Here is a 56,328-nt window from a genome sequence, read left to right as displayed (position 1 = left end):
TGTTCGGGCTGGTCACGAAGACCACATCGGGACGGCGCTCGGCGATCGTCAGCACCGCGTAATCGATGTCGAGGGAGAAGTCAGCGTTGCGCTTGGCCTCCACCCACTCGGTATCGATGCCCTCGGAGATGATCGGATGCATCGAGTACGACGGCACGAACCCCAGCGCGGTGCGCCCGGGCCCGCCGAACGCCTGCAGCAGCTGCTGCAGAATCTCGTTGGAGCCGTTGGCCGCCCACACGTTCGCCACGTCCAGCGCCACCCCGGTCTGCCGGGTCAGGTACGCGGCCAGCTCGGTGCGCAGGGCGGTCGCGTCGCGGTCCGGGTAGCGGTGCAGGTCGGCGGCCGCGGCGCGGATCGACTCCGCGACATCGTCGACCAGGGCACGGGTCGGCGGGTGCGGGTTCTCGTTGGTGTTCAGCTGTACCGGCACCGTCAGTTGCGGTGCGCCGTAAGGCTTCTTGCCGCGCAGGTTGTCCCGCAGCGGCAGGTCCTCGAGCGTGAGCGCGGAGCCCGGGACCCGCTGCCCGGTCACGACAGCGCCTCGAACCGCGCCCGCACGGCCTGACCGTGCGCGGGAAGATCCTCGGCGTTCGCGAGCGAGACCACGTGTCCGGCAACGTCTTTCAGCGCGGTCTCGCTGTACTCCACGACGTGGATGCCGCGCAGGAAGGTCTGCACGCTCAAACCCGAGGAGTGCCGGGCACATCCGGCGGTGGGTAGCACGTGGTTGGAACCGGCGCAGTAGTCGCCGAGGCTCACCGGGGACCAGGCGCCCACGAAAATCGCTCCGGCACTGCGGACCCGGGCCGCGACGGCGGGCGCGTCGGCGGTCTGGATCTCCAGGTGTTCGGCGGCGTAGGCGTTCACCACCCGCAGGCCCTGATCGATGTCGTCGACGAGGACGGTGCCGGACTGCTTGCCGGACAACGCCTCCGCGACCCGGTCGTGGTGCTTGACGACCGCCAGCTGAGTGGTGATCGCGGCGTCGACGGCGTCGGCCAGCTCGGGGCTGTCGGTGACCAGCACGCTGGCCGCCAGCACGTCGTGCTCGGCCTGGCTGATCAGATCGGCGGCCACGTGCACCGGATCGGCGGTGGCGTCGGCGAGGATCGCGATCTCGGTCGGCCCGGCCTCGGCGTCGATACCGACCAAGCCGCGGCACAGGCGCTTGGCGGCGGTGACGTAGATGTTGCCCGGGCCGGTGATCATGTCGACCGGCGCCAGCGGGGTGCCGTCGGTATCGGTGCCGCCGTAGGACAGCAGCGCGACCGCCTGCGCGCCGCCGACCGCCCAGACCTCGTCGACGCCGAGCAGCTCGGCGGCGGCGAGGATCGTCGGGTGCGGCAGCCCGCCGAACTGCTGCTGCGGCGGCGAGGCCACCACCAGCGAGTCGACACCGGCGGTCTGGGCGGGCACCACGTTCATCACGACGCTGGACGGGTAGACCGCGTTACCGCCGGGCACGTACAGGCCGACGCGCTCGACCGGCACCCAGCGTTCGGTCACGGTGCCGCCGGGGACGACCTCGGTGGTGGTGTCGGTGCGCCGCTGGTCGGCGTGCACCGCGCGGGTGCGTTCGATCGCGACCTCCAGCGCCGCGCGTACCGGCGGATCCAGCTCCTGCAGCGCCCGGTCCAGTTCGGCGGCCGGGACGCGGACCGCCGCGGGGGTCACGCCGTCGAACCTCTCGCTGAATTCCAGTGCCGCCTCGACACCCCGGTCGCGAATCGCCTCCACGACCGGCCGCACGTGATGCAGCACCGAGTCGACGTCGACTCCCCCGCGCGGCAGCGCGGTGCGCAGCTCGGCGGCGGTGGGAGTACGACCGCGCAGATCGACGCGGGCGAGCTCGATGCGGGATGTCATAGCGGTGCGGAATCCTTGTCTGTGCTGGTCTTCGCCCGGAGCCGAGGGGCTCCGGACCCGGTTACCAGCCTAATAGGTCGATCCGGCCATCCCTCCCGCGCCTCCGGCGGCGGTAGTATTCGCGGCGGGACGAGCTAAAACACGGCCCGGTCGGTAGTCCGGGCGGCCGCATGCGGCTCAGTAACCTCCCTCCCAGGGTGTCCGGCGCGTCCTCATCATCACCACAACCATGGGAGGAAACGATGCCGAGCACGTTCAGCGTGTATTTCGACGGCCAGTTCTGGGTCGGTGTCCTGGAGATCACCGACGATTGCGGCGTGCGCGCGGCACGCCATGTCTTCGGCTCCGAGCCCTCGGGCGCCGAGTTGGAGGAGTTCGCGGTCCGGCATTACGGCGGACTGCTCGACCGGGCCCTCGCCGCACCCCCGGTTCCGGCCGGTGCCCGCCCGAAGACGACGGTGAACCCGAAACGCCTTGCCCGCCAGGCCGCGCGGGAACAGGCGTCCCGCCCCCTCACCTCCGCCGCCCAGGACGCCCTGCGCGCGGCCCACGAACAGGCGGGCCACCTCAACCGCGCCGCCGCCAAACGCCGCCGCGCCCAGGCCGCCGAACACCGCCGACACCTCACCGCCCGCAAACGCAAGGCCAAGCACCGCGGCCGCTGACAACGAGAACGGTCGGTGGTCAGGCGAGGCGTTCGCGGAGGAGGGGGACGCCGTCGCCGTCGAGGTCGGCGAGGGCGGCGGGGCGGCCGACCATGGCGAGGGCCAGGGCCTCGGCGGGGCCGCGGACCTCGGGGCCCGCGCCCTGGGTCCAGTCGAGGTCGGTGGCGGTGAAGTGCAGGCCGCGGGTGTAGCGCCGCGGGAACGCGAACGGGTCGGGGTGTGACAGCACCGCGCGCAGGCGCTCGGCGGGGACCTTGCGCTCGCGGCCGAGCGGGCGGCGGATGTCCTGCTGGTGCACGAAGGTGTCGGCGAGGGCGAGACCCGGAAACATGCGCGAGAACCAGCCTTCGGGGCCCGCGAGCCGATCGGTCAGCGTCGCGGGCGGCAGCGGCGCCATCTTGCGGACCAGCAGGTCATTGACCCGGTCGACCGAGAACCGGCCCCGGACCAGGAGACCGGTGTAGGACGAGAGCGAGACGGTATCGGTCTGCAGGTGCGCGACCACATCGCGCACCCGCCAGCCCGTGCACAGCGACGGCGCCTCCCACTCCGCGTCGGACAAGGTGCGCAACAGCGAGACCAGCTCGGCGCGCTCCTCCCTGAGCATCTGCCGTGTATCCATCGCGAAAGGCTAACCGGGGCACCGCCTGCCGCGATACCCCGAGATAGGACGCGATTGCGCCACCGCGGCATGCCGCTACTCGGCGACGAGGCGGCGGATGACCATCGGCTCGGCCAGGATCTCGTCGAATACCTGCGCGACGTGCCGGAAATGCGGCGTGGTGAAGTGGGCTTCCAGGGCGCGGGCGTCGCTCCACTCCTCGACCACGACCAGGTGCGCGGGATCGTACGAAAACCTGCGCCTGCCCGACGACCCCGACCATGCCTACATCGCCCACACCGTCGACCCGGGCACCCCGTCGGAAACCGCCCTCCGCCTACTGGCGAACTGGGCCGCGGGGATCCCGGCCAAAAGCGTGCCGGGACAATGAAAGTAGCCGCATGCCGGGACAATGAAATAGCGGCGTGCCGGGACAATGAAGTAGCGGCGTGCCGGGACAATGAAATAGACGCATGCCGGGAGGTGGTCCCGCGGACGCAAGCGCCAAGGCGTGCCGAGCGGTGGCCTGCGTCGCGGCGAACAATCCAGGAGCGTGAACTAACACGATCAGAACGGTGGTGCGTGCCCACGGGCGCGCACCACCTTTTTGTTTCGAGCCGGGCGGTCAGGCTCGCGTATCGCTGTCGATGAGCAGGTTCCCATTGCTCGCCTTGACGAATCGCAGCACCACCGACTTGTTCCGGCCATCGGCATAGGTCACGCTGGCGACGCCGATGTCTACCGAACCGTCAGAATTCGCGCTGCCATTGCCGTCCACCCGAATGGTGCTGAAGTTCGTTACCTGGTGCTGACTCCAGTACGTCTGAAACGCCTGCTGGCTGCCGTACACCTGCTGCGCGGCCGGAGTCAGTTGGCTCCATGCGCTACTCGGATCGGATTCGGTCAGAGTATCGAAGAACTCTTTCGTCTCATTGATGGCCTGCTGCGGGTCTGCCTGGCCGACGCTCTTGGTCTGGCCGAGGGCGCCGGAGCTGGGGGTGCTGCTGCGGGCCGGGGCGCTGGTGGCCGCCGAACCGCCTTGCGACGGAGGGGGATTCGTGTTCGGCGGGGCGAACAGGAAGTACAGTGCGGCGGCGACGATTCCGAGGCCCACCACGAATCCGCCGACCAGCGCCCACCGGCGGGTGGGGGGCGCGGCGGGGGGTTCGGGCGCCGACGGTACCGGATTGGAGCGGGTGGCCGGGTGGGCACCGGAGCGGACGGGCCGCACCGGCGGCAGGTCCGGCTCGGAAACCGGTGCGGCCGTGGCCATCATCTCCGCGGTGGAGATATCGGCCTGTGCCGCACGGCGATCCAGGGTCGGGGTGGCGTGGCGGCGCGCGGCGGGCCGGTGGGTGGCCAGCATCCGCGTGGTCTCCTCGCCGGAACCGAATTCGGCGAAATCGGCCAGTTCGTCGCGCACCTCGGTCATGCTGGGCCGGTCCTCGGGCTCGAAGCTCAGCAGCGACAGCAGCAGATCGGTGAGCGGACCGGCATTGCGCGGCTCGCTGAGCTGCCCGTTGGCCGCGGCGTACAGCAGCGCCAGGGGATTCGGGTTGGTGCCGTAGGGCGGCTCGCCCTCCAGCGCATGGAAAAGCGTTGCGCCCAGGGCGAATACGTCGGCCGCCGGAGTCGGCTCGGCCCCGCGCGCCACCTCGGGCGCCAGGTACGCGGCGGTGCCGGAGATCAGGCCCGTGGCCGTGAGGGTGACATCGCCCTTCGCCTTGGAGATGCCGAAATCGGTGATCTTCACCGTGCCGTTCTCGCCGAGCAGCACGTTGCCGGGCTTGACATCGCGATGCACGATGCCCGCCCGATGCGCGGCCACCAGCGCCGACGCCACCTGCTCGCCGATCCGGGCGACCTGCGGCAGCGGCAGCGTGCCCTGCGAGGACAGCACCACGGCCAGGCTCTGCGACGGCAGATACTCCATGATCAGGCAGGGGTCGCCGCCGTGATCGGTGATGTCGAAGACGACGATGGCGTTCGGGTGCTGGAAGCGGGCGGCGTTGCGGGCCTCGCGAGAGGCGCGCTGCCGCACGATTTCCTTCTCCCCCGCCGGCAGGCTGGGCTGGGTGAGGATCTGCTTGATGGCGACGGACCGTTCCAGCCGTTCGTCGACGGCACGCCAGACGACGCCTGTGCCGCCGCTGCCAATCCGCTCGACCAGGCGGTAATGCCCTGCGATCACTTGGCCGGTTTCGATGGCACTACTCCGAGTTCTCCGCGATCCGTGACTTACCGCGCGCGGGTTGCCCGCGCGTTCCTCGGACGAGTGTAGCGGGCCGGACGGGCGGGTCTGCCGCCGGAGCGACATCCGTGTGAAATATGTACGAATGCCCTGAGATGCGGGTGAGATCACGGCGCGATCCGGCCGAGATCTCCTGTGTCCTACATCACTTTCCGGTCACTGTTGCTCTGGTGTCACACGATCAGCGCTGCGCCCGCAGGAACCGGCCCGCGGCCTCCACCGCGGGGCCCGAACTGCCCGCGTCGCTGACGAACACGGCCACCGCCAGATCGCCGTCGATGCCGACGAACCAGCCGTGCGCGTGCTTGTCGTCGATGTACTCCGCGGTACCGGTCTTGCCGAGCATGCCCGGGATATCGCGCAGCTGCGTGGCGGTGCCGTCGGTGATCGTCTCGCGCATCATCGCCTTCACCTGATCGGCGACGGTCTGCGGGAGCGGCTCCGGCCTCCGGTCCGGCACGCCTGGCCTGCCCGCGACAATGGCGGGATCGGGCACCGCACCGTGCGCCAGCGCCGCGGCCACCAGCGCCATCCCGAACGGTGAGGCGGTCACCTTGCCCTGACCGATTCCCTCCTCGACGCGCAGGGCGGGCGTGTCGGCGACCGGCACCTTGCCCGTGACGGTGGTCATGCCGGGCGCGGTGTAGTCGATGCCGAGCCCGAGCTGGGCGGCGGCGCGGGTGAGGCCGTCCGGCGGCAGGTTCACCGCCAGCCGTCCCATCGTGGTGTTGCAGGACCTGGCGAACGCCGTGTGCAGCGGCACGGTGCCGAGGTCGAAGTTGTTGTCGTTGGGGATCTGCCTGCCCTCGATGTTCTCGGTGCCGGGGCACGCCACCATGGTGTCGGGGGTGACGCGGCCCGTCTGCAGCGCCGCCGAGACGGTCACGGTCTTGAAGGTAGATCCCGGCGGGTACAGGCCGGTCAGCGCGATCGGGCCCTGCGCGTCGGCGGGCGGATTCTGGCCGAGCGCGAGCAGATTTCCGGTCGAGGGCTGGATGACCACCATGGCCGCCGGGGTCGCGATCGACGCCAGCGCGGCGTCGGCGGCGCGCAGCATGCCGGTGTCGAGGGTGCTGGGAATGTCGGCGACCGGCTTCGGGTCCTGCCCGCCGACGCGCTGCGTGCCCGCGGGGGTCGTGGCGCGCACCGCCCATCCCGAGGCCGCGTCGGTCTGCTGCTGCCACAGCTCCGAAAGTCCGGACAGCGTCGGCGAATTCAGCTCCCTGTCGGTGGCCAGCAGCCGGGTCTGCGGGGCCAGGGTGACGTTCGGCAGCGCGGCCAGCCGGTCCTGGATCGGATCCAGGTCCGTCTGGCGCAGCGCGACCGCGGTCACCGGTTTACCTTGCGCCCCGGCCAGTTCCGATTGCAGCGAGGCGGCGGTGATGCTGGGCTCGAGCGGATTCAACAGTGCCGCAACGGCATTCACGTCCGCGCCGGGGGCGAGGTTGACCAGCGTGACGACCTGCTCGGTCAGCAGGTCCGCGCCGGCGCGATCGAGCACGCGCGCGGCCGGATTCGGGGCGACGGTCCCGTAGCTCAGCGGCCCGGCGTCCAGGCCCGGCGCGACGGTCGCCGGATTCCAGCGGATCTTCCAGCTGTCCCCGGACTCCTCGGCCGCGCCGGTGGTCTGGTAGGTCCACTGGTTCTTGCCGCCCGGGCCCAGCTTCCAGGTGGCGGCGAGGGTGAAGGTGGCGCCGTTGTCGGTCTTGTCGATCTTGTCGACCTGGAACTGCGCCTCCTTGCCGAGGCTGTCGTACAGCTTGGTGAGGGTGTCCGACGCCTGCGCCGGATCGGTGGTGACGGCGGCCGCGGCGGCGGCATCGTCGCGGTTGAGCGCGTCCGCGAAGTCGTTGACGGTGCTGTCGAGACGGTCGGCCGACGTGTCCGAGCAGGCGGCCAGGGCCAGGACCGGGGTGGCGAACAGGGCGAACAGTTTCATACCGGTGCGCACCCGCCCGACCCTACCGGCCGACAGCGCCCCCACGCGGGAGCGCTCGCCCGCGATCCGGGATCAGTGGTACAGCCCCGGCGACGCGGCCAGCGTGGCGATGTCGGCCTCGTCGAGTTCGATGTCGAACACGTCGGCGAGCGTCTTCGGCAGTTCGGACGGCTCCAGTTCACGGGACTGCGAGCTGCCGTCCGGGTACTCCGATATCCAGGTGGTGCCGTCGATGACGTGATGCACCTCGGGCAGGAAGCGCTGCACGTACGGGCGGGTCACGAACGGCGAACGCGGGGAGGTGGAGACGAAGTGGTTGCCGACCGCGTAGTCGATGCGGTACTGCGGGGTCGTGGCGAAGGTGTAGCGCGCCAGCCAGCCCTCGCGGGCGAAGTGGTGCACCACCCACAGCTCGCTGTCGAGCTCACCGCGGGTGCGCTCCACGCGGAACCGCCACTCACCGGCCTTCACCTCGCCGCGGTCGGGGTGCATTTCCAGGGGCGCGAGCGGACCGGCGCCGAATCCCACGTCGCACAGCCACACTCGGTCGTCGTCGGCCGTGGTGACCCGCGCGATCGCGTGGGTCGCGGGCCGCAGCCCGCTGGGCGCGCCCATCTCGACGCGCGCGCTCAGGCCGGTGACACCGAAGCCGAGACGTTCCAGGGCGGCGGCGAACAGACCGACGTTCTCGTAACAGTATCCGCCGCGCCGGCGCCGGATCATCTTGTCCTGCAACGATTCCAGATCCAGGGGGATCGAGCGGCCGAGGATGATCTCCAGGTTCTCGAACGGCAGGGACGTGGTGTGGGCGTACTGCAGCTGCCGCAGCGTCTCGAGCGTCGGCGTGCGCTCGCCGGTGAACCCGATGCGGGCGAGGTACGCGTCGAGGTCGAGCTTGTCACCTTCCCAGTGATATGCCGGGTCCGCGGGCTTGTTCATCGCGCCTCCACTTCGAGTTCGTCCGATTCCGTTCCGGAACAACCGCGCTCCGCCCGAACCTGTTCCGCGTCGCGGGCGACATATGTCACCGCGAGCGCGCCAGCGTGGCGAGGCCGTCACGGAGGCTCGGCAGGGCGGGATGCCACCCCAGTTCCACCGCGGCCTCGGCGTTCGACACCCGGATCGACATGTCGAGCATCTGGCGGGCCACCAGCGGCGCGCCGAGCCGCACGAGCCGGTCCGGGAGCCGCGGTGGGGTGGGCGCGCCGATGGTCCGGGCCAGCTCGGTGAACATCGCGCCCCAGCTCGCGGGCTCGTCGTCGACGATGTTGTAGGCCGTGTCCGCGCGGCCTCGCTCCAGCGCCGCCACGGTCGCCGCCGCGGCGTCGTCGACGTGTATCCAGCCGGTCGTTCCGGTTGCCCGCCGCGGCAGCGGCAGCAACATCAGGCGCAGCATCCGCGCGAACAGGTCGGAGGCGCCCGGGCCGTAGAAGAATCCGTACCGGAGCGCGACGGACTCGATGCCGGGCGCCCGGGCGGGCAGGTCCTCGGCGGCGCGCAGGGCCGTCAGGGAGGCGTCGGCGCGGGTGCCGTCGGGCCTGCCGAATTCGGCGGCCTCGGTGACGGCCGCGGTGCCGTGGTCGCGCAGGCCGTAGCCGAGGATCAGCGACTGGGTCACAAACCGTTGCGCCCCTACGACTTTCGCGAGTTCGAGCAGATTGCGGGTGCCGGTCGTGCGCAGCTCGTTCGTCTGCCGCAGGCCCGGGCTGCGGTAGTGCGTGGGCGGGGAACGCCGGTAGGCGGTCAGCTCGTGAATCACCGCCTCGGCCCGCACGCCCTCGACCGCGCGCAGCAGCCCGGCCCGGTCCAGGACGTTCGCGACGATCGGCCGCAGCCCGAGTTCCGTGAGCCGCCGCGCGCCGCCGGGGCTGCGGGTCAGCGCGACCACCTCGTGCCCGGCCTCCCCCAGCCTCCGCACCAGCGGCCTGCCGATCGCCCCGCTCGCACCGGCCACCACCACCCGCATGATGTACCTCCCTCGCGTCGTGGGTGTACTCCCCCGACGATAGCCATCAGACGGTGTGCACGGGAGGCTGTGCGGCGGTCACCCCGGTGTCCTTCCGCCGGATGCCGCTGACGATAGCGCCCGGTCAGGCCGCGCATTTGGCGCCGGGTGGCGCCGCCGGTGCCGTGGCGATGCCGCGGGCGACGTCGACGTGGTAGTCGCGGTCTCCCCCGTCGACCGGTTCCGTGCCGCCGACCAGGCGCTCGACGACGCAGCCGCTCTCGAAGAACGCCGGGCCGATGCCGTGCTCGCCGGGTACCACCGCGCCGTTCAGGTCGCGTCCGGAGGCGATCGTGTAGAGGGAGGTGGGCTTGCCCGCGGCGGTCAGTGCCGCGCGCATCTCCAGGCTGTTGGCGTAGGGCACCAGGCTGTCGGCGGTGCCGTGCACCAGGACGGTGCGGTGCACGCCGATGCGGTCGGCCAGCAGGGCGGGCGAGCGCTCGGCGTATGCCTGCGGGCACGCCACGGGCGGGCAGCCTCCGGCGTCGCGCTCGATCTGCCCGCGGAGGTCGGGGGCCATGCGGTCGGCACCGGCCCAGGCCGTGAAAGCGTCTGCGGGACCGAAGGTGTCGACCCAATAGTCGAAAAGTCCCGGCGGCGCGTACGCCGCCGCCAGGCCGCTGGTGATGCCGCCCTGGCTCCAGCCCCACAGCACGGTGCGCGCGATCGAGGGGTGCTCGTCGCGGTACCGGCGGGTGGCGGCCAGCACGTCGTCGCGGCCCGCCCGCAGGTTCCAGTCGCCGGTGCGCCAGACGCTGTCCGCGCTGCGCATGTCCATCGTCAGCAGCGGGACCTCGGTGCGGCGCACCAGCGCGCCGAGGTAGTCCGCGAAGTCGGCGGAGGTGTTGTCGTGCCCGTGCACCGCGACCACGAGACTCCGGGCCTCCGAATCCCCCTCGGCGCAACGATAGGGCTCGTACACGCGCCCGGTGGCCGCCTCACCGTCCACGGTGAGACCCACCGGCCGCACCGCGACCCGCACCGCACACCCCGACTCGGCCGAAACACCCGGCGCCACAAGGGTTGTCGCCCCCAGCACGACGAACAACACCACCGGCACCACCCACCCACACCGCCGCCTCATCCATGCATCATCGCATCCGGGCCCGGGCGTGCCCGCCACCACGGGGATCCCGGCCGAAAGCACGCCGGGAAAGCGGCTCACGGTGAGCGGGTGGTGGGTCGGTAGTGTGAGTTCGTATGGGCGATGGGGAGATCGAGGTTGGGGTGGGGCTGGTGCGGGAATTGTTGCGGGAGCAGCATCCGGATCTGGCGGGGCTGGACCTGCGGGAGGTGGCGGGTGGGTGGGGTAATCAGACGTGGCGGCTCGGGGAGGAGTTGGCCGTGCGCGTGCAGCGCATGGATCCCGGGCCGGAGCCGCAGCTGAAGGAGCGGCGGTGGCTGCCCGTGCTGGCGCCGCGCCTGCCGCTGCCGGTGCCGATCCCGGTGCGGTTCGGGGAACCGTCCGAGCGCTTCCCCAAGCATTGGACCGTGATGACGTGGGTTCCCGGCGAACCCCTGGACCACGGCTCGATCAGCCGCGGCACCCACGCGGCCGACACACTGGCGGATTTCCTCCGGGCGCTGCACGTGGCGGCACCCGCCGAGGCGCCGACCGCGACGGATCGCGGTGGCCATCCCCGGAACCACACGGACGGCTTCGAGAACTTCCTCCGGGCCGTCGCCCCCGGCGATCTCGCCGCCGACGTCCGGGCCGTCTGGGCCGACGCCGTGGCGGCCCCGGCGTGGGACGGCCCGCCGGTGTGGGTGCACGGCGACCTGCATCCCGCGAACGTCGTCGTCGCGGACGGAACGCTCGCGAGAGTGATCGACTTCGGTGACATGTTCGCCGGCGATCCGGCGTGGGATCTCGCCGCCGCGTGGGTGCTGCTGCCCGCGGGCACCGCCGCACGGTTCTTCGACACCTACGCGCGGGCGGACGCGGCGGCGATCCGGCGCGCCCGCGGGCTGGCCGCCCTGAAAAGCCTGTTCCTGATGCTCATGGGGCACAACGGAGATCGCGGACTGCCCGGCGGCAAACCACACTGGGGACCCGCGGGCCGGGCGGCACTCGATCGTGTCCTGCAGGGCGTTTGACGCCTGCGAGACACGAGCCGCACCGCATGCGCCTAGGATTCGTTCATGCGTTCGATCGATATTGCGCAGCGGCGGGCACGGCTTGGCGTGCGGCACCTGCTGGCGCCCGCGGCCCGGTCCGGCGACGTCACCGCCGTGGCGGAGGCGATGGTGGCCCTGCACGCGACCGATCCGGCGACGGTGTTCCTGTCCGTGGCCGCGCGCGGCCGGGGGCTCGAGCCCGCGCAGGTGGAGAAGGCGCTCTACGAGGATCGGACGCTGCTGCGCATGCTGGCCATGCGCCGCACCATGTTCGTGGTGCCGGTAGATCTGCTGCCCGCGCTGCAGACCGCGGTCGCCGATGGACTGGCCATCAAGCAGCGCCGCACCTACGGCCGCTATCTGGAGCAGGCCGTCGACGGGGATGTGGCGAGCTGGCTGGCGGAGGTCGAACAGGAGACCCATCGCGAGCTGCTGGCCCGCGGCAGCGCGACCGGAGCGCAGCTGTCGGCCGCGGTGCCGCGGCTGCGCACGCAGATCGACACCGCGCCCGGCAAGTCGTACTCCAAGCCCACCAACATCACCACCTGGGTGCTGGTGATGCTCGGCTGCGCGGGACATATCGTGCGGGGCCGCCCCAACGGCAGCTGGGCCAGCAGCCAGTACACCTGGGCACCGATCGAATCCTGGCTGCCCGCAGGGATTCCCGAGATCCCGGTCGATCGGGCGCGCACCGAACTCGTGCGCCGCTGGCTGTCCACCTTCGGCCCGGCGCCCGTCACCGACCTGAAGTGGTGGACCGGATGGTCGCTCGGCGAGGTGCGAAAGTCCCTGGCGCACCTCGACATCGCCGAGGTGGATCTCGGCGGCAGCACCGGCATCACACTGGCCGATGACCTCGAACCCGTGCCCGCGCCCGAGCCGTGGGCGGCACTGCTGCCCGCGCTGGACCCCACGCCGATGGGCTGGCAGTCCCGCGACTGGTTCCTCGGCCCGCACGCCCCGGCCCTGTTCGACCGCAACGGCAATATCGGCCCGACCGTGTGGTGGGACGGCCGCATCGTCGGCGGGTGGGCGCAGCGCAAGGACGGCGAGATCGTGTGGCGGCTGCTGGAGGACGTCGGCGGCGACGCCCGGGCGCTGATCGAGGCGGAGGCCGAGCGCATGGGCGCCTGGTTCGGCGAGGTGCGCGCGATACCCCGATTCCGCACGCCGCTGGAGCGGGAGCTGACCGCCTGAACCGGATCGGTCCGCCGCCGAAAGTGGCTGTGGCCGAGATCACTCCGCGAATTCACCCGTCCGCCGCACACCGGCCGCAATCGATACCCGCCGGATGCTCGGTCGCCCGGGTCGCCCGCACCCGCGGCACGCGCACCCGGCTGTCCGGATCCCGACCCTCGCCCGCCTGGCCGTTGTGTCTCCGAAAACCTCGGTGGCACTGGACATTTCACGGGGAAAGCGATTGCCTCGACATTGCCGCCCCCGGCATCCACCGCCGCACCCGGCAACCCGCAACCGCCGCCGAACCGAGATCTCCGCGCCCCCACAACTTCCGGGGCTTTTCCTGTCGGTGATCTCTGTTAGCGTCTGCCTGTCGTTGTTCAGACCCGGTAGCGGAGACATGCGAATCACCCGGGACGACTCAGGGGGTTGGCACCATGCAGCTTGCCGGTGATGCGCACATCACACCGGATACGTTACGCCACAGTGTATTTCGCGACGCCGCCGTCGGAGTCTGCACGCTGGTGAGCGCGACCGGCGCCGCCGACCCGGCCGAGCGCAGCCGCGTGGCCGACCGGATCGGCAGCACACCCGCGCTGAACCACTTCCCGTCGCAGGAATTGCGCACCCTGTTCGAGGACAACTGGCGTCGAGTCACCCTCGATCCGGCCTTCGGCCGCGCGTACGTGCTGCAACAGGTCGCCCGTGCCACCGGTCGTCCCGCTCAGGCCCGCGCGGCGGTCCGGGTCGGGCTCGAAATCGCCGAATCGGCGGGCGAATTCGACACTCGCGAGGCGGCCGCGCTGCGCGAATGCTGCCGCGTGCTGCGGCTCGCTCCCGCCGAATTCGGGCTCTGACCGGCTACATGTCCAGTCCGAGGTCGAGCACGCGCACCGAGTGGGTGAGCGCGCCGACGGCGAGGTAGTCCACGCCGGTGCGGGCATAGTCGGCGGCGGCATCGAGCGACAACCCGCCCGAGGACTCGAGTTTCGTCCGCGGCGAGCGGGCGTCGCGGCGCTGCACCGCCGCCTGCGTGGCCCACAGCGGGAAGTTGTCCAGCAGCACCAGTTCCACGTCCTCGGCCAGCACCGCGTCGAGCTGGTCGAGGGTGTCCACCTCGACCTCGCAGGCGATCTCGGGGGCCAGCTCCCGCACCGCCCGCAGCGCCGCGACCACCGAACCGGCGGCGATCACGTGGTTGTCCTTGATGAGCGCCGCATCGCCGAGGCCCATGCGGTGATTGACCCCGCCTCCGGCCCGCACCGCGTACTTCTGCAGGGCGCGCAGGCCCGGCAGCGTCTTGCGGCTGTCGCGGATCCGGCAGTGCGTCCCGGCCACCGCCTCGACCCACGCGGCGGTGGCGGTGGCGATGCCCGAGAGATGACACACCAGGTTCAACATGGTGCGCTCGGCGGTCAGCAGGCCGCGGGTCGGCGCGACCAGGTCCAGCACCGAATCCCCGGGCGACACCCGGGTGCCGTCGGCGACCCGCTCGGTGACCTCGTAGGCGCCCGCGCCGATCACCTCGTCCAGCACGAGCAGCCCCACGTCCAGGCCCGCCACGGTCCCCTGCTGCCGCGACACCATCGATGCCTTCACCACGGCATCCGCGGGAACCGTTGCCGCCGTGGTGATATCGGGTCCGTACCGCAGATCCTCGTCCAGCGCGGTGCGGATCAGCCGCAGCACCTCGTCGCGGTCGATTTCGGCGTCCAGGGCCATTACTGCACTCCTTCGTTCCACTGCGGGGACATCAGACTCGCGACACCGCAAGGTGATCGGGCTCCCCGGCCAGCTGCGGACGGCCGTCCGGTCCGACGCGGACGGGGAGGCTGCGGCGCAACTCGTCGCGGGGCTCGGGATGATCCGAGCGGGTGTGACAGCCCCGGCTTTCGGTGCGGGCGGTCGCGGCGACCAGGAACGCACGGGCGGTCAGGGTGAGGGCCGCATCCTCGAGCGCGGTAACCACCCGCGCCGTCGCCGCGGCCTGACCCGCCTCGACCGGGTGCCGCGAATCTCCGTCCGCCCCTGTGTGTTCCGCTTCTCCCATCGCTGGACCACGGCCTTCCGACCCGTCCGGAGCACCGGCCCTCCGGCCCGGGTCACCGGTACCCACCACCGGGGACCCACCGACCGGCTCCGACAGCAACTGCAGCAGCCGCAGTACCGCCGAACGCATGCCGTCACCGTCACGGACCACCGACGCGTGCTCGGTCATCAACTCCTGCAGGGACTTCCGATCCGCGCGGGGGAAGGTGACCGCGCCCAGCTCGGTGATGCGCCCCGCGTCGCCGAGGCGCTCCGCGGCCGCGGCACCGGCCCGCTCGCCGACCACCAGACCCTCGAGCAGACTGTTGGACGCGAGGCGGTTGCCGCCGTGCAGGCCGGTCCGGGCCACCTCCCCGGCGGCGTACAGCCCGGGAACCGCGGTGCGGCCGTGCGTATCGGTGACCACGCCGCCGCACTGGAAGTGCGCGGCCGGTGCCACGGGGATGAGGTCGGCGCGCGGGTCGAGCCCGGCGTCCGCACACGACGCCGTGATCGTCGGAAACCGTTGCGCGAACCCGTCGATCATCCGCGCATCGAGATACACGTGATCGGTGCCGAGGGCGCGCATGCGCGCGGCGACCGCCCGCGACACCACATCCCGCGGCGCCAGATCGCCGAGCGGGTGCACCCCGGCGGTCACCGATTCGCCCTCCGCGTCGACGAGGACGGCGCCCTCGCCCCGCACCGCCTCGCTGATCAGCGGCCGCCGGCCGAGCCCGCCGGAGGCGAACAGCACCGTCGGATGGAACTGCACGAACTCGAGGTCGGCGACCGTCGCACCGGCCCGCAAGGCCAGCGCGATCCCGTCCGCGGTCGCGCCGGGCGGGTTGGTGCTGCACGCGTACAGCTGCCCGAGCCCGCCGGTCGCCAGCAGCACCGCCGGGGCGTGCACGACACCGAATCCCTTGTCCGACACCGCGATCACGCCGCGCACACCCTCCGGTCCGGTGACGACCTCGACCGCGGCCGCGCCGAACAGCACCGGCAGCCCGGCCGCGTTGAGCGCCCGCTGCACCTCCGCACCGGTGGCATCGCCGCCCGCGTGGATGATGCGGCGGGTGCTGTGCCCGCCCTCGCGGGTGCGCGAGATCTCGCCGTCGCGGCCCAGGTCGAACACCGCGCCGAGATCGGTGAGCGCCGCCACCGCGTCCCGGCCGCCCGCGACGATGGAACGCACCGCCTCCGGGTCGCACAGGCCCGCACCCGCCGACAGTGTGTCCTGCAGGTGCGCGTCCACCGAATCACCGTGCGGCGCAACGACGGCGATGCCGCCCTGGGCGTACTGCGTGGAGGTGTCGGCCGGGCCGCCCTTGCTCAGGGTCAGCACCCGCAGCCCCCGCAGCGAGGCGGTGCGGGCGGCGGTGAGACCGGCGACGCCGCCGCCGATCACCACCAGGTCCGCGTCCGCCTCCCAGCCGATCGACGGGATACTCATCGCGCGGACGCCCTGTTCACTCGCCGCCGCCGGAATTGCCGATGGCGATCATCCGCCGCACCGAAGTGCGGCCCAGCGCGGCGGTTTCCGGATCCACGTGCACCTCGTCGCGGTTCTCCACCAGGCAGCGCAGCAGCGCCGCGGGGGTGATCATCTTCATGTACTTGCAGGAGGCGCGGTCGTTGACGGCCTGGAAGTCGATTCCCGGTGCGGCCCTGCGTAATTGGTGCAGCATACCGACCTCGGTGGCGACCAGCACCTGGTTCGACCTCGCCGCCCGGGCGGCGTCGATCATGCCGCCGGTGGACAGGATGTGCACCCGGTCGGCCGGGAAGGCACCCTCACCGGCCAGGTACAGCGCCGAGGTGGCGCAACCGCATTCGGGGTGCACGAACAGCTCCGCGTCCGGGTGGCTGCGCGCCTGCTCGGTCAGCTCGTCGCCGTTGATGCCCGCGTGCACGTGGCATTCACCGGCCCAGATGTGCATGTTCTCCCGTCCGGTCACGCGCTTGACGTGCGCGCCCAGGAACTGGTCGGGCAGGAACAGCACCTCGCGATCGGGGTCGATGGAGGCGACCACATCGACGGCGTTCGACGAGGTGCAGCAGATGTCGGTCAGCGCCTTCACCGCGGCGGTGGTGTTCACGTACGAGACCACCACGGCCCCGGGATGTTCGGCCTTCCACGCGCGCAGGTCGTCGGCGGTGATGGAGTCGGCCAGCGAGCAGCCCGCCCGCTGGTCCGGGATCAGCACGGTCTTCTCGGGGCTGAGGATCTTGGCCGTCTCCGCCATGAAGTGCACGCCGCAGAACACGATGGTGTCCTCGGGCGCCTCGGCCGCGATGCGCGACAGCGCCAGCGAGTCACCGACGTGGTCGGCGACGTCCTGGATCTCGGGCAGCTGGTAGTTGTGCGCCAGGATGGTCGCGTTGCGCTCGCGCGCGAGGCGCTTGATCTCCTGCACCCACTCCGGGGTGGCCTCCACTCCCGAAAACCCCGACGGCCCGTCCGTAACGCGCCCGGCAAACGTCATAGGCCCGCCCGTCGCCCGGCCACCACCCCTCAACGTATCGCTCCGCGATGCTGCGTACATGGGCATGGCTCCTTCCTCATGCGCTCGGCAGCCTCGCCGATTCGCATCCACCAGGTTTTCGACTTACAATCGAAAACGTGGCCCATAGTAGCACCATTCACGAATCGCTCACCGCGGTGTTCCAGGTTCGTCGCTTCTCCGACACCATCTCCGCAGGTCAGGCGGCCAGCGCACCGGTGGACCCGGAGTCGCCGCGGTGCGCACCGGGCTGGCACACCGAATTGGCGGTGCTGCTGTGGGAGCGGGCCATGGAGCCCCAGACCGGCACCTGGTCGCTACCCGGGGGCCGCCTGCGCGACGACGAGGATCTCGACGTCTCCGCCCGCCGCCAGCTCGCCGAGAAGGTCGACGTGCGCGAGCTGTGGCATATCGAGCAGCTGTCGGTCTTCAGCGATCCGGACCGCGTGCCCGGCCCGCGCCGCATCGCCTCGGCCTATCTCGGCCTGATACCCCTGTCGGCCGATCCACATCTGCCGCCGGACACCCGATGGCATCCGGTCGCGTCGCTGCCGAACATGTCCTTCGACCACGGCACGGTCGTCCATCACGCCCGCACCAGGCTGGCGGCCAAGCTGTCCTACACCAATATCGCCTTCGCCCTGGCACCTTCGCGCTTCACCATGTCGACGCTGCGGGAAATCTATTGCGCCGCTTTGGGATACGAGGTGGACACCACCAACCTGCAGCGAGTCCTCAGCCGCCGCAAGGTGATCACGCCGACCGGCGAAACCAGCTCCCCCGGGAAATCGGGCGGGCGGCCCGCGGCGGTCTATCGCTTCAGCGACGACGAGATCCGCGTGACCGACGAATTCGCCGCCCTGCGGCCGCGCGGTTGAATCTTCTATCTAACCTCCGTTTGATGTACCGTTACTTAACGGCACGTTACATTCAGGAGGTGCAATGCTCGGTCTGGAACGCCGGCTCGGCCGGCGCCATCGGTCAGGTCTGGAACACCGGCTCACCCAGCTCATCGAGGAGGCCAGAAGCTCGGGCGACTCCGCGACCGTCGAACGGGTCAGCGGACTGCGGCGTGCCCTCGGGGCCCTGGACCAGGAACTCGCGACCGCGACCGGCCCCGCCGAGCGGCGCCACGAACTCGGCAGACTGCGCCGCGAGGTCGGGCTACTGCTCGCCGATGCGCACGCCCGCGCCGTACTGGCCCGCGATTTCGGCTGAGCCGGTGCGGCGGGCTCAGGCTGTCATCCGCACCCGCGGCTTGGGCGGGGGCGCCGCGGTGCGGCCCGCCACGCGTCCGACCACCCAGAACACCGCCTCCACCACCCAGAACAGCAGCAGCCACAGTTGGACCACGAGCACCGGGATCGCCAGGAACACCGCGGACGGGATCGCGATGAGCAGGAACAGGGCGATATCGCCGGGGCTCGCGCCGCGCAGCCCGGACCCCAAACGCACTGCGGCCCACATCATCCAGCGCTGCGGGACCGAGACTCCGGTCTCGCGCAGGGCGCGCCGGAACAACCCGTCGGCATCCGCCTGGCTCACCTCGTCACCGCGGGACAGATAATCGTGCAGGATGGCGGCGCGGGTGAAGGCGCCGTAGCGCGGCACCAGCCACACCAGGGCGCGCGGCACCGACGCGAAGTCGGTGCGGAATCCGGCGGGAACCACGAAAGTCTGGTGCTCGCCCCGATATTCGATGGGCTGGCAGATGCGCCAGGACTCGGCGTCGACCGCCTCGACGACCGGTCCGGCCCCTATGAACCCCACGGCCCGCCGCCTTTCCGAAGGTGCTGTGCCCTCAGATTACGGCGCGGCGGGAAACCTTCGGCAACGGTTCGGCCGCGGGCGGGCGTCAACGCGGCGAACCGGTGTCGACGCCCTGCAGCGGGCCGAGCTGCACGCCCTGTGAGACCGGCGTGCCGTACGGCCCGTAGGTGACGTCGGAGGCGTAGGGCCGCGTGCCGTCGGGCGCCGCGTCGGCGCTCCCACCGCCCGAGCCCAGGTCCTCGGAGGTGCTCAGCGCGGCCAGCACCAGCACGACCAGCGAGGCCACCGCCGGCTGCACGAGCAGCTGGGTCCACCCCGTGGCCTCCGACGGCAGGATCGCCGGGGCCAGTTCGACGATGGCCCGGACCGGCGGATTCGACGCGCGCGGATGCAGCAGTCCCGCCACCTGATCGCCGACCCAGGACATCACCCAGGCACCGGCCAGCGACCCGAACAGCAGACCCGTCTGCAGCAGCGGGCCACGCAGCCGGCGCACCCGCCACACGGCCGCGGCGCTCAGCAGCCCGGCGATCGCCCCGGCACAGACGAAGATCGCGACGGCATCGAACCGGTGCGCGCTCTCCCCCGGCAGCGCCGTGCCCCGGCCCGGCTCCACCACGAGCACCTTCTCGACGGGCGCCAGCGCACCCCACACCGCGCCGCCGATCGCGCTCACCAGCAACACCGCCGCCATCACCCACAGCACGGCGCGCAGCTCGCGGCGCCGGGCATCCGTCGGCACGGCGGTGCTCTGATGCGCCATCAACGACGTTCCAGGCTCGTGGAATCCACGACCCCGTGCCGGGAGCACTTCGCCCACCAGCCGTCGGGGCTCACCTGCACCACCATGCGACGCCCGCAATGCTCACAGAACCGCGGCGGCTCCAGACCCAGCAGTGCGGCCGCGGGGACCGCATCGTCCAGATTCGGCACCACCCGCTTACCCGTGAACGGGTTGTAGCGCTCTTCCATGATGTCCACGACCACCTCGAAAAGTGCAGCTCCTGGGCTGCCGACAATACCTGAACGGCACCGGGACGCGGTGCAGGCGGGGCGATTACAGCGTCTCGTTGAGCGCCTTGATCGGCATCTTCAACTCGCCGAGCAGATCCAGATCCTGCTCGGCGGGGCGGCCCAGGGTGGTCAGGTAGTTGCCGACGATGACGGCGTTGATGCCGCCGAGGATGCCCTTCTTGGCGCCGAGATCGCCGAGGGTGATCTCGCGGCCGCCCGCGAAGCGCAACATGGTGCGCGGCAGCGCCAGCCGGAACGCGGCCACGGCGCGCAGCGCGTCGGCGGCGGGCAGCACCTCGAGGTCGCCGAACGGCGTGCCCGGGCGCGGGTTGAGGAAGTTCAGCGGCACCTCGTCGGGCTCCAGCTCGGCCAGGTTGGCCGCGAATTCCGCACGCTGCTCCAGGGTTTCGCCCATGCCGAGGATGCCGCCGCAGCACACCTCCATGCCCGCCTCGCGGACCATGCGCAGGGTGTCCCAGCGCTCCTCCCAGGTGTGCGTGGTGACCACGTTCGGGAAGTGCGAACGCGAGGTCTCGAGGTTGTGGTTGTAGCGGTGCACGCCCATCGCGGCCAGCTGATCGACCTGCTCCTGGGTGAGCATGCCCAGCGAGCAGGCCACCTGGATGTCGACCTCGTTGCGGATCGCCTCCACGCCCGCGGCGACCTGCGCCATCAGCCGCTCGTCCGGACCGCGCACGGCGGCGACGATGCAGAATTCGGTGGCGCCGGTCTTGGCGGTCTGCTTCGCCGCCTCCACCAGGCTCGGAATATCGAGCCACGCGGCGCGCACCGGGGACTGAAAGAGCCCGGACTGCGAACAGAAGTGGCAGTCCTCCGGGCAGCCGCCGGTCTTGAGCGAGATGATGCCCTCGACCTCGACCTCCGGTCCGCACCACCGCATGCGCACCTCGTGCGCCAGCTCGAGCAGCTCCTCGAGCCGTTCGTCGCCGAGGCGCAGCACCTCGAGGGTCTGCTGCTGGTCGAGGCCGACGCCGCGGTCGAGCACCTGCTCGCGGGCGATCGCCAGAATGTCGGTGGCTGTCCTGACGGGTGCCTGGGTCATGCGCACGAATCCCTTCGTCCGGCCGGGTCGGCCGTGCAACTTGAACGGTGTTCAGGCTAGGGTAGCGTGGGACGCGAGTCAAAGCACGAAAGGGTTGTCGCCAAGTGCAACTGCATCGCACGGACGTCGTCGACGGCGCCATCGCCATCCTCGACCAGTACGGCCTGGCCGATCTCACGATGCGGCGGCTGGCGACCGCACTGCACGTGCAGCCCGGCGCGCTGTACTGGCACTTCCCCAACAAGCAGGCCCTGCTGGGCGCGGTCGCCGACCGCATCCTGGCGCCACTGGACGAGGCGGTCGCCGCCGAGGAATGGTCCGCGCAGGTCGGCGAGCTGGCGCACCGGATGCGCTCGTGCCTGCTCGCCTACCGCGACGGCGCCGAACTGGTGTCGGCCACCTACGCCTCCCGCCTCACCACGAGCAAGGGCCGCGAGCGCGTGGCCGGGGCCCTGATCCGCGGCGGCATGACCCGCGAGGAGGCCGACCTGGCCGCCTACACGCTGCTGTACTACGTGCTCGGCGAGACCGTGGACGAGCAGTCGCGGATGCAGATGGATTCGGCGGGCGCGCTGGCGGAGGAGTCGTCGCCGCTGTACGAGAACACCAGCGCCACCGACCGTTTCGACTTCGGCCTGCAGCTGTTCCTCGGCGGCGTGCGCCATCTGCTCGGCAGCCGGGTGCGCTGACCCGATGCCGACGGCATAGAACCGGACTGTAGAGTTCGTTTCCGTCCCTGCCGGCGAGTGCGGGAATCCGGTGCAAATCCGGAACGGTCGCGCCACTGTGACTGCGGGCGGCACCCGGGGGGTGCGCCGCGGAAGTCAGACCTCCCTCGCCCGGCACAGCTCTGTAGAGGTCGCGAGGTGCCCATGGAGTATCGGCGATGATCCGCGCGCGGGTCTCGGTGGTAATCCCCGTCGTCACGGCGGCGTTGGCGGTCGCCATGGTCGCGGCGACCGGGTTCGGCGCCGAAAACCTGCCCATCGCAACGGTATTCGAGGTGTTGCGGGGTCATGTCACGGGTGCCTCCGGAGCCGATCCGGGCGTCGACACCATCGTGTGGGAGCTGCGGGTGCCGCGGACGGTGCTGGCCGCCGTCGTCGGAGCGGGCCTGGCGCTGGCGGGCGCGGCGATGCAGACGCTGGTGCGCAATCCGCTCGCCGATCCGTATCTACTCGGGGTGTCCTCCGGGGCCGGGGTCGGCGCGGCCGCGGTGATCACCTCCGGACTGTTCGCCGGGGCGGGCGTGTGGGCGCTGTCGGGCGGCGCGCTGGCCGGGGCCTTCGTCGCCGCGGCGCTGGTCTTCGCGGTCTCGGTGGCGCAGGGCGGGCTCACCCCGCTGCGGCTGGTGCTGACCGGTACCGTTCTCGGCTCGGCGTTCGCGGCCCTGAGCAGCTATCTCATCTTCCGCAGCGCGGATCCGGCGGCCGCGCAGTCGGTGCTGTTCTGGCTGCTGGGCAGCCTGGCGGGCGCGGACTGGACGCGAATCGCGCTGCCCGCGTGCGTGGTCGGCGCGGCGGCGGTCGCGCTGCTGGCGGCCAGCGGGTGGCTCGATGCCCTGAACCTCGGCGCCGATACCGCGGCGTCGGTGGGAGTTCCGGTGCGCGCCTTGCGGATCGCGCTGTTCGCGGGGCTGGCGATCCTGGTCGGGGTGCTGGTGGCGGTCTCGGGCGGCATCGGATTCGTCGGGCTGGTGGTGCCGCATGCGGCCCGGCTGCTGGTCGGGTCGCCGCATCGGGCGTTGCTGCCGGTCTGCGCGCTGTGCGGGGCGCTGTTCCTGGTGGTGGCCGACGCGGCGACCCGGGTTCTGGTGCGGCCCACCGAGATTCCGGTGGGCGTGCTGACCGGGCTGATCGGTGCGCCGGTATTCCTGCTGCTCATGGGGCGGCGGCGGTACAGGTTCGGTGCGGCATGAGTGCGGGCACACGCCCCGGGGCCGACCGGTCCTGCCCGGTGAACACCTCTGCCGCCGTCCTCGAGACGCGCGGCCTCGGTTGTGGCCCCGGACGACGGGCGGTACTCGACGAGGTGTCCTTCACGGTCCGGGCCGGTGAGACCATCGGCATCGTCGGGCCGAACGGCAGTGGAAAGACCACACTGCTGCGCACGCTGGCCGGGCTGCTGCGACCTCATCACGGCAGCGTGCTCGCCGATGGGCAGAACCTGCACCGGCTTTCGCCGCGGCGGCGGGCCCATACCGTCGCGCTGGTCGCTCAGGACGAGCAGCCGCCCGACGATCTGCGCGCCGGTGAGGTGGTGGCGCTGGGCCGCACGCCGTATCTGCCGCCGTGGGGTCCGGGCGGGCCCCGGGAGCGACGGGCCGTCGAAAGTGCCCTGCACGCAGTGGATCTCGACGGTTTCGCCGACCGCCCGGTGCACCGGATGTCCGGCGGGGAGCGGCAGCGGGTGCTGCTGGCCCGGGCGCTGATCCAGTCCACTCCGCTGCTGCTGCTCGACGAGCCGACCAACCACCTCGACATCACCCACCGGCTGGCGCTGCTCGAGCTGGTGCGCACCCTGGACCGGACCGTCGTGCTGGCGCTGCACGATCTGACCCTGGCCGACCGCTACTGCGATCGTGTGCTGGTGCTGCACGAAGGCCGGGCGAGCGCGCTGGCACCGCCGGAAACCGCCCTGGCCCCCGACACGCTCAGCGCCGTATTCGGGGTACGGGCCGCTCGCGTGCGCCATCCCGGAACCGGTGCGGTTCATCTGCTCCTCGACGCGGAGGCCGGATCCTCATGACGTTCCGGCGCCCCTGGGCCGTGTCACGCGAACATACTGTGCCGCAACCGAATCCCGCCCGGTGCGGCAGAAAGGCAACAATGAGACGCGCAACCCTGGTACCCGCCCTGCTGGCAGCCGTCCTGCTCGCGACCGCCTGCGGATCATCGCCCGCGGCGCAGGGCAACCTGACCGTCCGCAACTGCGGCGAGGAGGTGCGGTTCCCCGCGCCCGCGCAACGTCTTTTCGTCAACGACAGCAATATGATCTCGATGGCGCTGGCCCTGGGCGCCCAGGATGCGATCGTCGCGGTCTCGAGCATGAACCGCGACGCCGAGACCCTGCGGCGGCACTACGGCGAGGCCGTCGATCGCCTGAAAGAGGTTGCGCCCCAGAAACCCTCGCGGGAGACCATCGTGGCCCAGCACCCCGACGTCATGGTCGCGGGCTGGAACTACGGCTACTCCGAAACCACCGACGTCAACCCGGAGTCGTTGCGCAAGAACGGCATCGCCGCCTATGTCCTGACCGAGAGCTGTCGCCGGGGCGGCGGCGACGGAGCCCGCGGGGTCGTCGAACCGTGGACGGCGTTGCGGACCGACCTGGACAATCTCGGCGCGATCACCGGCCGCACCGAGCAGGCCGCGGGCCTCATCGCGGATCTGGATCGGCGGCTGGAGGCGCTGCGCCGGGCGCCGCAGCCACCGCGCCGCCCGAACATCTTCGTCTTCGACAGCGCCAGCGACACCCTGTTCTCCAGCGGCAAATTCGGTGGGCCGCAGGCGATCCTGGACGCGGCGGGCGCGCGCAATGTGCTCGACGACGTGAACGACACCTGGACCAAGGTCTCGTGGGAGCGACTGGCCACCTCCGATCCGGACGCCATCGTCTTCGTCGACTATCCGCCGCAATCGTTCCAGGAGAAGGTCGACCTGCTGCGCGCCAAGCCGGGCATCAACCAGCTCCGCGCTGTTACCGAACAGCGTTTCCTCAACCTGCCCTACGCGCTGTGGACCAGCGGCCCGCTCAATATCGACGCCGCCGAGCAGATCCGCGCGCAGCTGGAGCGCTGGAATCTGCTGCCGCCCTCGGATATTCGGCCCCGGGCCGACGACACGGTGCGCTGAGACCGGACCGGCCTCACCGGGCCGAGACCTGCTCCTGGCTGCGCACCAGCCGCACGAACGGCACGACCTGTTGCTCGATCACCTTGTTGTACTCCCCCGGCTGCTGCCTCGGGTTGGCGTGCCCGGTGCCGCGCGTGAGCACGACCAGCAATGTCCCGTCCACCCCGCCCGCCCGCTCGATCAGCACGCGATGGGTGGCCTCGACATCGACGACCGGGTCGCGCTCCGGATTGTGCGGGCGGACGAAGGCGATCGCGGGGCGCGGCTTACCGCGTGCGGGTTTGGCCAGCACGCGCAGGTCGTCGGCCGCGCCGCCCGCCACGATCGCCCGGAACTGCGACTCGATCAGGCCGTTGCTGGCCGCGTCCCGGTTGGCGATCTTCTGGCGCAGCACATCCTCGACCGCGTCGCGCAGCTTGTCGATGCGGATACCGGGCGGGAAGGTGGACCGGTCGACGAAACGCTCACGGCGGGCGTAGGTTTCGGCGATGAACCGCAGGCCGCGGCTCTCCCGCGTCCCGGGCAGCCAGCCGGTCCAGCGCAGCAGATCCTCGCCCTGATCGCGGCTCTCCGGGCGGACCGCGTTCAGGTCCACCGGCGTGCAGTCCAGCAGGATTCCGGCCAGGGTCTTGGTGCTGTCGGCGTGGATGTGCTTGCCGATCTCGAGGGCGATGACCCCACCCATGCTGTGCCCGACCAGCACCACGTTATCGATCCGCGCGGCATCGGTGACCTTGATGATGAGATCGCCGATCACCTTCGTATCGATACCGGAGTTGTCGTAGCGCACCGCCCACACCGAACCCAGCCGGGTCAGCGACGGCAGGGCGCGCGCGGTCTCGGTGGCATCCAGCGTGCCCAGGCCGGTCAGGTCGAAGACCGCGGTATTGCGGGCCTCGGGCGCGGGGGCGGCGATCGGCAGCACCGCGGGCTCGGTTCTGGCCAGCCGCGCCCGCTCGGGCCCGACATCGACGGCCATGTACTGGGCGAACGCCACGAGCAGCACCAGCGGAACCAGCGCGAACCCCAGCAGCACCTTCCGCGTGCGCCGCAGCCGCACCCAGCCGTGCCCCGGCCGCGTCTCGGCCAGCCGCGCCCTCCGCCGCGCATCATCGAAGTCCGCGACGGTCGACGGGTGCCGATCCTCCAAACGCATCCTCACCCACTGTAGGACCGATCGCCGCCCCACCCATTTCACGCACCCCCTCCCCATTCCCGCACCCCCTGCAAGGCCCTGCAGGGGGTGCGGGATCAGACAAGGCGTGCGTGAATCGGTGGGGTCAGGCGAGGTGGTGGGTGCGCCAGTGGGGGAGGAACCAGTCGGGGGCGGTGGTGGCGAAGCGGTGGGGCTGCCAGTGGGCTACGCCCTGGGGGACGATGCCGACGATCTCTTCGCCGGTGATCTCGGGGAGGTCGATGCGGTTGCATTCCTCGGCGAGGCCCGGGGCGATGGGCCACGATCCGATCACCAGGCCCGCGCAGGGCACGCCCGCCGCCGACAGCGTGCGGGTGGTGAGTTCGGTGTGGTTGAGGGTGCCCAGCCCGGCGGCCGTGACCACCAGCACGGGGGCGCCCAGCTTCTGCGCGAGCTCGAGCACCGTGAATTCGCCCAGCCGGACCAGCAATCCGCCCGCGCCCTCCACCAGGGTCAGATCCGCGTCGGCCAGCGAGTCGATCGCGGCGACCGTCTCCCCGAGCGTCAGCAGCGGCTGCCCGGCCCGGCGCGCCGCGGTATCCGGCGCCAACGGGTCGGGGTACCGGGCCAATTCGAGCGTGCGCGTGACACCGGCGAGCCGCTCGACCTCGGCGAGATCACCCGGTTCCCCCGGACCCATACCGGTCTGTGCCGGTTTGCAGACCGCCACGGACCGGCCCGCCGCCGACGCCGCGGCCGCCAACGCCGCCGTCACCACCGTCTTCCCAACCTCCGTCGAGGTCCCCGTCACAATCAGCACACTCACACTCGTACCACCTTTCCCGCACCCCTTGCGCGTTCTCGCACCGGTTACCAGGCCCTGCAGGGGGTGCGGGAACATGCAGGGGGTGCGGGATCGGGGTGGCCTGTCGGGCGGGCCTCGGCCAGGACGGTGCCGAGAACCTGTGCGACGGTGTTCATTTCGGCATCGTCGAGGTTGGCGCGGGCGGTGAGGCGGAGCCGTGAGGTGCCCTCCGGAACCGATGGCGGGCGGAAGCAGCCCACGCTCAGCCCGCGGGCGCGGCATGCCTGGGCGGCGTCGTGGGCGACCTGCGCCTCGCCGAGCACCACCGAGACCACGGCCGAATCCGGTTGTGGCACACCGGCGATCCGCGCGATCGCGGCGGCCCGCTCCAGGACGCGACCCGCCATCGCGGGCTCGCGGCGCAGCAGCCGCAGGGCGGCCCGCGCCGCGCCGACGGCGGCCGGGGCCAGGCCGGTGTCGAAGATGAAGGTGCGCGCCGCGTCGACCAGGTGGGCCCGCACGCGATCGTCGGCGAGCACCACACCACCTTGCGCGGCAAGGGCTTTCGACAGCGTCGCGGTGATGACCAGGTCCGGCGCACCGGCCAGGCCGAGTTCGTGCACCAGCCCGCGCCCGCCGTCGCCGCGCACCCCGATGCCGTGCGCCTCGTCGACGATCAGCACCGCGCCGTGCGCCCGCACCACCCGATGCAGGTCCGCCAGCGGCGCGAGATCCCCGTCGGCGCTGAACACCGAGTCGGTGAGTACCACCGCCCGCTCCTCGGTGCGCGCGGCCAGCAGCCGGTCCACGGCGGCGACGTCGCGATGCGGCGCGATCTCCACCCGCGCGCGCGAGAGGCGGCAGGCATCGACGAGCGAGGCGTGGCTGCCCGCATCCGACACCACCAGCGCGCCGCGGCCCGCCAGCGCCGTCACCACCCCGAGATTGGCGGCGTACCCCGAGGCGAACACGAGCCCCGACTCGGCGCCGACGAACTCCGCGAGCTCGCCCTCGAGCTGCTCGTGCTCGACGGTCGTCCCGGTCACCAGCCGCGATCCGGTGGAGCCCGCGCCCCATTTCCGCACCGCCTCGATCGCGCCCTCGATCACCTCGGGATGCCGCGACAGCCCCAGGTAGTCATTGGAGGCCAGGTCGATCAGCCCGGTCTCCGGCGCCCGCGGCCGCAATTCGCGCCGCAGCCCGGCCCGCACCCGCTCCCCGGCCCGCACATCCAGCCAACCCAACGGATCACTCACAGCACAGCAGCATACTTGAACGCCGTTCAGGACGGGGCGCCGGGGAGGCGCCAGTCGAGGATCGGGGCCAGCGCACCCAATCCGGCTCGTCCCGGAGTCAGGCGAACGACGGTGTCGCGCAGCATCGTTGCGGGTGGCCAGGACCATTGAGCCACCGCGCCGACGCGGCGGGAGCGCCGGACGATGGCCTGTGTGTGCGGGCGGCGCAGGCGGTCATAGGTCGTCAGGGCCGTTTCGATCGGGTGACGGTCGAGCAGCGCGACGAGCGCGGCGGCGTCCTCGAGCGCCTGGTTCGCTCCCTGGCCGACGTTCGGCGTCATGGCGTGGGCGGCGTCGCCGAGCAGCGCGATGCGATGCCGGACGAAGGTCCGCAACGGGGGCAGGTCGTAGATGTCGTGGCGCAGCACGGCCTCCGGGTCGACCGCGTCGAGCAGCGCGGGGATCGGATCGTGCCAGGCGCCGAATCGCCGTCGCACCTCCGCCCATTCGCCGTCCGGGCTCCACTCGCCTTCCGGGGCGTTGACGGCGCCGTAGATGTAGACGCGACCATCCGTCAGCGGGACAACACCGAAACGCTCACCGCGGCCCCAGGTTTCACCACCGCTGTGCAGTTTCGGCACGGGCCGGGTGACCATCCGCCAGACCGTGTACCCCGCGTACTCCGGCCCGCGCGCCCGCGGGCACACCGCGTCGCGCACCCGGCTGCGCAGCCCGTCCGCGCCGACCACCAGGTCGGCCTCCGACACGCCCTCGCTGTGTGCGACCCGCACCCGGCCGCCGTGGTCCTCGACTCCGGTGACCGTGACACCGAGGCGTAGCGCGTCGGCGGGCAACGCATCCCGCAGAATGCGGAACAGGTCGGCCCGGTGGATGACCACCATCGGGCCGTACCGCCGGGCCAGCTCGGCGGTGTCGGTCTTCGACATCCACCGCCCCGCCCGATCGCGGACCCCGCCCTCGGTCTCGACCATGGCCCGGGCCCGCACCCGCTCCCCCACCCCCAGCGCATCGAGCGCCCGAACCCCGTTGGGCCACAACCCCAGACCCGACCCCGCATCCCCCGCCACCGCGGCGCGCTCGAGCACCTCGACCCGCCAGCCCCGCCGCGCAAGTCCGATGGCGGCGGCCAGCCCGCCGATGCCGCCGCCGACCACGATCGCCCGCCCGGTAGCTCCCATGACACCCTCCACTACAGCTGTAGTCATCGTCCAACTACAGTTGTAGTTCAGGCGCCGACGAAAGGGAACCGATCGTGACCGAGACCGCAGACCGACGTGCCCTGCTCGCCGATGCGGCGATCCGGACGCTGGCCCGGACGGGCATGCGGGGACTCACGCACCGCGCGGTCGACCAGGCGGCCGGGCTGCCGGAGGGCTCGTGCTCCAACCATTTCCGCACCCGTCAGGCACTGCTCGCCGCGGCGGTCGACCGGCTCGCCGCCCACGACCTCGACGAGACGATCGGCCCGCTGCCGACCGACCCCGACGAGATCGCCGGTGTCATCGCCGATCTCGCCGTGCGGTGGATCACCACCGAGCGGGTGCGCATGCTGGCCCGCTACGAGCTCGCCCTCGAGTCGACCAGGCGGCCGGAACTGCGAAACACGCTGGCCGACGCGGGATCCCGGATCCGCCGACCGGCCGAGCAGCTGCTGGCGGCGCTCGGCAGCCCCGACCCGGTACCCCAGGCACACGCCTTCGTCGCCTGCCTGGACGGTCTGGTATTCGACCACCTGGCCGGGGCGGGGACCCTCGAGCTGACCCGAGATCGATTGCACGACATCGTGCGAACCCTGTTGCGCGCCTTCACCACTCGCGCCTGACCGCTGGCGTCCCCAGCCCGTGTCGCGCGCCCCCTTACCACCCCACCGAGCCGTGTTCGCCGCGATCTGGCAGCATCGCGCGCATGAGTGTCACCCATGCCGTGCTCGCCCAATCCGCCGAAGCCGCCCAGTATTACGAGGCGGCGAGCCTGCTGAAGAAGGTCCGCGACGCGGTACTGGTCTTCCTGCTCGTCATCTTCGTGATCGGAGTGCTGGTCGGCGGATTCGTCGGGTACGCGATCGGCAAGGCGGTGGAACGCGCCCGGCACTGACCACCGGAACGTGCTGCCGCCCTGCCGGACTCACGCGGCAGCGGCGGCGACCACGGCGGCGGCGATTCTCGCGACATCCTCGCCACTGCTGATGAACGGCGGCATCGTGTAGATCAGGTTGCGGAACGGCCGCAACCACACGCCCGCCTCGACGGCCGCATGCGACGCCTTGCGCATATCCACCGGGCGATCGAGTTCCACGACACCGATCGCGCCACGCACCCGGACCTCCACCACGCCCGGAACCTCGTGTGCGGCAGCGAGTCCCGCGGTCAGCCCCGCCTCGATCCCGGTCACCTCCGCCGCCCAGTCGCGCGAGAGCAGCAGCTCGATCGAGGCGACCGCGACCGCGCAGGCGAGCGGATTGCCCATGAACGTCGGCCCGTGCATCAGCCCACCGTGCCCGGCGCTGATGGTTTCGGCGATCTCCGCGGTGCACAGCGCGGCCGCGAGCGTCAGGTACCCGCCGGTGAGCGCCTTGCCCAGGCACAGCACATCCGGCCGCACGCCCACCCGATCGGCCGCGAAAAGCGTTCCCGTGCGGCCGAATCCGGTGGCGATCTCGTCGAAGACCAGCAGCACCCCGTGCTCGTCGCACAGCCGACGCAGCTCGTTCAGATAGCGCGGATGGTGGAACCGCATACCGCCCGCGCCCTGCACGATCGGTTCCACGATCACCGCCGCCATCTCCTCGGCGTGCGCCGCGAACAGGCGCTCGAGTTCCCGGACATACTCGGGCTCATAGTCTTTCGGCGGCATCGGCGCGAAGATCTGCTCGGTCAGCACGTCGGTCCACAGCGCGTGCATGCCGCCCTCGGGGTCGCACACGCTCATCGGCGTGAACGTGTCGCCGTGATACCCGCCGCGCCAGGTGAACAGCCGCCGCTTGCCCGGCCGACCCCGCGCCCGCCAGTACTGCAGGCACATCTTCGCCGCGACCTCCACCGATACCGATCCGGAGTCGCACAGGAACACCTTGTCGAGGCCGTCCGGGGTGATCTCGACGAGGAGCCGGGCCAGCCGCGCCGCCGGTTCGTGGGTCAGCCCGCCGAACATGACGTGGCTCATCCGCTGCGCCTGCGCCGCCAGCGCCGCGTCCAGCACCGGGTGCCGGTAGCCGTGCACCGCGGCCCACCACGAGCTCATCCCGTCGATCAACTCCCGGCCGTCGGCCAGGGTCAGCCGGGTTCCGGAGGCGGACGCGACGACCAGCGGTTCGGTGCTGGCCGGAAAGCCCCCGTAGGGGTGCCAGACGTGGGCGGCGTCGAGGGCGGTGATCTCGTCGGGAGTGAGGTCCACGGGAATCCTTCGCGCAGGCGTCTTGAACGCCGTTCAAGTTACCACGAGGCGGCGCGGCGGCGGCGAAACCCGTGCGCCGGGCCCGGCGGTGGGCTAACCTTTGACTCAGTCAAACGACTGTCGGCCGCCCGGCCGATACTGGCGAAACGACACGAAAACGAGCGAGGCACAGGTATATGAGCACCGCCACCGCCGCGTCCGTCGGCTCCGACCACATCGCCGCGGTCCGCGAATTCAACCGCCGCTACACCCGCCTGATCGGCGTGCTGCACGAACACGTGGTGGACAGTCAGTTCTCCCTGACCGAGGGCCGAATCCTGTTCGAGCTCAATCATTTCGGCCCGCTCGAGGTGGTCGCGCTGCGCCAGGGACTGGGCCTGGACCCGGGCTATCTCAGCCGCATCCTGTCCCGGTTCGAAGGCGCCGGGCTGGTACAGCGGCAGCGCTCGGAAACCGACGGGCGCCGCCAGCTGGTCCGGCTCACCGACCGGGGCGCGGCCGCCTTCGCCGAGCTGAACGAACGCTCCAGCCGCGACGTCGCCACGCTGCTCGAGAACCATCCCCCCACCGATCGCGACCGCCTCGTCAACGCCATGCGCACCATCGAACACATCCTCGACGGCCGCGCCGGAGCGCCGTTCACGCTGCGCGACCCGCGCCCCGGCGACTACGGCTGGGTCATCGGCCGCAACGCCGCCCTCTACGCCGCCGAATACGGCTGGGACGGCGACTACGAGACGCTCGTCGCCCGGATCGTCGCCGACTATCTGGAAACCCGTGAGCCGCAGTCGGAGCGGGCCTGGATCGCCGAGCAGGACGGCGAGCCGATCGGCTGCGTGTTCTGCGTCCGCGAGGACGACACCACCGCGCGGCTGCGCCTGCTGCTGGTGGAGCCCTCCGCGCGCGGCCTCGGCGTCGGCAGCGCCCTGGTCGAGGAATGCCTGCGCTTCGCCACCCACGCCGGCTACCGCACCATGGTGCTCTGGACCAACGACGTCCTCACCTCCGCCCGCCGCATCTACGAACGCGCCGGATTCGAACTCACCGAATCCGAGCCCCACCACAGCTTCGGCAAGGACCTCACCGGCCAAACCTGGCGCCGCAAGCTCTGACCCCTCGCACCCCTTGCATGTTCCCGCACGGTCTACATGGGCTTGTAGGTGGTGCGGGAACGTACAGGGGGTGCGGGAAGGTGAGCCCTACTCGGGTGGGAAGGCTGTGGCTGCCTGCGCTAGGAGGTGGCGTAGGGCGGACAGGTGGTCCCGGCCCAGGTGATCGGCCAATCGGTGTTCGATGGCGGTGATGTGGTCGCGGGCGGTTTTCAGGGCGTCGCGGCCCGATTCGGTGACCGCCACCAAGCGTGCTCGGCGGTCGGCCGGGTCCACGCGGCGCTCGACGAGTCCGCGGCGTTCGAGATGTGTGACGAGTTCGCCCATGGACTGCTGGGTCATGCCCGCGGCGTCGGCGAGGTCGCCGATGCGGGAGCCGTCGGGGGCCAGGTAGCGGAAGACGGCGTAGTGCGCCGGGCGCAGGCCGTCGTCCAGCGTCGCGCGCAGCTCGCGGTTCAGGTCGCGCTCGACGGATCGAGTGAGCACCGTGAGCAGTTTCAGCAGGCTGTCGTCCGAATGGGCCATTGACATATTATGAAGGTTACCTTTATATCTTGAGCATGGGAACCACGCTCACCTTCCGCAACGGCCATCGCGTCACGCTGGTCGAGGAGGGCGCCGACGAGCACGGCGAATACCTGCGCCTCGAGCACCACCTGCCCACCCCGGGCCGCGAGGCCGGGCCGCACTGGCACCCGGTGCTGGCCGAATCCTGGACGGTGCGCGAGGGCCGCCTCCGTTTCCGCATCGACGGCACGGAAGTGACTGCCGCTCAAGGCGATTCGGTGTCGGCACCGGCGGGCACGGTGCACGAGTTCTGGACCGAGGCCCCCGGCACCGTGGTCGACCACGAGATCCGCCCGCCGCTGCGGCACTGGCAGATGTTCCGCCTGTGGCAAGCCCTCGACGCCGCGGGCAAGACCACCCGCGCCGGGGTACCGCGCAACCCCCTCGCCCTCGCCCTGCTGTGGGAGTACCAGGACGGCTACCTCGCAGGCATCCCAGCCTGGCTGCAGCGCCTCACCCTCGGCGGCCTCGCCAGGCTCGCCCGCCGCACCGGCTACCAACGGCGCTGGCTGCCGGACTGACTCGCCGCAGCGCTGACCGCGGCCCTGATCCCGACCGCCCCCGCCCAGCTCACCACCTGCACGAACGCCCCGCGGGCCGGGGCTCGAATACCGCACGCACCGCTCGGTCCGGGTGGCGATTAGTGTCGGTGGCATGGTTTCGCCCAATTCGCTCGGTGATGTGGCACCGCTGGGCGTGTGGCCGGGCAGCGCGTACCCGCTGGGCGCCACCTATGACGGGGCGGGCACCAACTTCTCGGTGTTCTCGGAGGTCGCCGAGCGGGTCGAGCTGTGCCTGATCGATCGCTCCGGCGGCGAGACCCGCATCCCGCTCGAGGAGGTCGACGGCTACGTCTGGCACGCCTACGTGCCCACCGTGGCCCCGGGCCGCCGCTACGGATTCCGCGTGCACGGCCCGTACGACCCGGGCCTCGGGCTGCGCTGCGATCCGAGCAAGCTGCTGCTGGACCCGTACGGCAAGGCCTTCGCCGGTGAGTTCGGAAACGATCCGTCGCTGTACACCCACGGCCGGGATTCCCTGGGGCACACCATGACCGGCGTCGTGATCAACCCGTTCTTCGACTGGGCCGACGACCGCGCGCCACGGCGGCCGTACCACGAGACCGTCCTCTACGAGGCCCACGTCAAGGGCATGACGATGACGCACCCGCAGGTCCCGCCGGAGCTGCGCGGCACCTACGCCGGGCTCGCGCATCCGGCGATCGTCGAACACCTGAAATCACTGGGCGTCACCGCGATCGAGCTGATGCCGGTGCACCAGTTCCTGCACGACCGCCTGCTGCTGGACCGCGGACTGCGAAACTACTGGGGCTACAACAGCTTCGGCTACCTCGCCCCGCACCACGAATACGCGGCCGACCCGCGCGCCGGGGCCGCGGTCACCGAATTCAAGGCGATGGTGCGGGCGCTGCACGCGGAGGGCATCGAGGTGATCCTCGACGTGGTCTACAACCACACCGGGGAAGGCAACCACCTGGGGCCTACGATCTCGCTGCGCGGCATCGACAATGCGGCGTACTACCGCCTGCTCGAGGACGACCCCGCGCACTACATGGACTACACCGGCACCGGCAACAGCCTCAATGTGCGGCATCCGCACACCCTGCAGCTGATCATGGATTCGCTGCGCTACTGGGTCCTCGAGATGCACGTCGACGGCTTCCGCTTCGACCTGGCCGCCACGCTGGCCCGGGAACTGCACGACGTGGACCGGCTGTCCACCTTCTTCGACCTGGTGCAGCAGGATCCGGTGGTGAGCCAGGTGAAGCTGATCGCCGAACCGTGGGACGTCGGCGAGGGCGGCTACCAGGTCGGCAACTTCCCGAGCCTGTGGACGGAGTGGAACGGCAAGTACCGTGACACCGTGCGCGACTACTGGCGCGGCGAACCGGCCACCCTGGGCGAATTCGCCTCCCGGCTCACCGGCTCCTCGGACCTGTACGAGGCGACCGGCCGCCGCCCCGGCGCCAGCATCAACTTCGTCACCGCGCACGACGGGTTCACGCTGCGGGATCTGGTGTCCTACAACGACAAACACAACGAGGCCAACGGCGAGGACAACCGCGACGGCGAGAGCTACAACCGGTCCTGGAACTGCGGCGTGGAGGGACCCACCGACGATCCCGAGGTCCTCGCGTTACGAGAACGCCAGAGCCGCAACATGATCGCCACCCTGGCCCTGTCGCAGGGCACCCCCATGCTGCTGCACGGCGACGAACTGGGCCGCACCCAGCGGGGCAACAACAACGCCTACTGCCAGGACTCCGAACTATCCTGGATGGATTGGTCACTGGCGCACAAGAATTCGGACCTGCTGAAGTTCACCCGCAATGCGATCGGGCTCCGCACCGCGCATCCGGTGTTCCGGCGCCGCCGCTTCCTCGACGGGCGCCCGGCCCCCGGCCACGACCGCCCGGGCGATATCGCCTGGCTCACCCCCGGCGGCGAGGAGATGACCGCCGCCGACTGGGAGTCCGGCTTCGCCCGCTCGCTGGCGGTCTACCTCGACGGCGACGGCATCGCCGAACCCGGACCGCGCGGCGAACGCATCCGCGACGACTCGTTCCTGCTGTGCTTCAATGCCCACGACGCCCCCATCGACTTCACCGTTCCCGGCCCGGACCACGGCACCGCATGGTCGATCGCACTCGATTGTTCGACGCCCACCGGGCTGACCCGAGCCGAATACCCCGCCGCAGGCACGATCGAAGTTCCGGCTCGCTGCCTGCTCGTGCTCCGCCGTCCCGCATGATCGACATGGAAATGAACGACACCTCCCCCGTACACCGCACCGGCCCGATCACCCGCAAGACCTCCGTGCGCAGCACCTACCGGCTGCAGCTGCGCCCGGACACACTCACCTTCGCCGACGCCCGCACCATCGCCGAGTACCTCCAGCAGCTGGGCATCTCGCACCTGTATCTGTCGCCGATCATGACCGCGATGCCCGGGTCCATGCACGGCTACGACGTCACCGACCCGACCACGGTCTCCGCCGCGCTGGGCGGGCCGGGCGGGCTCAAGGCGCTGTCGGACGAGGTGCGCAGCCGGGGCATGGGCCTGATCGTCGATCTGGTGCCCAACCACGTGGGCGTGGGCGACGCCCAGCACAACCCGTGGTGGTGGGATGTGTTGCGGCACGGCAAGAAATCGCAGTTCGCCCACTGCTTCGACATCGACTGGAGCCCGGGCAACGGCGCCGGGGGCCGGTTGGCGCTGCCGGTGCTGCAGAGCGAGAACGATCCGGCCGCGCTGACCGTCGACCGCAGCAGCGCCGAACCCATGCTGGCCCTGCACGATCTGCGATTCCCGATCGCCCCGGGCACCGACGGCGAGAACGCGCTGCGCATCCACGACAAGCAGCACTACCGCCTGGTCAGCTGGAAGGCCGGAATCTGCACCTACCGGCGGTTCTTCGCGGAGTCGGGCCTGGCGGCGCTGCGGCAGGAGGATCCGGCGGTCTTCGAACTCACCCACCGGGAACTGGCGGCCTGGTGCGAGCACGACCTCATCGACGGCGTCCGCATCGACCACCCCGACGGATTGGCCCAGCCCGCAGCGTATCTCGCGAAGGTGCGGCGACTGATCGGCCCGAACCGGCTGCTGCTGGTGGAGAAGGTGCTCTCCAGCCGGGAGCCCCTCGACGCCACCCTGCCCATCGACGGCACCACCGGCTACGACGCGCTCGCCGAATTGGGCGGGGTGCTGGTCGACCCCTCCGGTGAGCCGACGCTGACCGGGCTGTCGCGGCAGTTCTGCGGGCACGGCAGCAACGGCGCCTGGATCGGCAACAACGAACATCGCATCAAACGTGCTGTGGCGGAGCGACTTCTGGTGCCGGAGGTGCGCCGACTCGTCGCCGCGATCAAGCGCGACGCCGTGCTCGGCGGCTTCGACGCGGCGGCCATCAGCGATGTCGCCCTGACCAACGCCACGGTCGAGGTGCTGGCGTTCATGCCGGTGTACCGCACCGACTACGCCCCGCTCGCGGGGATGATGGGCAATGTCGTGGCGAAGGTGGGCAAGCGCCATCGCGAACTCACCGTACCGCTGTCGGTGCTGGTGACGGCGCTGTCGGCGGGCGGCGAAGCGGCGGTGCGGTTCCACCAGGTGTGTGGTGCGGTGACGGCGAAGGCCGTCGAGGACACCATGTTCTATCAGGCGGCCCGGCTGGTGTCGCTGCAGGAGGTGGGCGGCAATCCCGCCCGGTTCGGCCATTCGCTGCTGGAGTTCCACCTCGCCAACACCGAACGCGCCACCCGCTGGCCCGCGACGATGACCACGCTGTCCACCCACGACACCAAGCGCGGCGAGGACGTGCGGGCGCGCATCGGGGTGCTGTCGCAGGCCGCCGAGGCCTGGGCCAAGACGGTGAAGGCCGCCCACGAGATCACTCCCCCGCCCGACGGTGCGACGGCATTGTTCCTGTTGCAGAACATGTTCGGGGTGTGGCCGGTCGACGGGCGCACCGCCGCCGCGGTTCCGGGACTACGCGAGCGGCTACATCTGTTCGCGGAGAAGGCCGTTCGCGAGGCGGGCACCAAATCCTCCTGGGAGGAGCCGGATCTGGAGTTCGAGACCGAACTGCACCGGTGGCTGGACGCGGTGATCGACGGGCCGGTCGGCGCGGAGCTGACCGAGCTGGCGACCCGACTGGCGCCGCACGCCTGGTCGGATGCGCTGGCGCAGAAGGTGCTGCAGCTGTGCGGTCCCGGCATCCCGGACCTGTACCAGGGCTGCGAGCTGTGGGAGGACTCGCTCGTCGATCCGGACAATCGCCGCCCGGTCGATTTCGGCCACCGCCTGGCGATGCTGCAATCACTCACCGGCACACCGGAATTGGATTCCACGGGCGCGGCGAAGATGTGGGTGGTCGCCTATGCGCTGTGGCTGCGCCGCGAACGCCCCGACTGCTTCGTCGGCGGCACCTACACCCCGCTGTTCGCCGCCGGTGAGCGCGCCGATCACCTCGTCTCCTACGCTCGCGGGCGTACCGGCGACGCCCCGCAGGTGCTCGTGGCCGCTACCCGGCACAGCGCCGCGCTGGCCGAAACCGGTTGGGGCGATACCACTTTGGACCTCCCCGAGGGCTCCTGGACCGATCGGCTGACCGGCAACACCTTCTCCGGACGCGTCCGCCTCGAGAAGCTGTTCACCCGCCTGCCGGTGGCGCTGCTGGTGCGCTGAGACCTGCGGCAGGTCGGCGACACACCGCGCGGGCTCGGCCGCGAGCACCGCACGGCCACCTAGAGTGCAACAGGTCACGAACCAGTCGGTCTCGTCAGCGTGGTGTCGCAAATCGATGCCGAGGTGCGGTCGCCACTCGACTCCTGAGGTGGGCGCATGCGTGCAGGCACGACCATTCGAGCGACGATCGGCTGCTGCGTGACGCTCGCGGCCCTGGCGATTCCCCCGGCGACGAGCACGGCCGAACAGCCCGGCGCCGACCTGCCCGCGGATCTGGTCGCGGCGATCGAACGAGATCTGCGGCTGACGCCGCAGCAGTACCTGGAGCGCGCCGACCGGTCCCGGCGCCTGGCCGATTTCGCCCTCTTCGCGCGGATCGCCTATCCGAGCGTCTTCGCCGGGGTGCACATGGACGACGATCGCGCCGTCGTCTCCCTCGCCGACGGGCCGAGCACCGCCGATGCCCGGCAGGTCGCGCGGCAGGCCGGATTCGACGTCGCCATGGTCGCCGACAGCGAGGCCGTCCTGCGCGACCGGCACGCCGCATTCGAGCGGTGGCTGGCGACGCAGCCCGACTCCGTCGTCGACAACATCCGCAGCTACGGCATCAACGTCGCCCACAACGCGCTCGCCGTGCACCAGGTGCGGGATGCGCAACTGCCCCGCGATCTCGGGCCGATCCGGTCGGTGGCGGCCGCGGGCCCGAAGACCGGGCCCGATACGAACCCGCCCGGACCCGGGGTGCTCGCCACGACACCCGACTCGCCGTACATCGGCGGGACACCGTACGGCGTCGCCTACGGGGACAGCACGCCGCGATGCACGCTGGGGTTCAACGGCACCGACGGCGCGGGCCGTGCCGTGAATATCACTGCGGGGCACTGCAACCCGGGCAACTGGTTCGATCCGGCCGCGCGGGCGCAGGGGACGCACCGGATCTACGACATGCAGGGCGGGCAGCGCGGCGCGGCCATCGGGGAGTTCGAGACCTCGCAACTGGGCCCGCACGACTACGCGGTGGTCCGCATCCTCGACGAGTACGCTCCGCGCTTCCGGAACAACCTGGTATCCGTGCAGGAGATCGACGCGCCGCACCCGGTGCCGAGTGGCTCGGGCGGCAGCGCCGCGCTGCCGCCCGCGGGTAGCAGCGAGGTGCGGTCCGGGAGCGGCGGACCGGCCGGGCTCGTGCCGGTGGCCATGACCGCGGACAAGACGCTCGAGATCGAGGGCACCGCGGAACCGGTCGACGGGGCCGATGTCTGCAAGATGGGCATCATCACCGGCTTCGCCTGCGGCAAGGTGACCGGCGTCGGGCAGAACATGATCACCAAGGGCGTCCCGGGCGATGCGGAGCGCGGCATCGCGATAGCGGGCATGTTCACCACCAACATCTGCACGCACCGCGGCGACAGCGGCGGCCCGGTCTTCACCCTCACCGAGAAGGGCGCCCAGGCACTGGGCATGACCAGCTCCGGCAGCCCCGACACCGACCAGCCCGCCCCGACCTGCGGCCCACACCCCCTCCATGTCGTCCAGCCGATAACCACTGTGCTGCAACAGAACAAGGGCCTATCGATCCGCACCGAGTGAGTGTCAACCAACCCTCGAGCCCGTACCGGCGAGCCCCCTCAATGCCCGAGCCGCACTCGAGCCCACACCGGCTAAATCTCCCAATGCCCGAGCCGCTCAGGCCCGTACCGGTTCCTTGAGCTCGGGCTCCTCGATCTCCGGGGCGGGCGCGGCGCTGACGTCCGGCACGGGCTCGGTCGGGAGGGGCGTGCCCGATTCCTTTTGCCAGCGTTCGAGATTCGGCGGGCAGTAGTCCTCGCAGACCTCGACGCTGGTGGACAGGTACACCTTCTTGTCCTCGGGCGCGGCCAGGCGGCGCCAGAAGTCGGCGTAGTACCGCGGGTTGCGCGGATTCACCAGCAGGCCGAGCAGATTCAGGATCCGGTAGCCGATCGGCAGATCGTTGTGCGGCTGCACCGAATTGTCGAAGACGGGGCTGCGCTCGATCAGCCGCTCGAGCCGTTCGCGATCGAACTGCAGGCCCTGGACCGCGGCCTCGTCCACCATCCAGCGCAGCGTGATGTCCGACAACCGGGTATCGGTGTTCCCGCCGCCGATATCGCCGTGCCCGCCCTTGAACCACACCTGCTTGACCCGGTCGGAACGCTGCTGCTCGACACCCGCCTCGTCGGTGACCTCCCACAGGCAGGGCGCGAAGATGCGGCGGCGCTCATCGATCGCCAGCGCCTGCCGGGCACAGTGCACATGGGGCGACAGCCGCACGTCGTGGAAGCGGTACCGCCACGACGTCACCCCCGGCACGCCCATCGCACCGACGGTGTCGAACACCCCGATGAACTTGATCGGCACCGGGTAGACGCAGTTCTTCTCGCGGAAGTCCTTCCAGTGCTGAGGTTCCGGCTCGTCCGGATGCCGCTTGCGCTCCCGGTAGATCTTCAGCGCCTGCGGGTAGCGTTTGTCGATCATCGCCTCCGGCGTCAGCAGCCCCAGGCGATGGATCATCCCGGCGACGCTGCGCGCGGTGTACGCGCCGCGGCTGAAGCCGAAGATGAAGATCTCGTCGCCGGGCTCCCAGTTCAGCGCCAGCTGCCAGTACATGGTCGAGACGTTCGCGTCCAGGCCCAGGCCGAACGCGCCCCCGAGCAGTTTGTCGGCCAGATAACCCTGCGCTCCGGGACCGTCGGCGTAGAAGACTCGTTGTCCCACATGCTCGCCCGTGTCGAGGGTGGTGCCCAGCCGCACCGACTCCGCGATCTTGACGATATTGCTCACGGTGGGGTTGCTCTCGGAACCCCAGGTGCCGTCACAGCACACCACCAGACGTTTCATGGACTGATCCTCCCGCCCCGTATTCCACGGATCCTGCGTAGCGAACTACTCGTTTCATCGCTGGGCGACCGCGCGGGCGTTAATTATTCCCGCACATTCGGTCCGGCGCACCCACGATTTCCGTACAGTCGCGCCGTCAGGGTAGTGGTTCACACGCCCGTACGCGGCGCCGGGCGGAGCAGCTCGCCGCCGAGCAGACCCCGCAGGGTGCGGGCGGACACCACGGCCCAGGCGCCGACCAGCAGGACGTAGAGGGCCACCGCCGTCGCGGCGAACAACACGGCGCCGGTGTGGTGGTAGAGCGCGGTGCTGCCGGTGACGCAGGTGCCCAGCGGGAAGGTGAACCCCCACCAGGTCAGGGTGAAACCGAGTTCGCGGGCCCGCAGGGTGCGCACGGTCACCGCCAGCGCCAAGGCCACCCACAGCATCGCGAAACCCCAGGCGACCACCCCGTAGATGACCGAGAACACCACCATGCCTTGGGCTTGCGGCTGCGGCAGCGCCAGCGGACCGGCATCGCCGAGCAGCCCGGCCGCCGTGATCGACTGCCCGAGCGGACCGAGCACGATCCACAGGGTCGGCACCATGCCCGACGGCGGCGTGCCGAAATGCACCAGCCGCGACCAGATCATGGTGAGGGTGACCAGCGCCGCGATCAGGCTGAGCCCGAACATGGCCAGGCACAGCAGGATCAGCGTGAGCCGCCACTGCCCGGCCGGGGTGTGCGGCACCAGCAGCGCGCCCATCGCGGCCGACACCATGGGCGGCACCACCGGCATCAGCCAGCCGCCGAACGCGGCATCCGGCGCGATCCGATGCCGGGTGAACATGCGGTAGGGCACCACGGCGGCGGTCAGCAGGCCCAGCACGGTACCCAGCGACCACAGCACCCAGTCCACCGCGACCGCCGCGGTCGTGCCGATCACGTCGCTGCCCAGCAGCAGGGTCCCGGCACCGACGGTCAGCAGCGCCATGGGCGGCGCACCGAGAAAGTGCGCCATCACCGGATGGTCCTGATGCCCGCGAGCGGTGTCCGGATGGCGCCGCCACTGCAGCACGAAGGCGGCGCTCAGCACGACCAGCAGCACCGCGGCCAGCGCCCACACCACGATCGCGGCGTCCCGCAGCCCGGGAAACTGCAGCGGCAGCCCCGCCGCCGCGGTGGCGACGATCCCGGTGCCCATCACGGCGGCGAACCAGTTGGGCCCGAGGTGCCGCAGGGCATCGCGGGATTCCTCGCGCGCGACACCGGCCGGTCCGGCGGATCGATGGCTCAGGAGTGCGGGCATGCACCCAGCCTCGCCCGCCCGGCATCCGGTGGGTAGCTGCGGCGTTTCGATGAGTACATAGACTCGGTCTATGCCTCTGTCCCCGCGCGTCCCCGATCTGGCCGCCCTCGATCTGCTGTTGTCGGTGATCGAGCTGGGCAGTCTGGGCCGTGCGGCGCAGGCGCACGGCATCAGCCAGCCCTCGGCGTCGTCGCGCATTCGATACCTGGAGAAGCTGGTCGGGGTGCCGGTGCTGGAGCGCACCACGCTGGGCTCACGGCCCACGGCGGCGGGCGCCCTGATCGCCGAGTGGGCGCGGGCGGTGGTCGATGCCGCCGGGCAACTGGATGCGGGCATCGATACCCTACGCGCCCAACGGGATTCGCGGCTGCGGGTGGCCGCCAGCCAGACCGTCGCGGAGTATCTGTTCCCGGCATGGCTGACCCGGATGCGCGCCGAGACCCCGGACACCACGATCGCGCTGGAATCCGGCAACTCCACCGAGGTGTGCGCCGCGGTGCTGGACGGTCACGCGAGCCTCGGCTTCATCGAAAGTCCGCGCGCCGCAAGGGGTTTGCAGAGCCACCCGGTGGCCCGCGACCATCTCGTGGTCGTGGTGCCGCCGCAGCACCGGTGGGCCCGCCGCGGCTCGGTGACGCTCGCCGAACTCGCCGCGACGCCGCTGATTCAGCGCGAATCCGGCTCGGGCACCCGCACCTGGTTCGAGCGAGCCGTCGCGACCGGCGCGCCGGGGACCCGGCCGCCGGTGGCGCTGGAGTTGTCGTCGACGACGGCCATCAAATCCGCCGTCGCCTCCGGGGTCGGCCCCGCGGTGCTCAGCTCGCTCGCGGTCGCGGCCGAGGTGACCGCCGGAACCCTGGTCTCCCCCACGATCATCGGCGCCGACCTCACGCGCACGCTGCGCGCGGTCTGGCCGACCGGCCAGCAGCTCACCGGACCGGCGCGCGATCTGTACGCCATCGCCCGCCGGGCGTGACGGCTCTCGCGCCTAGCCCTGGTACTGCTGCACCGAGAATCGCACCTCGCCGGGCTCGGGGATGTGGGCGGCGCCGACGGTGACGGTGCCGACGAACTCGCCGTAGACGCCGGGGCTGAAGATCGAGCCGCGGCCGTCGGTGGCCCAGTAGCCGGGGCCGTTGGCGCGGCGGGTGACCGTGCCGGTCCGGCCGGTGTCGAGATTGCGCCAGTTCAGCGTGACGTCCAGCGAGCAACTGCCGACGCCGTACATGGTGGTGCTGACGTTGAACGCGGCCGAGCTCGGATACGCGTTGCCGGTGACCGAGGAATCGACGATCGCGGCACAGGGCCCATTGGCCAGGGAGTACACCCTGGTGAACTTGCCACCGTTGGCCTGGGCGGAAGCTGGTGTGGCAGTGGCGATTACCGTGGCCGCGGCGCCGATCGCGGCGGCCGACAACGCGACGCAGGATCCAACCGAACGCATCAATACCCCCAAAAGGTTGGTGATGGTCATGCCGATCTGATGCCGTGCGACGCTACCAGTCGGCAGGTTGGCGAGTCGACGGTTTGGCACAGATGCGAACCGGCCACCATCGGCCACCGATCGCGGTGCCCGACACGACTTCACCGCGACCACATGCGCTTTCGCGGGAGGGCCACCCAGATCCCCGTTTCTTGTCGGTGGCGGGGCATAATCTCAAGCCGTGTCAGCCTCGGGATTCGTTCACCTCCACAACCACACCGAGTACTCGATGCTCGACGGCGCGGCGAAGATCACGCCGCTGTTCAAGGAGGCCGAGCGGCTGGGCATGACCGCGGTCGGCATGTCCGACCACGGCAACATGTACGGCGCGTCGGAGTTCTACAACTCGGCGAAGAAGCAGGGCATCAAGCCGATCATCGGCATCGAGGCCTACATCGCCCCCGCCTCCCGCTTCGAGACCAAACGCGTGCTGTGGGGCGACCCCAGTCAGAAGAGCGACGACGTCTCCGGCTCCGGCGCCTACACGCATATGACCATGGTCGCGGAGAACGCGACCGGCCTGCGCAACCTGTTCAAGCTGTCGTCGCTGGCCTCCATCGAGGGCCAGCTCGGCAAGTGGGCGCGCATGGACGAGGAGATCATCGCCCAGTACGCCGAGGGCATCATCGCGACCACCGGCTGCCCGTCCGGCGAGGTGCAGACCCGGCTGCGGCTGGGCCACGAGCGCGAGGCGCTGGAGGCCGCGGCCAAGTGGCAGGAGATCTTCGGCAAGGACAATTTCTTCCTCGAGGTGATGGACCACGGCCTGTCCATCGAGCGCCGGGTCCGCGAGGGCCTGCTCGAGGTCGGCAAGAAGCTGGGCATCCCCCCGCTGGCCACCAACGACTGTCACTACGTGCACGAGTCCGACGCGGGCAACCACGAGGCCCTGCTGTGCATCCAGACGGGTAAGACGCTGTCGGACCCGACCCGCTTCAAGTTCGACGGCAGCGGCTACTACCTGAAGTCCGCCGAGGAGATGCGCGCCATCTGGGACGCGGAGGTCCCGGGCGCCTGCGACAACACGGTGTGGATCGGCGAGCGCGTGCAGTCCTACGAGGAGGTGTGGGCCCACCGCGACCGGATGCCGATCTTCCCCGTCCCCGAGGGCGAGGACCAGGCCAGCTGGCTGCGCCACGAGGTCATGCGCGGGCTGCAGCGCCGCTTCCCGAACGGCGTGGGCCAGGAGTACATCGACCGCGCCGAGTTCGAGCTGAACGTCATCATCCAGATGGGTTTCCCGGCGTACTTCCTGGTCGTCGGCGACCTGATCAACCACGCCAAGGAGGTCGGCATCCGCGTCGGCCCGGGCCGCGGTTCGGCGGCCGGTTCGCTGGTCGCCTTCGCGATGGGCATCACCAACCTGGACCCGATCCCGCACGGTCTGCTGTTCGAGCGCTTCCTCAACCCGGAGCGCGTCTCGATGCCCGATATCGATATCGACTTCGACGATCGCCGCCGCGGTGAGATGGTCCGCTACGCCACCGAGAAGTGGGGCAGCGACAAGGTCGCCCAGGTGATCACCTTCGGCACCATTAAAACCAAGGCGGCGCTGAAGGATTCGGCCCGCGTGCAGTTCGGTCAGCCGGGTTTCGCCATCGCCGACCAGATCTCCAAGGCGCTGCCGCCGCCGATCATGGCCAAGGACATTCCGCTGTCGGGAATCATGGATCCCGAGCACGAGCGGTACAAGGAGGCCACCGAGGTCCGGGAGCTGATCAACACCAACCCGGACATCAACAAGATCTACGAGACCGCCCGCGGCCTGGAGGGCCTGATCCGCAACGCCGGCGTGCACGCCTGCGCGGTGATCATGTCCTCCGAGCCGCTGATGGACGCCATCCCGCTGTGGAAGCGCGCCCAGGACGGGGCGATCATCACAGGCTGGGACTACCCGTCCTGCGAGGCCATCGGCCTGCTGAAGATGGACTTCCTGGGTCTGCGCAACCTCACCGTGATCGGTGACGCGCTGGAGAACATGAAGTCCAACCGCGGCGTCGACCTCGACCTCGAGAACCTGCCGCTCGAGGACGCGGCCACCTACGAGCTGCTGGCCCGCGGCGACACCCTCGGCGTCTTCCAGCTCGACGGCGGCGCCATGCGGGATCTGCTGCGGCGCATGCAGCCCACCGGCTTCGAGGACATCGTCGCCGTGCTGGCGCTGTATCGCCCCGGCCCGATGGGCATGAACGCCCACAACGACTACGCCGACCGCAAGAACGGGCGGCAAGAGGTCAAGCCGATCCACCCGGAGCTCGAGGAGCCGCTGAAGGACATCCTGGCCGACACGTTCGGTTTGATCGTGTACCAGGAGCAGATCATGCAGATCGCGCAGAAGGTCGCCGGGTACTCCCTCGGCCGAGCCGATATTCTGCGCCGCGCCATGGGCAAGAAGAAGGCCGAGGTCCTAGAGGCCGAGTTCGAGGGCTTCGAAAAGGGCATGCAGGACAACGGCTATTCCAAGGCGGCCATCAAGGCGCTGTGGGACACCATCCTCCCGTTCGCCGGGTACGCGTTCAACAAGTCGCACGCCGCCGGGTACGGCCTGGTGTCGTTCTGGACCGCCTACCTCAAGGCCAACTATCAGGCCGAATACATGGCGGCGCTGCTCACCTCCGTCGGTGACGACAAGGACAAGGCCGCGGTCTACCTGTCCGATTGCCGCCGCCTCGGCATCCAGGTGCTGCCGCCCGACGTCAACGAGTCCGAGCACAACTTCGCCTCGGTCGGCAACGACATCCGCTTCGGCCTGGGCGCGGTGCGCAACGTCGGCGCCAACGTGGTGGCGTCGATCATCGCCGCGCGCAAGGAGAAGTCGAAGTTCACCGACTTCTCCGACTACCTGAACAAGATCGACGCCATCGCCTGCACCAAGAAGGTCACCGAATCCCTCATCAAGGCAGGCGCTTTCGATTCGCTCGGGCATCCGCGCAAGGGCCTGATGCTGGTGCACTCCGATGCCATCGATTCGGTGATGGCCACCAAGAAGGCCGAGGCGATCGGCCAGTTCGACCTGTTCGGCGGCCTCGACGACGGCGACGAGTCGGTGGCCTCGGTCTTCGACGTGAAGGTGCCCGACGAGGAGTGGGACACCAAGCACAAGCTCGCGCTCGAGCGGGAGATGCTGGGCCTGTACGTATCCGGCCATCCGCTCGACGGCGTGGCACACGTGCTGGCCGCGCAGACCGACACCCCGATCCCCTCCATCCTCGAGGGCGATGTGAAGGACGGCACGCAGATCACCATCGGCGGCATCCTCGCCTCGGTCACCCGCCGCATCAACAAGAACGGCATGCCGTGGGCCTCCGCGCAATTGGAGGATCTCACCGGTGGTATCGAGGTGCTGTTCTTCCCGCAGGCGTTCTCGGTGTACGGCATGGACGTCGTCGAGGACGCGGTGGTGCTGGTGAAGGCCCGCGTCTCCGTGCGCGACGACCGCATCTCGCTGATCGCCAACGACCTCGCGGTGCCGGACCTGTCCGCCATCGGCATGGAAAAGCCGCTGGCGGTGACGATTCCGACGCGGCTGTGCACGCCCGACAAGATCGGCGCGCTCAAGCGGGTGCTGTCCAGCCATCCCGGCACGGCCGACGTCCACATCCGCCACCTCGGCTCGCGCGAGAAGACGACGATGCTCCGCGTCGCCGACAACCTGCGCGTCTCGCCGTCCTCGGCGCTGATGGGCGACCTGAAGGCGCTGCTGGGCCCGGGGTGCCTGACGAGCTAGCCGACTCCGGAACCTACAGCCAGGTCGATTCGCCGAAGACGGCCCCGCTGTCGTCGACCTCGGCGGACTTGGCGTACAGGTAGGTGAACTGCCGGATCGTGACCGGGCCGCTGCAGGCATTGACGACGATGTGGAAGTCGCGGGTCACGATCTGCACGTTCTTGCCGGGGATGATCTCCTTCTCGGCGACGGCGACCTCCTTCACCTCGCCGGGATTGAGGTTGATCGTCGCGACCGGGTTGGCGTCGACCAGGGCGTGCGGGATCGGCGTCTGCGCTCCTTCGATGCCCACCTCGGCTTCGGGTGTGGCGCCGAGGGTTCCGGCACCGATCGAGACCGCGCACCCGACGTGGTACCCGGTCGCGAGCTTGCCCCCGGCCGGGCCGTCGATCCGCCCGTAGGTGACGTTGCTGACCAGGGCCTCGCGCGTGGTGCCCACCATGTTCAGCGGCGGGATCCGGTTGACGGTCTCGTCGCGGCTGCCGACGGTGAAGCTGCCGAACGGCGAGGGGAAGGTCTTCTCGTGCGGGGGCAGCGCCTCCGGCTCCGCGCCCGCGACCGGCGCCGCCGCCACGACGACGGCCGCGGCGGCCAGGCACACCCTCCACAGGACACGCGACATGTGGCGGACATTAGTAGCCGGAGGCTATTTCCCCGGCGCGACACACACGGAGATGCCCGAGCTGCAATGTGTGCGCGCACATGGGCGTTTGCCCGAGTCGGCGGGGTCAGGCCGGGCGCGGTGCCGCCGAACTCTCCCGCACCACGAGCGTCGGCACCACCGGCGGCGGGGCCGGGACCTCGCCCTCGGCCTCCAGCAATCGCAGCAGCAGCCCCATGCTGCGCCGGCCCACCTCGTCGAAGTCCTGGCGCACGGTGGTCAGCGGCGGGGACAGGTAGGCGGCCTCGGGAATGTCGTCGAATCCGACCACCGACACGTCCTCGGGCACGCGGATGCCGCGCTCGGCGAAGGCGCGCAGCAATCCCAGGGCCATCTGGTCGTTGGAGGTGAACACGGCGGTCACGCCGGGCTGCGCGGCCAGCATCAGGCCCGCCTCGTAGCCCGAGCGCGCGCTCCAATCCCCGCCGATCGGCGGCGGCACCGTGGCGCCCGCCGCGGTGAGGGTGTGCCGCCAGCCGTCGATCCGGTCGCGGGACTCGAGCGAGTCGCTCGGGCCCGAGACGTGCCACACGGTGGCGTGCCCCAGATCCAGCAGATGCTGCACGGCCAGGCGGGTGCCCTCGAACTGGTCGACGGCCGCCGACGGCAGCGGCGCGTCCTGCCCGGCCTCCACGGCGACCGCGACCGGCCGCGGCGGCAGGTTGTGCAACGCGGCCGCCGCGGCGATCTGCGGCGCGATGATGATGACGCCGTCCACGCCCTGATCGGCCAGCGTATCCACGGCCGCGAGCACCCCGCCGCGGTCCACCTGCTCGAGGGTGACGATGCTGACGCCGTAACCCGCTGCGCGCGCGGCCCTTTCGATGCCGAGCATCATGCAGGCCGGACCGTACAGGCAGGTGTCGAAGGTGACCACGCCCAGCACCTTGGAGCGGCGGCTGACGAGCCCGCGTGCCATCGCATTGGGCCGGTACCCGAGTTCGGCTACCGCCCGCAGCACCTTCTCCCGCGTCTCGGGCCGCACCTGCGGGCTGCTGTTGAGCACCCGCGACACGGTCTGATGGGAGACGCCAGCCAGCTTGGCGACATCGGTCATCACCGCGGGCCGGGCACCCTCCGCGGGCCGCTCCCGCCGGGCGGTGCGCCGTGCCGAAGATTCGCTCGCAAGGCCGCTCATGACACCGCCCCGCCCAGCCTCGGCCGAAGCGCCCGGCCACAGGATCGGTAACCTCCGACCCGCCCGCAAGCTCGATTACCCCGGCCATCCCACCCGCAAGCTCGTCCACCTCGGCCATCCCGCCCGCAAGCTCGTTCACCCCGGCCATCCCGCCCGCAAGCTCGTTCAGCTCGGCCATCCCGCCCGCAAGCTCGTCCACCTCGGCCGTCGCACTCGCAAGCTCGTTCACCTCGGCCGAACCGCCCGCAAGCTCGTTCGTGACGCCGCCTCGCCGATGCTCGCCCCGTTCCGGGCGGGCATTCGGCCGCGCTCGATATGCTCGCAAGCTCACTCACAGCCCCTACCTTCCGGACCGCTGTACCCGCGCGGCCCCGGTTGTTCCCGATTTCAGGTTAGCCGTGTTGCCGCCGGGCCCTCACCCACGGCGACCCGGAGACCACCGAAAGCGCTTGCCCGTCAATGCCTGTCGACCGCATTTCCCCACACCACGGGCCCGGCCGACATTCTGTTAACGCTAACACCATCGGACCGTGGACGGTCTCACAACTGGCCGCCACCGCCGTCCACCGCGAACTCGGCGCCGGTGGTGTACGTCGACGACCTCCGCGACGAACCTTCGCCCGCCTGGAGCCCCGCCCGACTGCGGCGCGGCACCCAGCGCGCCGAGCGGCTACGAATCCTTCGAGGGCAAGCTCGACCTCGTCGCCGAGGCACGGACCGTACTGATCCTGGCCGCCGGAGATCGGCGTCCCCAGCTACACCCCGGCCCGACCACCGCGCCCATCGAGGGCATCGACCCGGTCCGCGTCGTCCTGGCGACTCGCGCGTCCGATGCCAACCCGCTGATCACCGACCTCCTACGGGCCCGGCCATCCGATACGGAACCTTCCCGCGGCATTCGCGTCCGACCGGTCGGACCGAAAAGCCAACGGGCCGAACGCATCTAGCGGCGATGCTCAACTGGCCGCCGCCAGCACCCGCCACACCTTCCTGGAGCGCGAGCGGGCCTGCGGAGCCGCGTACTCGATTCGCCGACGCGCTTCGGGGGCACTGATCCGCAGCAGATCGGTCAGTAGCTCCACGGTGTCCCGATAGCCGGTGTCCGCGGCGAGTCCACGCCGCTCGGCCTCGGCGACGGCCGCCCGCATGGCCGCATCCAGCCGCCTCCGGCAGCGCTCGGTCTCGACAAGGGTGCGCAGCAAGTCGACATCGGCCAGTTCCGGCCATCCTCCAGCCGAAGCCTTCCGCGCCAGCGCAGTCGAATGTATGTTCACGCACACCACCATAACCCAATTCTCGAACATACGTTCGATAATCTCGTTTCCAGCGCGCCAGCCTTCTCGAAAGGGTCGCCCGGTCTACGCTCGGTTCATGCCGTCCGGCGGTAGCAAACAGGTTCGTGCCGCGCGTAAGCGCAAGAAGCGGATGGCGCGCGGCGACCATGACCTCACCGACGCGCAGTGGGATGCGCTGAGAACGTCCTGGGGTGGGTGCGCCTACTGCGGGTCCCCCGCCGCCTCGCTGCAGAAGGACTGCGTGCAGGCCATCTCGCGCGGCGGCCGCTACACGCTCGGCAATGTCGTCCCCGCGTGCGGGTCGTGCAACGCCAGCAAGTGCAACGCCGAGGTGACCGGCTGGCTACGCCGTAAGAGGCTCGATGAACGCGGGTTCCTCGTGCGCCACTACGAAATATCGACCGAACTCGCCGACCGGTTCACCTAGCGCGGCCAGGGCGGGTCAGCGGTTCGGGGTTCGCTGTCGCGGTATCAGGTCGGCGAGTCCTTTCGCCGGAGGTGTTCGAGGACGAGGCTGCGGACGGGTTCGACGTCGGCGAGGAGGCCGTGCCCCGCACCGGGGAGAATCACCGTGTGCGCCCCGGCACGCCGCGCGGCCTTCGCGGCCACCTCCGAATCATGCACCTGGCTCGCCCCGGCCAGGGCGACGAGGGTCGGGACCGGCAGGTGCGTCAGCCCGTCCGGCAGCTGCGGATGAACGATCGGCGAGGCCGGGAAGTGAGCGGCTCCCCGAGCGAGCAGGTCGAGGTATGCCTCCAGATGCGCTGGCAGGCTGCCGGGGGCGCCCGGTGCCAGCATCGCGCGGGCATCCTCGAAGGTCGGGTGCGGGTCGCGGTTGCGCCCCAACTCCTCGAACTCCGGGCTGAGTCCGGCGAAGACCAGGGGCGGATCGAGCAGGACCAGTCGCCGCACCCGTTCGGGATGGGCGAGCGCGAACCGGAGCGCGAGGTGTCCGCCCAGCGACTGGCCGCACAGGTCGGCGGCGGGTAGCCCGAGCAGATCGAAAGTTTCCGCCAGCCAGTCCACGAGATCGTCCATGCTGGTCAAGGGGGCGCCGGTGTGTCGACTGCGGCCCGGCTCGCCGATGGTGTCCACGGCCCGCACGTGATGCTCCTCGGCCAGCGAACCGACCACCGGGTACCACATTCCGGACGTGCCACTGTATCCGTGGAGCAGGACCAGCGATGGCGCCGCGGTCGGGCCCGCGGACGTGACTCGTGTCGTTCCGTACCGCCCCGCAAGATCTACCGTCTCGGCAGGAACCGGCCAATATGCCATCACCGCGTCGTAGGCCGCGAAATACGCCTTCTCCAGCTCAGGGTCGGCGAATGCGGTGGGTTCTTCGACGTTCCTCGGCCGTTCGATCATTCGCATCACCTTTCCAAGTCAGATGTATTATGTCATCTGTATTGCATAAACGACAGGGGTGCGCGTTGCCGAAACAGGTCGATCACCGCGAGCGTCGCGAAACGATCGCTCGCGCCCTGTGGCGCGTGGTGGATCAACGCGGAGTGCTGCGCCTGAGCCTGCGTGAGGTGGCGACGGAGGCCGAGATGTCACACGGCCAGCTCCAGCACTACTTCGCGAGCCGTCAGGAGTTGCTTTCTTTCGCGATGGACTTCGCCGCCGAACAGACCGCTCAGCGAGTGGCACGTGGCCTGGAGGCGCTCGGCGCGGTGCCGCACCCTAGAGACGTCCTGCGGTTGACCCTCACGGAAATGCTGCCGCTGCACGACGATGCGCGCGCGACGAGCCGAATGAATGCCGCTTACGTTCTGGAAGCATTGCACGACAACACGATTCGCGATCGTACGCGCGAGGGCTTACGTCAGGGACGGGAACGTGTCCGAGTACTCATCACGCAAGCGATCACCGACGGAAGGATCGCTCGCGATCGCGACGCGAACACCGAGACCGACCGCATCCTCGCGCTGACCGGCCTGACGCCCCTTCTCGACCTGGAGGTCATCACTCCCGCGCAGGCCCTCGCCGCGATCGATCAGCATCTCGACGAACTCTTCACGTCGTAGAGAATCCAGGCGACCGGTTCAGCCGCGCGGCCGGTCCGGCGCGGAGGCCCGCACGGCGCCGAGGATCCAGCGCAGCGCGCCCGCCGCGGCGGCGGTCAGGACCGCGGCCTGCAGGGAACCGGTGATGAGGGCGAGAATCAGGCAGGTCACCATCGCGAGCGCGAGGGCCTCGAGTTTGTAGACAGGCCACGGCGTGCCCGCGATGTCGATCACCTGCCGGGAGGCGAGCGCGGGGCGCGAGGTGGGGTCTACCACTGCCATGTCGTCAGGGTACACGGACGGCGAAGTTCGGGCCAACGAACATTTTTCGTCCCAGGAATAACTTCCACCGCGGCGGGCATTGTGAGAGGCATGCCACTTACCGGAGAGTACGAACCCAGCACGTCGGCTTGGGCCCGCGAACAGGCAGAGAAGTTCGAATCCTCGAACGGCGCGGAGGCCAACACCCTGCAGGGTGTGCCGATCATCCTGCTCACCACGCGCGGCGCCAAGACCGGCAAACTGCGCAAGACGGCGCTGATGCGGGTCGAGCACGACGGCGAGTACGCGGTCGTCGCCTCGCTCGGCGGGGCGCCGAAACACCCCGTCTGGTACCACAACATCAAGGCCGATCCGCACGTCGACCTGCGCGACGGCGCCGTGGTCAAGGACTACATCGCCCGCGAGGTCTTCGGCGAGGAGAAGGCCCAGTGGTGGGACCGGGCCGTCGCCGTCTGGCCCGACTACGCCGAATACCAGAAGAAGACCGACCGCCAGATCCCGGTCTTCGTCCTCACCCCGCAGTAGCCCGGCCCGCACGGTGCGCGGCCCACCACGCGCCGCGCACCGTCGATAGGCCGCGCCTCCTCCGAGGCCGCACACCAACAAGACCGTGCGCACGCCCCCACATGCCCCCGCGTGACGGTGAGACCGTGGGCATTGCCGGGCGGGGGCCGCCAGATAGCATGATCGGGTGTCCAACCCGCTTGATGTCGCACAGAAGATGTCCGGTCCGCTGCCCGAGCTGAGCGCGGACGAGATCGATGCTGCCGCCAAGCGAATTTCCGACATTATCGATCCCACGCCGCTGCAGCGGATCGAGCGGTTGTCGGCGGCCGCGCGCGCGGACGTCTATGTCAAGCGCGAGGACCTGACCGCGGTGCGCTCCTACAAGCTGCGCGGCGCGTACAACCTGATCGTGCAGCTGTCCGACGCCGAGCGCGCCGCGGGGGTGGTGGCGGCCAGCGCCGGGAATCACGCGCAGGGCGTGGCCTTCGCCTGCCGCTCGATGGGCATCCAGGGCCGCATCTACGTGCCGACCACGACGCCGAAGCAGAAGCGTGACCGGATCCGCGCGCACGGCGGCGCGTTCGTGCAGCTGATTGCCGTCGGCGACACCTACGACGCCGCGGCCGCCGCGGCCGCCGCCGATGTGGCACGCACGGGCGCGACCATGGTGGCCCCGTTCGACGATCCGCGCACCGCCGCCGGTCAGGGCACCATCGCCGCCGAAATCCTCGAACAGCTCGGCACCGCACCGGATCTGGTGATCGTGCCGGTCGGCGGGGGCGGCTGCCTGGCCGGGATCGGCACCTACTTGCGCGAAAGGTCGCCCGCCACAGCGATTCTCGGGGTGGAGCCGGGCGGCGCCGCGTCGATGACGGCGGCACTGGTGGCCGGCGGCCCGGTGACGCTGCCGGAGATCGACCCGTTCGTCGACGGCGCCGCGGTGCGCCGCATCGGCGAACTGCCGTACGCGGCGGTGTCGAAGTTCGGCAGCCGGATCCGCTCACACGCCTCGCTGCCGCTGCTGACCGCGACCGAATCCCCCAGGGGCGCAGGCTCGTTCCGCCTGATGCAGGTCGACGAGGGCGCGATCTGCACCGCCATGCTCGAGCTCTATCAGAACGAGGGCATCATCGCCGAGCCCGCCGGTGCGCTGGCGGTGGCGGCGCTCGCCGAGATCGCGGTGGAGCCCGGGTCGACGGTGGTGTGCCTGGTGTCGGGCGGCAACAACGACGTCTCCCGCTACGGCGAGGTGATCGAGCGCTCGCTGGTCCATCAGGGCCTGAAACACTATTTCCTGGTGGACTTCCCGCAGGAGCCGGGCGCGCTGCGCCGGTTCCTCGACGAGGTGCTGGGCCCCGACGACGACATCACCCTGTTCGAATACGTCAAGCGCAACAACCGCGAGACCGGCGCCGCCCTGGTCGGCATCGAACTGGGCTCCCCCGACGGCCTGGAGGCCCTCCAAAAGCGCATGCACGACTCCCCGATCCAATGCGAGCGCCTGGACCCCGGCTCCCCCGCCTACCGCTACCTCACCTGACCCACCGGGTCAGGCGGCTTCCTCGGTGGGGAGGCGGAGGGGGCGACGGGCCGTGGTGCGGGCGCAGCGGACGGCCAGGGGGAGCACCCAGCCCGCGGCGAGTTGATCCCAGCTGAGCTTGTTCATGCTCAGGCGGTTGTGTACGAAGCCGACCGACAGGCCCGAGCGCGAGTCTGCCCAGCCGAAGGATCCGCCCAGGCCGATATGGCCGAAACCGGTGCGCGCGCCGGGTACCGGCAGCGAGTGGTAGCCCAGGTGCCACATCATCGGGATGTAGAACAGGGCGTGGTCGAGCCGGTAGCGCTCGACGCGGCGAATCGCCTTCATCGTCTCGGCCGACAGATAGCGCCGACCGGCCACCATCCCGCCGGAGGCGAGCGCGCCGTACATCGCGGCCAGGCCGTTCGCGGTGCAGACACCGTTACCGGCGGGCATCTCGGTATCGAGGATCGCCGGGTCGTCGCCCTCCAGCAGTCCCTCCAGGCCGGGCAGGAACAGCGCCCGGGCGGCGGCACCGGCGGCGCCGGGAATTCCGTAGGCGTGACCGAGGAACATCGCGGCCACCGGCGCCCCGACCAGGGCCAATCGCGTACCGGCCAGAGCCGCGACGGTGGTGACGGCCCCGGCGGGTGGGCGGCCCAGGTGGATGCCGTCGATTCCGAGCGGCTCGGTGACCTCGCTGCGGAACAGCTCGGCCATGCCGTGGCCGGTGACCGCCCGCGCCAAGCCCGCCAGCAGCCAGCCGAAGGTGAGCGCGTGATAGGTCGGAATGCCCAGCAGCGCATCGGGTTTCGCGGCGGCCAGGCGATCCTGCATCAGCTCGTGGTCGAGGACCTCGTCGAGGCCCCCGGCGATCAGCGGCAGTCCGGACAGCCCGGCGCTGTGCGTCAGCACCTGCCGCACGGTGATCCGGTCCTTACCCGCGGCCCCGAACTCCGGCCAGTACTCGGCGACCGGCGCGGCATAGTCCAGCAGCCCGCGGTCGGCGAGCCGGTGGATGACCGTGGCGGCGATCCCCTTGGTCGCGGAGAAGACGATGCTGCCGGTCTCGCGCGCCCACGGGGTGGTGGCCGAGGCGGCGCCGGTCCAGAGGTCGACCAGGGGCTCGCCGTGGCGGTACACCGCCAGTGCCCCACCCGCGCCGGGCCGATCGCCGACGAACCGCGCGAAGGCGCGTGCCAGCGGCTCGAACCCGGGGGCGGC

General features: G+C 70.6%; 55 protein-coding genes (1 of these 55 only partly in view). 24 read left to right on the top strand and 31 right to left on the bottom strand.

Annotation, left to right across the window (positions count from 1 at the left end; genetic code table 11):
- Both QH290_RS33945 and hisD read right to left on the bottom strand, forming a co-directional pair.
- Window positions 1-535 carry the 5' portion of a histidinol-phosphate transaminase gene (locus tag QH290_RS33945; RefSeq protein WP_280387402.1) on the bottom strand. Its footprint begins 599 nt before the window's first position, so the window shows 535 of its 1,134 coding nt (coding positions 1-535); it begins with the start codon at window positions 533-535; its stop codon lies beyond the left edge, outside the window.
- Entirely contained in the window at window positions 532-1,869 is a 1,338-nt protein-coding gene (hisD, locus tag QH290_RS33940) for a histidinol dehydrogenase (protein WP_280387400.1), read from the bottom strand. Before hisD ends, QH290_RS33945 begins: the two co-directional genes overlap by 4 nt.
- Window positions 1,870-2,111: 242 nt before the next feature.
- Here hisD and QH290_RS33935 point away from each other — a divergent pair, with 242 nt between their 5' ends.
- A complete protein-coding gene (locus QH290_RS33935; RefSeq protein WP_280387398.1) occupies window positions 2,112-2,534 on the top strand; it encodes a YjdF family protein in 423 nt (140 codons plus the stop codon).
- A gap of 19 nt (window positions 2,535-2,553) precedes the next feature.
- Here QH290_RS33935 and QH290_RS33930 read toward each other — a convergent pair whose 3' ends face one another.
- From QH290_RS33930 to QH290_RS33900, 7 genes are all read right to left on the bottom strand, one after another.
- Window positions 2,554-3,156 (bottom strand): maleylpyruvate isomerase family mycothiol-dependent enzyme, encoded by a 603-nt coding sequence (locus QH290_RS33930; RefSeq protein ID WP_280387396.1) that lies wholly within the window; start codon window positions 3,154-3,156, stop codon window positions 2,554-2,556.
- A 75-nt stretch (window positions 3,157-3,231) separates the two neighbouring features.
- The gene (locus QH290_RS33925; protein WP_280387394.1) at window positions 3,232-3,363 is read right to left on the bottom strand and encodes a putative quinol monooxygenase; all 132 of its coding nucleotides are present in this window, start codon (window positions 3,361-3,363) and stop codon (window positions 3,232-3,234) included.
- Between the two features lie 397 nt (window positions 3,364-3,760).
- Entirely contained in the window at window positions 3,761-5,326 is a 1,566-nt protein-coding gene (locus tag QH290_RS33920) for a serine/threonine-protein kinase (protein ID WP_280267442.1), read from the bottom strand.
- 241 nt (window positions 5,327-5,567) lie between these two features.
- Window positions 5,568-7,325 carry a penicillin-binding transpeptidase domain-containing protein gene (locus tag QH290_RS33915; RefSeq protein ID WP_280387428.1) on the bottom strand — a complete coding sequence of 586 codons (1,758 nt, stop codon included), beginning with the start codon at window positions 7,323-7,325 and terminating at the stop codon, window positions 5,568-5,570.
- A gap of 72 nt (window positions 7,326-7,397) precedes the next feature.
- Entirely contained in the window at window positions 7,398-8,264 is an 867-nt protein-coding gene (locus QH290_RS33910) for an arylamine N-acetyltransferase family protein (protein WP_280267443.1), read from the bottom strand.
- A gap of 85 nt (window positions 8,265-8,349) precedes the next feature.
- The gene (locus QH290_RS33905) at window positions 8,350-9,291 is read right to left on the bottom strand and encodes an NAD-dependent epimerase/dehydratase family protein (RefSeq protein ID WP_280387393.1); all 942 of its coding nucleotides are present in this window, start codon (window positions 9,289-9,291) and stop codon (window positions 8,350-8,352) included.
- A gap of 124 nt (window positions 9,292-9,415) precedes the next feature.
- Window positions 9,416-10,414, bottom strand: a complete 999-nt coding sequence (locus QH290_RS33900; protein ID WP_280387391.1) for an alpha/beta hydrolase family protein — start codon at window positions 10,412-10,414, stop codon at window positions 9,416-9,418.
- A gap of 116 nt (window positions 10,415-10,530) precedes the next feature.
- On the opposite strand from QH290_RS33900, the gene QH290_RS33895 reads away from it, so the two are divergent.
- From QH290_RS33895 to QH290_RS33885, 3 genes are all read left to right on the top strand, one after another.
- Entirely contained in the window at window positions 10,531-11,427 is an 897-nt protein-coding gene (locus tag QH290_RS33895; protein WP_280387389.1) for an aminoglycoside phosphotransferase family protein, read from the top strand.
- A gap of 45 nt (window positions 11,428-11,472) precedes the next feature.
- Window positions 11,473-12,645, top strand: coding sequence for a winged helix DNA-binding domain-containing protein (locus QH290_RS33890; protein WP_280387387.1), 1,173 nt, complete (start codon window positions 11,473-11,475; stop codon window positions 12,643-12,645).
- Between the two features lie 419 nt (window positions 12,646-13,064).
- On the top strand, window positions 13,065-13,484 hold the full coding sequence (locus QH290_RS33885) for a tellurite resistance TerB family protein (RefSeq protein ID WP_280387385.1): 420 nt from the start codon (window positions 13,065-13,067) through the stop codon (window positions 13,482-13,484).
- 4 nt (window positions 13,485-13,488) lie between these two features.
- Here the strand turns inward: QH290_RS33885 and nadC are convergent, their stop codons facing one another.
- From nadC to nadA, 3 genes are read right to left on the bottom strand one after another with little or no spacing between them, the layout of a single operon-like run.
- Window positions 13,489-14,349, bottom strand: a complete 861-nt coding sequence (gene nadC / locus QH290_RS33880; protein WP_280387383.1) for a carboxylating nicotinate-nucleotide diphosphorylase — start codon at window positions 14,347-14,349, stop codon at window positions 13,489-13,491.
- A gap of 31 nt (window positions 14,350-14,380) precedes the next feature.
- The gene (locus QH290_RS33875) at window positions 14,381-16,111 is read right to left on the bottom strand and encodes an L-aspartate oxidase (RefSeq protein ID WP_280387381.1); all 1,731 of its coding nucleotides are present in this window, start codon (window positions 16,109-16,111) and stop codon (window positions 14,381-14,383) included.
- Between the two features lie 16 nt (window positions 16,112-16,127).
- Window positions 16,128-17,144, bottom strand: a complete 1,017-nt coding sequence (nadA, locus tag QH290_RS33870) for a quinolinate synthase NadA (RefSeq protein ID WP_280267452.1) — start codon at window positions 17,142-17,144, stop codon at window positions 16,128-16,130.
- Window positions 17,145-17,281: 137 nt separating this feature from the next.
- Here nadA and QH290_RS33865 point away from each other — a divergent pair, with 137 nt between their 5' ends.
- A complete protein-coding gene (locus QH290_RS33865) occupies window positions 17,282-18,040 on the top strand; it encodes an NUDIX hydrolase (RefSeq protein ID WP_280267453.1) in 759 nt (252 codons plus the stop codon).
- Between the two features lie 64 nt (window positions 18,041-18,104).
- Window positions 18,105-18,380, top strand: a complete 276-nt coding sequence (locus QH290_RS33860) for a hypothetical protein (RefSeq protein WP_280267454.1) — start codon at window positions 18,105-18,107, stop codon at window positions 18,378-18,380.
- 15 nt (window positions 18,381-18,395) lie between these two features.
- On the opposite strand, the gene QH290_RS33855 is transcribed toward QH290_RS33860, so the two are convergent.
- The 4 genes from QH290_RS33855 to bioB form a co-directional block, all read right to left on the bottom strand.
- Window positions 18,396-18,932, bottom strand: coding sequence for a DUF1353 domain-containing protein (locus QH290_RS33855; protein ID WP_280267455.1), 537 nt, complete (start codon window positions 18,930-18,932; stop codon window positions 18,396-18,398).
- 85 nt (window positions 18,933-19,017) lie between these two features.
- Window positions 19,018-19,695, bottom strand: a complete 678-nt coding sequence (locus QH290_RS33850; RefSeq protein WP_280267456.1) for a DUF2567 domain-containing protein — start codon at window positions 19,693-19,695, stop codon at window positions 19,018-19,020.
- On the bottom strand, window positions 19,695-19,904 hold the full coding sequence (gene bsaP, locus QH290_RS33845) for a biotin synthase auxiliary protein BsaP (protein ID WP_280267469.1): 210 nt from the start codon (window positions 19,902-19,904) through the stop codon (window positions 19,695-19,697). Before bsaP ends, QH290_RS33850 begins: the two co-directional genes overlap by 1 nt.
- Before the next feature lie 85 nt (window positions 19,905-19,989).
- Window positions 19,990-21,009, bottom strand: coding sequence for a biotin synthase BioB (gene bioB / locus QH290_RS33840; protein ID WP_280267457.1), 1,020 nt, complete (start codon window positions 21,007-21,009; stop codon window positions 19,990-19,992).
- A 104-nt stretch (window positions 21,010-21,113) separates the two neighbouring features.
- Between bioB and QH290_RS33835 the strand changes: the two genes are divergently transcribed.
- The 4 genes from QH290_RS33835 to QH290_RS33820 all read left to right on the top strand — a co-directional run bounded on the left by QH290_RS33835 (window position 21,114) and on the right by QH290_RS33820 (window position 24,863).
- A complete protein-coding gene (locus QH290_RS33835; RefSeq protein WP_280267459.1) occupies window positions 21,114-21,698 on the top strand; it encodes a TetR/AcrR family transcriptional regulator C-terminal domain-containing protein in 585 nt (194 codons plus the stop codon).
- Window positions 21,699-21,895: 197 nt separating this feature from the next.
- Complete coding sequence (locus QH290_RS33830; protein WP_280267460.1) at window positions 21,896-22,927, top strand: FecCD family ABC transporter permease; 1,032 nt, start codon at window positions 21,896-21,898, stop codon at window positions 22,925-22,927.
- Window positions 22,924-23,757 (top strand): ABC transporter ATP-binding protein, encoded by an 834-nt coding sequence (locus tag QH290_RS33825; protein ID WP_280387379.1) that lies wholly within the window; start codon window positions 22,924-22,926, stop codon window positions 23,755-23,757. Before QH290_RS33830 ends, QH290_RS33825 begins: the two co-directional genes overlap by 4 nt.
- Before the next feature lie 80 nt (window positions 23,758-23,837).
- Window positions 23,838-24,863: an ABC transporter substrate-binding protein gene (locus QH290_RS33820; protein ID WP_280387377.1), complete on the top strand. Its 1,026-nt coding sequence runs from the start codon at window positions 23,838-23,840 to the stop codon at window positions 24,861-24,863.
- A 13-nt stretch (window positions 24,864-24,876) separates the two neighbouring features.
- Here the strand turns inward: QH290_RS33820 and QH290_RS33815 are convergent, their stop codons facing one another.
- From QH290_RS33815 to QH290_RS33800, 4 genes are all read right to left on the bottom strand, one after another.
- Window positions 24,877-26,019 (bottom strand): alpha/beta fold hydrolase, encoded by a 1,143-nt coding sequence (locus QH290_RS33815; protein ID WP_280387375.1) that lies wholly within the window; start codon window positions 26,017-26,019, stop codon window positions 24,877-24,879.
- Between the two features lie 124 nt (window positions 26,020-26,143).
- Complete coding sequence (gene bioD, locus QH290_RS33810; RefSeq protein ID WP_280387373.1) at window positions 26,144-26,824, bottom strand: dethiobiotin synthase; 681 nt, start codon at window positions 26,822-26,824, stop codon at window positions 26,144-26,146.
- 44 nt (window positions 26,825-26,868) lie between these two features.
- On the bottom strand, window positions 26,869-28,059 hold the full coding sequence (locus tag QH290_RS33805; protein ID WP_280387371.1) for an 8-amino-7-oxononanoate synthase: 1,191 nt from the start codon (window positions 28,057-28,059) through the stop codon (window positions 26,869-26,871).
- A gap of 26 nt (window positions 28,060-28,085) precedes the next feature.
- On the bottom strand, window positions 28,086-29,264 hold the full coding sequence (locus QH290_RS33800) for an FAD-dependent monooxygenase (protein ID WP_280387369.1): 1,179 nt from the start codon (window positions 29,262-29,264) through the stop codon (window positions 28,086-28,088).
- Window positions 29,265-29,311: 47 nt separating this feature from the next.
- On the opposite strand from QH290_RS33800, the gene QH290_RS33795 reads away from it, so the two are divergent.
- Together QH290_RS33795 and QH290_RS33790 are read left to right on the top strand one after the other, a co-directional pair.
- Window positions 29,312-29,881 carry a TetR/AcrR family transcriptional regulator gene (locus tag QH290_RS33795; protein ID WP_280387367.1) on the top strand — a complete coding sequence of 190 codons (570 nt, stop codon included), beginning with the start codon at window positions 29,312-29,314 and terminating at the stop codon, window positions 29,879-29,881.
- A gap of 83 nt (window positions 29,882-29,964) precedes the next feature.
- Window positions 29,965-30,153, top strand: coding sequence for a hypothetical protein (locus tag QH290_RS33790; protein WP_280387364.1), 189 nt, complete (start codon window positions 29,965-29,967; stop codon window positions 30,151-30,153).
- 30 nt (window positions 30,154-30,183) lie between these two features.
- Here the strand turns inward: QH290_RS33790 and QH290_RS33785 are convergent, their stop codons facing one another.
- Window positions 30,184-31,452, bottom strand: coding sequence for an adenosylmethionine--8-amino-7-oxononanoate transaminase (locus QH290_RS33785; RefSeq protein WP_280387363.1), 1,269 nt, complete (start codon window positions 31,450-31,452; stop codon window positions 30,184-30,186).
- A gap of 176 nt (window positions 31,453-31,628) precedes the next feature.
- Here QH290_RS33785 and QH290_RS33780 point away from each other — a divergent pair, with 176 nt between their 5' ends.
- On the top strand, window positions 31,629-32,564 hold the full coding sequence (locus QH290_RS33780; protein WP_280267633.1) for a bifunctional helix-turn-helix transcriptional regulator/GNAT family N-acetyltransferase: 936 nt from the start codon (window positions 31,629-31,631) through the stop codon (window positions 32,562-32,564).
- Between the two features lie 87 nt (window positions 32,565-32,651).
- Here the strand turns inward: QH290_RS33780 and QH290_RS33775 are convergent, their stop codons facing one another.
- Complete coding sequence (locus tag QH290_RS33775) at window positions 32,652-33,086, bottom strand: MarR family winged helix-turn-helix transcriptional regulator (protein ID WP_280387361.1); 435 nt, start codon at window positions 33,084-33,086, stop codon at window positions 32,652-32,654.
- Between the two features lie 35 nt (window positions 33,087-33,121).
- Between QH290_RS33775 and QH290_RS33770 the strand changes: the two genes are divergently transcribed.
- From QH290_RS33770 to QH290_RS33755, 4 genes are all read left to right on the top strand, one after another.
- Window positions 33,122-33,649, top strand: a complete 528-nt coding sequence (locus QH290_RS33770) for a cupin domain-containing protein (RefSeq protein ID WP_280387426.1) — start codon at window positions 33,122-33,124, stop codon at window positions 33,647-33,649.
- Between the two features lie 133 nt (window positions 33,650-33,782).
- Complete coding sequence (gene glgX, locus QH290_RS33765) at window positions 33,783-35,900, top strand: glycogen debranching protein GlgX (RefSeq protein WP_280387359.1); 2,118 nt, start codon at window positions 33,783-33,785, stop codon at window positions 35,898-35,900.
- Between the two features lie 5 nt (window positions 35,901-35,905).
- Complete coding sequence (gene treY / locus QH290_RS33760; RefSeq protein ID WP_280387424.1) at window positions 35,906-38,335, top strand: malto-oligosyltrehalose synthase; 2,430 nt, start codon at window positions 35,906-35,908, stop codon at window positions 38,333-38,335.
- Window positions 38,336-38,491: 156 nt separating this feature from the next.
- On the top strand, window positions 38,492-39,925 hold the full coding sequence (locus tag QH290_RS33755) for a S1 family peptidase (protein ID WP_280387357.1): 1,434 nt from the start codon (window positions 38,492-38,494) through the stop codon (window positions 39,923-39,925).
- 96 nt (window positions 39,926-40,021) lie between these two features.
- On the opposite strand, the gene QH290_RS33750 is transcribed toward QH290_RS33755, so the two are convergent.
- Both QH290_RS33750 and QH290_RS33745 read right to left on the bottom strand, forming a co-directional pair.
- Window positions 40,022-41,194 (bottom strand): DUF2235 domain-containing protein, encoded by a 1,173-nt coding sequence (locus tag QH290_RS33750; protein WP_280387355.1) that lies wholly within the window; start codon window positions 41,192-41,194, stop codon window positions 40,022-40,024.
- A gap of 149 nt (window positions 41,195-41,343) precedes the next feature.
- Entirely contained in the window at window positions 41,344-42,483 is a 1,140-nt protein-coding gene (locus QH290_RS33745) for a TDT family transporter (RefSeq protein WP_280387353.1), read from the bottom strand.
- 70 nt (window positions 42,484-42,553) lie between these two features.
- On the opposite strand from QH290_RS33745, the gene QH290_RS33740 reads away from it, so the two are divergent.
- A complete protein-coding gene (locus QH290_RS33740; RefSeq protein WP_280387351.1) occupies window positions 42,554-43,459 on the top strand; it encodes a LysR family transcriptional regulator in 906 nt (301 codons plus the stop codon).
- A 12-nt stretch (window positions 43,460-43,471) separates the two neighbouring features.
- Here QH290_RS33740 and QH290_RS33735 read toward each other — a convergent pair whose 3' ends face one another.
- Window positions 43,472-43,927, bottom strand: coding sequence for a hypothetical protein (locus tag QH290_RS33735; protein ID WP_280267626.1), 456 nt, complete (start codon window positions 43,925-43,927; stop codon window positions 43,472-43,474).
- Window positions 43,928-44,147: 220 nt separating this feature from the next.
- Between QH290_RS33735 and dnaE the strand changes: the two genes are divergently transcribed.
- The gene (gene dnaE / locus QH290_RS33730) at window positions 44,148-47,693 is read left to right on the top strand and encodes a DNA polymerase III subunit alpha (protein WP_280267625.1); all 3,546 of its coding nucleotides are present in this window, start codon (window positions 44,148-44,150) and stop codon (window positions 47,691-47,693) included.
- Window positions 47,694-47,706: 13 nt separating this feature from the next.
- Here the strand turns inward: dnaE and QH290_RS33725 are convergent, their stop codons facing one another.
- Both QH290_RS33725 and QH290_RS33720 read right to left on the bottom strand, forming a co-directional pair.
- Entirely contained in the window at window positions 47,707-48,315 is a 609-nt protein-coding gene (locus QH290_RS33725; RefSeq protein ID WP_280387350.1) for an MspA family porin, read from the bottom strand.
- A 106-nt stretch (window positions 48,316-48,421) separates the two neighbouring features.
- Window positions 48,422-49,492 carry a LacI family DNA-binding transcriptional regulator gene (locus QH290_RS33720; RefSeq protein ID WP_280387349.1) on the bottom strand — a complete coding sequence of 357 codons (1,071 nt, stop codon included), beginning with the start codon at window positions 49,490-49,492 and terminating at the stop codon, window positions 48,422-48,424.
- Between the two features lie 530 nt (window positions 49,493-50,022).
- Between QH290_RS33720 and QH290_RS33715 the strand changes: the two genes are divergently transcribed.
- The gene (locus QH290_RS33715; RefSeq protein ID WP_280387347.1) at window positions 50,023-50,439 is read left to right on the top strand and encodes a hypothetical protein; all 417 of its coding nucleotides are present in this window, start codon (window positions 50,023-50,025) and stop codon (window positions 50,437-50,439) included.
- A 9-nt stretch (window positions 50,440-50,448) separates the two neighbouring features.
- Here the strand turns inward: QH290_RS33715 and QH290_RS33710 are convergent, their stop codons facing one another.
- Window positions 50,449-50,766 (bottom strand): DUF222 domain-containing protein, encoded by a 318-nt coding sequence (locus QH290_RS33710; RefSeq protein ID WP_280387345.1) that lies wholly within the window; start codon window positions 50,764-50,766, stop codon window positions 50,449-50,451.
- Between the two features lie 97 nt (window positions 50,767-50,863).
- Between QH290_RS33710 and QH290_RS33705 the strand changes: the two genes are divergently transcribed.
- Entirely contained in the window at window positions 50,864-51,214 is a 351-nt protein-coding gene (locus QH290_RS33705; RefSeq protein WP_280387343.1) for an HNH endonuclease, read from the top strand.
- Window positions 51,215-51,258: 44 nt separating this feature from the next.
- Here the strand turns inward: QH290_RS33705 and QH290_RS33700 are convergent, their stop codons facing one another.
- A complete protein-coding gene (locus QH290_RS33700) occupies window positions 51,259-52,155 on the bottom strand; it encodes an alpha/beta fold hydrolase (protein WP_280387342.1) in 897 nt (298 codons plus the stop codon).
- A 65-nt stretch (window positions 52,156-52,220) separates the two neighbouring features.
- Here QH290_RS33700 and QH290_RS33695 point away from each other — a divergent pair, with 65 nt between their 5' ends.
- Window positions 52,221-52,817: a TetR/AcrR family transcriptional regulator gene (locus QH290_RS33695; RefSeq protein WP_280387340.1), complete on the top strand. Its 597-nt coding sequence runs from the start codon at window positions 52,221-52,223 to the stop codon at window positions 52,815-52,817.
- A gap of 18 nt (window positions 52,818-52,835) precedes the next feature.
- Here the strand turns inward: QH290_RS33695 and QH290_RS33690 are convergent, their stop codons facing one another.
- Entirely contained in the window at window positions 52,836-53,078 is a 243-nt protein-coding gene (locus QH290_RS33690) for a hypothetical protein (protein WP_280387338.1), read from the bottom strand.
- Between the two features lie 90 nt (window positions 53,079-53,168).
- Here QH290_RS33690 and QH290_RS33685 point away from each other — a divergent pair, with 90 nt between their 5' ends.
- Together QH290_RS33685 and ilvA are read left to right on the top strand one after the other, a co-directional pair.
- Window positions 53,169-53,603, top strand: coding sequence for a nitroreductase family deazaflavin-dependent oxidoreductase (locus tag QH290_RS33685; RefSeq protein WP_280268186.1), 435 nt, complete (start codon window positions 53,169-53,171; stop codon window positions 53,601-53,603).
- A gap of 196 nt (window positions 53,604-53,799) precedes the next feature.
- Window positions 53,800-55,125: a threonine ammonia-lyase IlvA gene (gene ilvA, locus QH290_RS33680; RefSeq protein ID WP_280387422.1), complete on the top strand. Its 1,326-nt coding sequence runs from the start codon at window positions 53,800-53,802 to the stop codon at window positions 55,123-55,125.
- 9 nt (window positions 55,126-55,134) lie between these two features.
- On the opposite strand, the gene QH290_RS33675 is transcribed toward ilvA, so the two are convergent.
- A partial coding sequence (locus tag QH290_RS33675; RefSeq protein WP_342213783.1) for a serine hydrolase domain-containing protein occupies window positions 55,135-56,328 on the bottom strand: 1,194 nt, incomplete at its 5' end.

Origin of the sequence: Nocardia wallacei, from assembly GCF_029869545.1 — a bacterium.
In the GTDB taxonomy this organism is placed as follows: domain Bacteria; phylum Actinomycetota; class Actinomycetes; order Mycobacteriales; family Mycobacteriaceae; genus Nocardia; species Nocardia wallacei_A.
This window is presented reverse-complemented; position numbering and strand designations above follow the sequence as displayed.

Excerpts from the sequence above, each read along its gene's own strand:
- hisD (WP_280387400.1), bottom strand. The coding sequence starts at position 1,869 with ATGACATCCCGCATCGAGCTCGCCCGCGTCGATCTGCGCGGTCGTACT.
- QH290_RS33935 (WP_280387398.1), top strand. The coding sequence starts at position 2,112 with ATGCCGAGCACGTTCAGCGTGTATTTCGACGGCCAGTTCTGGGTCGGT.
- QH290_RS33930 (WP_280387396.1), bottom strand. The coding sequence starts at position 3,156 with ATGGATACACGGCAGATGCTCAGGGAGGAGCGCGCCGAGCTGGTCTCG.
- QH290_RS33915 (WP_280387428.1), bottom strand. The coding sequence starts at position 7,325 with ATGAAACTGTTCGCCCTGTTCGCCACCCCGGTCCTGGCCCTGGCCGCC.
- QH290_RS33910 (WP_280267443.1), bottom strand. The coding sequence starts at position 8,264 with ATGAACAAGCCCGCGGACCCGGCATATCACTGGGAAGGTGACAAGCTC.
- QH290_RS33905 (WP_280387393.1), bottom strand. The coding sequence starts at position 9,291 with ATGCGGGTGGTGGTGGCCGGTGCGAGCGGGGCGATCGGCAGGCCGCTG.
- QH290_RS33900 (WP_280387391.1), bottom strand. The coding sequence starts at position 10,414 with ATGAGGCGGCGGTGTGGGTGGGTGGTGCCGGTGGTGTTGTTCGTCGTG.
- QH290_RS33895 (WP_280387389.1), top strand. The coding sequence starts at position 10,531 with ATGGGCGATGGGGAGATCGAGGTTGGGGTGGGGCTGGTGCGGGAATTG.
- QH290_RS33890 (WP_280387387.1), top strand. The coding sequence starts at position 11,473 with ATGCGTTCGATCGATATTGCGCAGCGGCGGGCACGGCTTGGCGTGCGG.
- QH290_RS33885 (WP_280387385.1), top strand. The coding sequence starts at position 13,065 with ATGCAGCTTGCCGGTGATGCGCACATCACACCGGATACGTTACGCCAC.
- nadC (WP_280387383.1), bottom strand. The coding sequence starts at position 14,349 with ATGGCCCTGGACGCCGAAATCGACCGCGACGAGGTGCTGCGGCTGATC.
- QH290_RS33875 (WP_280387381.1), bottom strand. The coding sequence starts at position 16,111 with ATGAGTATCCCGTCGATCGGCTGGGAGGCGGACGCGGACCTGGTGGTG.
- nadA (WP_280267452.1), bottom strand. The coding sequence starts at position 17,144 with ATGACGTTTGCCGGGCGCGTTACGGACGGGCCGTCGGGGTTTTCGGGA.
- QH290_RS33860 (WP_280267454.1), top strand. The coding sequence starts at position 18,105 with ATGCTCGGTCTGGAACGCCGGCTCGGCCGGCGCCATCGGTCAGGTCTG.
- QH290_RS33850 (WP_280267456.1), bottom strand. The coding sequence starts at position 19,695 with ATGGCGCATCAGAGCACCGCCGTGCCGACGGATGCCCGGCGCCGCGAG.
- bsaP (WP_280267469.1), bottom strand. The coding sequence starts at position 19,904 with ATGGAAGAGCGCTACAACCCGTTCACGGGTAAGCGGGTGGTGCCGAAT.
- bioB (WP_280267457.1), bottom strand. The coding sequence starts at position 21,009 with ATGACCCAGGCACCCGTCAGGACAGCCACCGACATTCTGGCGATCGCC.
- QH290_RS33830 (WP_280267460.1), top strand. The coding sequence starts at position 21,896 with ATGATCCGCGCGCGGGTCTCGGTGGTAATCCCCGTCGTCACGGCGGCG.
- QH290_RS33825 (WP_280387379.1), top strand. The coding sequence starts at position 22,924 with ATGAGTGCGGGCACACGCCCCGGGGCCGACCGGTCCTGCCCGGTGAAC.
- QH290_RS33820 (WP_280387377.1), top strand. The coding sequence starts at position 23,838 with ATGAGACGCGCAACCCTGGTACCCGCCCTGCTGGCAGCCGTCCTGCTC.
- QH290_RS33815 (WP_280387375.1), bottom strand. The coding sequence starts at position 26,019 with ATGCGTTTGGAGGATCGGCACCCGTCGACCGTCGCGGACTTCGATGAT.
- QH290_RS33800 (WP_280387369.1), bottom strand. The coding sequence starts at position 29,264 with ATGACTACAGCTGTAGTGGAGGGTGTCATGGGAGCTACCGGGCGGGCG.
- QH290_RS33790 (WP_280387364.1), top strand. The coding sequence starts at position 29,965 with ATGAGTGTCACCCATGCCGTGCTCGCCCAATCCGCCGAAGCCGCCCAG.
- QH290_RS33780 (WP_280267633.1), top strand. The coding sequence starts at position 31,629 with ATGAGCACCGCCACCGCCGCGTCCGTCGGCTCCGACCACATCGCCGCG.
- QH290_RS33775 (WP_280387361.1), bottom strand. The coding sequence starts at position 33,086 with ATGGCCCATTCGGACGACAGCCTGCTGAAACTGCTCACGGTGCTCACT.
- QH290_RS33770 (WP_280387426.1), top strand. The coding sequence starts at position 33,122 with ATGGGAACCACGCTCACCTTCCGCAACGGCCATCGCGTCACGCTGGTC.
- glgX (WP_280387359.1), top strand. The coding sequence starts at position 33,783 with ATGGTTTCGCCCAATTCGCTCGGTGATGTGGCACCGCTGGGCGTGTGG.
- treY (WP_280387424.1), top strand. The coding sequence starts at position 35,906 with ATGGAAATGAACGACACCTCCCCCGTACACCGCACCGGCCCGATCACC.
- QH290_RS33755 (WP_280387357.1), top strand. The coding sequence starts at position 38,492 with ATGCGTGCAGGCACGACCATTCGAGCGACGATCGGCTGCTGCGTGACG.
- QH290_RS33750 (WP_280387355.1), bottom strand. The coding sequence starts at position 41,194 with ATGAAACGTCTGGTGGTGTGCTGTGACGGCACCTGGGGTTCCGAGAGC.
- QH290_RS33745 (WP_280387353.1), bottom strand. The coding sequence starts at position 42,483 with ATGCCCGCACTCCTGAGCCATCGATCCGCCGGACCGGCCGGTGTCGCG.
- QH290_RS33740 (WP_280387351.1), top strand. The coding sequence starts at position 42,554 with ATGCCTCTGTCCCCGCGCGTCCCCGATCTGGCCGCCCTCGATCTGCTG.
- QH290_RS33735 (WP_280267626.1), bottom strand. The coding sequence starts at position 43,927 with ATGCGTTCGGTTGGATCCTGCGTCGCGTTGTCGGCCGCCGCGATCGGC.
- QH290_RS33725 (WP_280387350.1), bottom strand. The coding sequence starts at position 48,315 with ATGTCGCGTGTCCTGTGGAGGGTGTGCCTGGCCGCCGCGGCCGTCGTC.
- QH290_RS33720 (WP_280387349.1), bottom strand. The coding sequence starts at position 49,492 with ATGAGCGGCCTTGCGAGCGAATCTTCGGCACGGCGCACCGCCCGGCGG.
- QH290_RS33705 (WP_280387343.1), top strand. The coding sequence starts at position 50,864 with ATGCCGTCCGGCGGTAGCAAACAGGTTCGTGCCGCGCGTAAGCGCAAG.
- QH290_RS33700 (WP_280387342.1), bottom strand. The coding sequence starts at position 52,155 with ATGATCGAACGGCCGAGGAACGTCGAAGAACCCACCGCATTCGCCGAC.
- QH290_RS33690 (WP_280387338.1), bottom strand. The coding sequence starts at position 53,078 with ATGGCAGTGGTAGACCCCACCTCGCGCCCCGCGCTCGCCTCCCGGCAG.
- QH290_RS33685 (WP_280268186.1), top strand. The coding sequence starts at position 53,169 with ATGCCACTTACCGGAGAGTACGAACCCAGCACGTCGGCTTGGGCCCGC.
- ilvA (WP_280387422.1), top strand. The coding sequence starts at position 53,800 with ATGTCCGGTCCGCTGCCCGAGCTGAGCGCGGACGAGATCGATGCTGCC.